The sequence below is a fragment of the Bacillus sp. T33-2 genome, from assembly GCF_002860205.1.
Taxonomy (GTDB): Bacteria; Bacillota; Bacilli; order Bacillales; family Cytobacillaceae; genus T33-2.
Genome location: NZ_PGVB01000034.1, coordinates 1 through 57,671, shown reverse-complemented (window position 1 = coordinate 57,671; position 57,671 = coordinate 1). Strand labels below are relative to the sequence as shown.

Sequence of the window (57,671 nt, the reverse complement as noted above, 5' to 3'; positions counted from 1 at the left end):
TAAGTTCCAGGGTGTCCAGCGTAAAGATAAGCCGCTTGTTCCAAACCGTCATAGCATATAACTGGATTACCGCCACGAAAGCAAAACGCTTGGAAAAAACAGAAGCAGCAACTTTCAGATCTGGTGCCTGAAGCTCACTTTTTATATTTGACAGAAACTTCGCCATATTGCGTTCGCGTAGCAGTAAACCGATGTTGACTGTTGTCCTTTCATCCGGAAGCTGTGCTGAAAAGCGGAACCTCGCGAGTTCATTGGCTTCCTGGGGAGTCAATTTAACGTTCATTGGCTGCGCCTGCCTTCTTGATGATGCATCGCCCTTTACCGTACGGAATGCAAAGCGGTGTGCCGAACAGGGGATCCATCGTGACTTCACAATCCATGCCAAACACATTTTTAACAAGGCTGCAATTTATCACATATTCCGGTTTACCTTGCGCATAAATTTTCTTGTCTTTTATCGCTACGATATTGTGGGCATAGCGGCAGGCAAGATTCAAGTCGTGAAGGACCATCACTATCGTCCTGTTTTCCTTTTCGTTCAATTCGAACAATAAATCCAGAATCTCAATCTGGTGTGCCATATCCAAATATGTTGTCGGCTCATCCAATAATATTATGTCAGTATCCTGGGCAAGTGTCATCGCAATCCATGCCCGCTGGCGCTGGCCGCCGGACAATGAATCAACAGTGCGGTCTGTCAAATCGTGAAGGCCTGTGGCTGTTAAAGCTTTGAAGACTTTTTCTTCATCTTCCTGCGTCCATTGCTTTAGCCAGCTTTGGTATGGATAGCGGCCTTGCTTAATAAGCTGAAGAACGGTCAACCCTTCAGGTGCAGCCGGCGATTGCGGCAGCATGGCCATTTTTCTGGCGACTTCTTTTGTGGGACGCTTGGCAATCACTTCCCCTTCAAGTAAAACCGAGCCTGACCTGGGCTTTAACAACCGCGCCACTGAACGCAGAAGTGTCGATTTGCCGCAGCCATTCCCGCCAATAAATACGGTAATCTCACCTCGTGGAATCTGCAGATTTAATTCATCTATAATAATAGCTTCCCCGTATGATAGCGTCAGCTTATCCGTTTCAATTGCCTGGACCATCGGCGCCGCCCCTTTCTTTTTGTGATTTTATAAGTTTCTCGTCTTAAACAACAAGTATATAAAATATGGTGCCCCTACAGCTGCAGTGAAAACACCTGCCGGAATTTCCAGGGGTGAAAACAACGTCCGTCCTATTAAATCTGCTAGCATGACGATAATCCCGCCAAGAAGTGCCGACACCGGCAAAAGTGCTCCGAATGCTGAGCCGACCAGCCTTCTTGCCATATGGGGTGCCATCAACCCGACAAAGCCGATTCCCCCTGCAAATGCTACGGAGCCGCCAATTAATCCGGTGCTCAGCATCAAAAGGGTAAAACGCTGCTTCTGTACGTGGCCTCCAAGGCCTGTGGCCAGTTCATCACCAAGCTCCTGGATGTTTATATTCCTTGAGTAAATGAATGTGATCGCTATCAAAGCGACAATCCATGGCACGATAACACTTACATTTTGCCATGTTGACCCATACACGCTGCCAATGATCCAAATATTTGCCTGGCTTGTCTGGTAGATGGGCCCCATAATCATCATCAACGTTGTGAGAGCCTTCGTTAAAGTCATCATCCCGATTCCTACAAGGACCAGCCTTATCGGAGAAACTCCATTTTTCCAGGCGAGCAGATAAATTAGAAACGCTACAACGGCCGCGCCGATAAAAGCAGCTACCGGCATCCATTGAATGCTTACTGTCAATGTATGGGTTTCGTCGCTAAAAGCAGCCAAAAAACCAACGACTGCAACAGCGCCCCCTCCTGTGATCCCCAAAATATCTGGTGAAGCTAGCGGATTCCGGACCATCCCCTGCAAAATGCCCCCGGCAACAGCGAGTCCCATTCCAGCCATGAGAGCAACGATAATTCTTGGGAGACGGAAGGTATTGATGACGAGGCGGTCCATTTCAGTCCCACCGCCGAAAAAAACCTTCAATACCTGAATCGGGCTCATTTTCAATTCTCCCAGGCCAGTACTGATGACAAACAGGGACACAGCGCCCAGCAGCAATGCAAAAAAAACGTATAGTGCTTTTATATCGATTAGGTACGAAATTTGCCCTTTAAATAATCGAAAAATCTTAAATTGGCTCATCGTCCATTGAACCCCTTTCTCGCAATGTATATGAAAAATGGGGTTCCTATTATGGCCGTCATGACCCCTACCGGAACTTCCTGGGGCATCAAAACATACCTGGACGCAATATCTGCCGCAAGCAGCAGCATCCCGCCGAGAAGGCCGGCAAACGGGATCAGCCAGCGATGGTCGATGCCCACGATTGAACGTGTCAAATGCGGCACGACAATTCCAATAAACCCAATCGGGCCGGCAACAGCCACAGCTCCTCCGGAAAGCATGATCACAATCATTCCAGTGACTATTTTTAAAAGGACTGTATTTAATCCGAGTCCTTTAGCGACATCTTCCCCCATTGAAAATACATTCAGTTTAGCTGCTGTCAACACCGAGGCAACCCAGCCCACAGCTAAATAAGGCATGACAGCGGTCAGGTTTTCCAGATTCCTTCCCGATACTGAACCCGCAAGCCAAAATAAAACTTGCTCTAAAGCGGCTTCATTTAATACAAGCAGCCCCTGGCTAATTGATGCGAACATTGCTGTCATTGCTGCCCCGGCAAGCGTGAGCTTCATCGGGGTCAAGCCTTCTCTTCCTATGGAACCGATAGCATATACGCTGATTGCAGCGATTGCGGCCCCCAAAAATGATACCCATGTGAACAGCTGAAGATTGCCCACACTGAAAATCGTTACAGCTATGACTACCGCAGCGCCAGCTCCCGCATTCACTCCAAAAATATCAGGAGAGGCCAGCGGATTTTTTGTCAGAGTCTGCATGATGACTCCAGATATGGCAAGGCTTGCACCAACTGCCGCCCCAATCAATGAGCGCGGCAATCGTACCGACTGAACCACTATATGTTCGTTTGAACCATTAAAATTTGTAAAAGCATCAAAGGCCGTCTTCCAGGTAGTATCAGTATAACCGTACACAATGCTTGCGCACATCAACACAAGCAGCAAACCCATTGTGACAAAGAGGCCTGCCCATTTCTGCCCATTACTTTTTAGGAGCATAAGCAAAAACCTTTCCAAACAACTTATTTTTCATATGTTTTTTCAGTATCAGTCTATTTTAACAGAGGGAATCTGTCAATGACTTTGATAATCATTTTCATTTATCCATTTTCCGTGTTCATTAAATCGTCAATGATTATGAAAATCATTTTCAATTACCTGTTGACTGAGCAGCCTATCCGTTTTATGATTAGGTTGTCATTGATAATGATTATCACTAAAACTATTAGGAGGCTACATACCGATGAAAGGATTTAAATTATTTGCGATCATTTCAGCCATTGCTCTCTTTCTTCTAGCTGCCTGTGGAGCCAAATCAGGGCAGAACGCATCCGATACAAGCAACACAGACAAAAAAGCAGGCAATACAAGCTACACCGTCGAACATGCGATGGGTACAACTAAAATAGATAAAACTCCTAAAAAAGTCGTCATTCTCACGAATGAAGGTACAGAAGCACTGCTTGCTCTTGGTGTGAAACCAGTTGGAGCTGTCCAATCATGGCTCGGAGACCCTTGGTACGAACATATTAAGAAGGATATGGAAGATGTCGAAGTCGTCGGGGTCGAGCATGAGGTTAATTTGGAAAAAATCGCAGTGCTGAAGCCTGATCTCATAATAGGAAACAAGCTGCGCCAGGAAGCAGTATATGAACAGTTGAACGCGATTGCCCCGACTGTATTTTCCGAAACATTGAGAGGCGACTGGAAAGAAAACTTTAAACTGTACGCCAAGGCATTAAACATGGAAGATAAAGGCGAGAAAGTATTAAATGATTTTGATGCCCACGTGGAAGATGTAAAACAGAAGCTCGGTGATAAAGTGGATCAGGAGGTTTCTGTTGTCCGTTTCATGGCCGGCAAGTCCCGCATATACTACACTGATTCCTTTTCGGGGATTATTTTCCATCAAATAGGATTTAAGCGTGCAGCACATCAGGAAGAGCTTTTTACTGCAGACAACAAGCTTGGGAAGCTCGCTGTGGAGGTTGGGAAGGAAGTCATCCCTAAAATGGACGGAGACGTCCTGTTCTACTTCACATATGCTCCGCAAGGCGATAAAGAGGCGCTTAATACTGCAAAGGAATGGACCAGCGATCCACTCTGGAAAAACTTAAGTGCTGTTAAAAATGGAAAGGTGCATGAGGTAAGTGATGCTATCTGGAATACTGCAGGAGGTGTACTCGCCGCCAACATCATGCTTGATGACCTGGAGAAGCTCATGCTTGAAAAATAAGCAAAGCTGATAAATCTACCCCCATGATTTTTATAGAATCCTTTTGTCCAAGAATCCGCAGTTTGCGGGTTCTTTTTCTTTTTTTCATAAACCTCCCAAATTCGGTAAACATAAGTCTAAATCATTAATAACGGTGGTACAGCATGATTAAACTTTTCAGAAAAATACAGGAACAAATGAAAAAGGATAAAAAGCAGGATAATAAAAAGAAGCGGGAGAAGCAGGAGTGGGAGAAAACCCTTGTAAAATCCTTTGATTACAAAAAAACTTACTACATAAACCAGAAAAACAATCTCCGCTTTTGTTTTACATTCATGACAACTTTGGTTGATGAAAGCCTCCTTCAGGATAATGCACTTCCCTATTTGCTTGAAGGAGATTTTAAGAAGATCGACGATATAAAAAAACTCGTCCCCATTGCGGATGTGCAGATTTCCGACAACACAGATGATATAGAGCAAAAGTTATTTAATGGCTATGTAATGGTCTCTTTAGAAAATGAATACAAACGTTTCGGTTTCATCGCCGCCCAGAAGGAAGTTGTCAGGTCCGTTACCGCGCCTGAAGTAGAGTTCAGTGTAATCGGGCCGAAGGAAGCCTTTATAGAATCGCTAGACCAAAATATCAACATGGTTCGCAAACGCCTCCCTATCAAGTCACTGGTGGTACAGGATATAACAATCGGAAAGCTGTCGAACACAAAAATAGCTGTGTTTTATGTTGACGGGATTGCCGAAAAGGAAAACGTGAATACGGTCATTCAGAGAATAAAAGATATCGAATTTGATCACATCGTGGACAGCTCTTACATTGTTCAATTAATTTCTGACAACCAGAATTCCCCCTTTCCGCAGCTCCTTGATACTGAAAGGCCCGACAGGGTGTCAGCTGTCCTGGCTGAAGGCAAGGTGGTTGTCATTGTTGATGGCTCACCGCATGCCCTGATCGGCCCGACAACCCTGGTAGAATTTTTCGGGTCATTTGAGGATTATTTATTGAATTGGTTCCTGTCCTCCTTTTTCCGGGTGATCCGCCTGTTTGGGGTCGCATTTTCCATTTTGGTGACACCCGTGTATGTAGCCGTCCTCTCATATCACTATGAATTGATCCCAAAGGATCTGCTGAGCACGTTGATTACATCCAGACGGGCGGTACCTCTCCCGCCGATACTCGAAGCGGTGTTTTTGGAACTGGTCATCGAACTGCTGCGGGAAGCAGGAGCTAGGCTGCCCAGCAAGGTTGGCCAGACGATCGGTATCGTAGGCGGAATCGTGATTGGGACTGCCTCGGTTGAGGCCGGCCTGACAAGTAATGTCCTCTTGATCATTGTCGCGCTTGCTGCACTGGCGTCATTTACGACCCCGATCTATAGAATGGGCAACACCATCAGGCTGATCCGCTTTCCATTTTTATTATTTGCCGAGCTGTGGGGCCTTTTGGGAATAGTCGTCTCTTTTGCTTTTTTAATGACACATTTACTCCGTCTTACTTCTCTTGGACGGCCGTTTTTGCAGCCGCTTTACCCGCCCAGGCCCACAGATATGAGGGATGCGATTATCAGGCTTCCCTTTAACCGGCAGAATAAGCGGCCTCTATTTCTAAGAACCGGAAGCCCGGTCCGTTTTAACAAAAAAACGGCTAATGCCAAAAAAGACATTGATGAATAATCTGTGGAGGTGAGTCTGATTAAGGTTCAGCAGCTATCAATACCTGAAACGAGACAAGTATCTCCTTCGTTGGCCCTTTATTTGGTTGTTTCAATGCAAATCGGGATCGGCGTGCTTGGCTTCCAGCGCCTTATTGCCGAGTCTGCCGGGCACGACGCCTGGATATCAGTATTAGTAGCAGGATTAAGCATCCATATTATTGTCTGGATGATTTATAAAATTTGTGAAACAGTAGACGGCGACCTCGTATCAGCCAATGTTTTCATTCTTGGAAAAAAGCTGGGCAAGATGATAAGCTCGCTATTTATCGTTTATTACATTTGTTTAAGTATAACAGTTCTGAGAAGCTACCTTGAAGTCATTCAGGTATGGATGTTTCCAGAATTAAGTACATTCTGGTTTAGCCTTGTCTTTTTGCTGCTCGTTCTTTACATCCTTTATGGAGGTTTTCGGACTGTTACTGGTGTTGCCTATTTTTGTACGATCCTGCCCAGCTATTTGCTGCTGACTTTTGCGTTCACACTTGAGTTCGCAGAATTCCGCAATTTGCTTCCTATTTTAGATCACCCTTTGACGGATATTTTAAAAAGTACCTACAGGATGTCCCTTACTTATGCTGGCTATGAAATCCTTCTGTTTTGCTACCCGTTTATCAAAGAACCTGATAAATCAAAAAAATGGGCCCATCTCGGCGTTTTCATTACAACTATTGTATATACCACACTTGCAATATTATCATTTGCCTACTATTCAGAGGGCCTGCTTTCAAAGTCGGTCTGGTCAACCCTTGACATGTGGAAAATTGTCACGATGCCATTTGTTGAACGTTTTGAATACATCGGGATCGCAAACTGGAGCCTGGTGATCCTGCCCAACGTTTGTCTTGCGGTTTGGAGCGGCAGCCGGATCGTTAAAAGAATAAGTAATTTTCCGCAAAAAAACGGTATAGTCATTATCACCCTCATTTGCCTGGTTGCAATTAATTTTTTCAATACGAGGCATGAAATTAATATGTTGAATGATTGGACTGGAAAATTGGGCTTCATCTTCACCTTTATTTACATACCTTTATTGTTTATTGCTGTGATGGTTGCAAAGAAGGTGAAGCGCAAATGAAGAAACAGATGTTTGCCTTAATGTCACTGTTTCTACTGTTACTTTCAGGCTGTGTGGAAAAAGAAATCATCGATGACGTCAATATCGAAATGGGATTCGGATATGATAAGGGAAAAGGTCGCATGATTGAAGGGACAGCGATGATCCCGGTGTTTGAGCCGGATAAGAAAATAGGAAACTTCAGCTTTACAGGAAAGTCTACGATCGCCTGGGATGTATTATCCGAGTTGCAGCGAAAATCCTCACAGCCACTGGTAAGAGGCCGGCTGGAGGTGGTAGTTTTCGGGGAAAAGCTTGCCGAAAGGGGCATCTATGACATAGTAGATTCTTTTCAAAGGGATCCAAGCGTTGGTGCAAGGGTTTATTTGACTGTATCGGAAGGGCGTGCGAGAGATATTCTAAGCGGGACATACGGTAACCGTGGAAACGCTGTGTATCTTTCTGATTTGATTGAGCATAACACCGAAAACCGTGACTTGCCGGAAACGAATCTGCACCTGTTTTTATTTGATTATTACCAGGAAGGAAAAGACCCTTATTTGCCAAAGCTGAAGAAAGCAGGAAAAGACTTGTTGGAAATAGAGGGTGTAAGCGTGTTCAAAAAAGACAAGGTGGTTGATATGGTTCCTGAAAAAAAGATGTTCTTTTTCAAGCTCATGGTCGACCGGCACAGCGAGGGCAGCGTTAAAATAGACATAGACAAGGAGCAAGCCGAAATTAGAAGCATTACATCATCAAGTAAAATGAAGCTTGATGAACGAAATCCATACTCGGTGACTATGAACATTAAAATAAATGGGGTCGTACGGGATTACTCCGGCCAGAAGCTGACCCATCGCACCGTTAAAGCAATAGAAAAAACTTTGGAGGAAAAAGTAAATAAAGAATGCACACAGCTTGCGAGGCAATTCCAGGAAAAAGACATCGACCCGGTCGGATTCGGTGAATTCATCAAAAGTAAAACCCGCGGTTTTGATATAAAAAAGTGGGAGAAACAGGACTATAAAAGTTTAAAGGTGAAAATTAATACCGACGTAGTCATTACTGAAACGGGAGTAGTTGAATGAAAATAAGCAAAGGGGCTTCGCCTTCCCTTTGCTTATTTTTATGTTGTCGTTGAAAACATATATTTTTTGTAATGGTAGCGGATGGAGAAGATGAGGCTGATGGCGAGCATATTCCCCATCAAAGAACTCCCTCCATAGCTGATAAACGGAAGCGGAATGCCGGTGATCGGCAGCAATCCGATCGTCATTCCAATGTTTTGGAAAACGTGGAAAGTGATCATACAAATGACACCAACGCAAAGGTAGGTATAATAATCATTTTTAGTTTCCATCCCGATCTTTGTAATCTGGTAAATCAAAAGGAAAAATAAGCTGATCAGGATACTGGCGCCGACAAACCCAAACTCTTCGCCGATGATGCTGAAAATAAAATCGGTATGGCTCTCGGGGAGGTACACCTCCCGGGTGCCGTATCCCTTCCCTGTCGTTTCACCTGAACCAATCGCCAGCAGCGACCTTGTCAGCTGGAACCCTGTCGTACTCTGGTAATTGTACGGGTCAAGCCAGGAATAGATCCGTCCAAACTGATACTCATCCACACCAAAATACTTTTTAAGGAATTCCGGTTTCTTGAGGACAAAGTAAAATACGACCATGATGAGCGAGATGACCGTTCCAAAAATCGGGACAAGAATTTTCCAGGAAATTCCCGAAATAAAGATCATTCCAAGCATGATTGCAATAAACACAAGTGAAGTCCCCAAATCTTGCTGGATTACCAGCATCAGGGGCACCATCGTAACAACACCGATTTTAAGCAAGAGCCAAACATCCGATTGGATTGTCTTGATCTGGTTTTTCTGGTGGTGGTCGAAAATCACCCTCGCGAGGCCTAATATAATAAATACCTTTACAATTTCGGAAGGCTGTATCGATCCAAGGCCAGGAATAACAAACCAGTTTTTTGCCCCGTTTCGCACAGGCGCGATGCTTGAGGGGGCCACAATCAAAAATGCAAGGAGCGCGACGCCAAAACCATATGCGTACCAGGTGAGCTTTTTCAGCTGGTCAGAGTCAAGCCTGATCACTGCTGTGATTATGCCAATGCCAATCGCGTACCAGACAACCTGCATGATCAGGAAGTTGCCGCCATACTGCCCTGTACTCTGAGCACTATAAATGGCAATGCAGCTTGATATGAACAATAAAAACAATACGAAAACCAGCCCATGATCAACTCTTGAGTTGTTTTTTTGGTTTGAAGTCATGGTCATTCCCCTTCTAACTGAAGAACTTTACAATACTTCATTATATTTTTTTCGACAGCAAAGCACAACTTCTTCAGCAAATTGTAAAATTTTACAGAGATAACGACAATTGACTGAAGCGTCAGCATTAAGCATCCAGCTGGGTCCGGGCCTGAAAATAGCGTGAAACCACGTCGTCCCTCATCCATTCTATATTATTGGGCACCTGGGGAATCATATAACCGATAAAAACTGGGGTCGTGACGAACCTGGGCACCACTTTGCAGATGAAATCCCCATCCAGCCAGTAGAAAAACAGGTTGTAGCTGCCGCACCGAAATGGAAAGCCATTTAAGATATAGTGCACGGCGGTTTGGATAAACAGGCAAAATTGCTCTATGTGGGCAAGATCCCGCATCCGTATGTTGAACTCGTAAAAACCAACTTTTGGTCGATCAGACAGGTTGAACGACACTCCATTTGCTTCTTGAATGGTAATTCCGGCAAAGTCGGACGGCTGTATGTTTTCCTTGTAATCTATATCATGCAGCCCCACAATTTGCATATGCGCATGGGCAATCGTGCCGCCCGAAAGCGGACCGTGGTTTTTGAACATGATCACCGATTTAAATTCTGCTGACTTTTCCATGGCCAGCCAGTTTCGCATCGCAAATTGCATAAGCCGTGATAAATGCTCTTTTGAATAGACGGAAAACTCTTCATCACATTTGTCGGTTTCAATCAACACCGTCTGAAAAGCATTTTCAAGGACAGGATACTTGTTTTTCAGCAACAGGAGCGGGCCTTCTTCGTCAATGATGCCGGTCAGCTCATCCCTGGCGCAAAAGGGACAGCATTGGTTTTTGTTTCTTATGCTCTCCGGCTTTTGGACACCAATAGACGTATTGAAAAATAAATGCCTATTTTTCACAATATCCACCTGCTTTATATGAGTTATCCTTTTATTTTATTAGACAAACAACAATTGACGAACTTTTCCCTCATTAAAACCTGACAGCTGTTTGTGTTTGACTGCTTTCCTTAGCCGCTTCAATGATCCTGATTACATCGAGGGACTCTTTCGCTGGCACAGGACCCGGACCGCCAGTGTTGATGGCATTGCAGACTTCGCGATAGAACTGGGAATAATCGCCTGGGATGGCCGGCAGCTTTTGGCTTTCTCCGTCCAGAAACAGCTCACCGTATTGCTGCGGATCGTCTTCACCCCAACGCTCTGTTCCAGGCCTTCCTCCGGATTTCAACGCCTCTTCCTGCGGGTCGATTCCTGATTTTAGGAAACTTCCTTTCGTACCATGAACCTGGAAGCGATGGCCCGGCTGCATGATGATGGAGCCGGAACGAAGGATGGCCCTCAGCCTTCCATAGCCCAGGATAAGGTGGAAATAATCATCGGCAACAGCGTTCTCACGCTGTGCAAATACATCTGCCAAAATAAATTCCGGACGGCCGAACAAATTCAGCGCCTGGTCAATTAAATGGGAGCCAAGATCAAACAGGATCCCTGAACCCGGTTCGTTGCTTTCCCGCCACCTATTTTTCACCTCTGGCCGGAAACGGTCAAAATGTGCCTCATATGTATAAATATCACCTAGAGTATTTTTTTGGATGAGCTGCTTTACCGTCAGAAAATCATTATCCCATCGCCTGTTATGATAAACATTTAATACAAGCTTTTTCTCCTCTGCGAGCTTGATCAATTCTTCGCCTTCTTTTGAATCCACTACAAATGGTTTTTCAACAATCACATGTTTTCCTGCAAGAAGTGAATTCTTAGCTTGTTCATAATGCATAGAATTTGGCGTGGTGATGATAACCAAGTCAATTGCATGGTCGTCCAGAATGGTGTCAATGCTGTCAGTTACCGTTACATGGCCGAGCTGCTGCTTCACTTTTTCCGGATTTGAAGACATGACAGCTGCAATTTCAAACTGCTCTGGCAATGCCTGCAATACAGGGGCATGGAATGTGGCGCCGGAAAATCCAAACCCGATCAATGCCGTATTTATTTTTTTCATGATTGGCCTCCTTGGGACAATTAAATATTCGCCGTATTGTTAGGTTAACAGAAAATCACTCATTTTTCCCGGGTCATGCCAAACACATTCAGCAAATTTGCACTTTTCTTAATTTCTTTACGTGGCCATTACCAGGATAAAACGGACAAATTTTTGTTATGTGACCCGGCCAATTCTCATATTCTGTTAATAATGGAAAAGCTTCCGGAATTAACTTATAATTTTTGAGGCCGATATTTTTCGTGAAGAGAGGACGTTTTGATGCTTACAAAAATAGAAGCGTTTATTTTAGGTTTGATCCAAGGGCTCACAGAGTTTTTGCCAATCAGCAGTACAGGGCATCTTTACCTTGGGAGGAATTTATTCGGGCTTCAGGAAGCAGGGCTGCTTCTTGATACATTGCTTCATGTTGGAACCCTCCTCGCTGTTTTTATATTTTATAAAAATGAATTTATTAAAATCATTAAAAATCCGTTTGGCAAACTGACTTTTCTGTTAATCATGGGTACCATCCCCGCAGTGGTCGTCGGCCTGCTGTTTGAAGATTATATCGATGAAATATCAAAAACAGGCGTAACGGTAGGCTGGGAGTTTTTGATTACCGGTTTGTTTCTATGGTTTGCGGAATCCATTAAAAACGGCCATAAGAAAATGGACGATATAAGCTACAAAGATGCCTTTCTCATCGGAGTGTTCCAGGCAGGAGCAATATTGCCGGCGATTTCCCGGTCGGGGCTGACGATAGTCGCTGCCCTTTGGCGCAGGCTGGATCGTGAAACGGCCGCCTACTTCTCTTTCTTGCTGTCCACTCCTGCGATTTTAGGAGCGATCGTTCTTCAGTCAAAAGATCTGTTCCAAGGAGGCAGTGAAACGATTTCTATGCAGGCCTTAGCGATCGGGATTATCTCTTCAGCGACTTTTGGGTACATAGCGGTGAAATGGATGATCGCTTATTTGAAAAACCACTCATTAAAGCCATTTGCCATATACGTATGGGTGCTCGGGATTGTGGTCCTTTATTTCCAATACACAGGGCAATTTTAATCGAGTATGCTCATTTTGATACTTTTAAATATACAAGGGCGGGCGCATTATTGTGTCTGACCTCTTTTTCTTTGAACTGAAATAATTTATCTTGAATTTTGTGAACATTCTGTGACAATTATTAATGAAACTAAATGAAACTTAACGTTTTGATACAAAAATCACTTTTCTGATTAATAGATTTCTTTATATTTAAATTAGAAGAGTAAAAAGGTGGTGAATTTGTGAATGGTGTAACCTATACACCTGACGAGATTGCCAGGCTGTTTAAAGTCTCAAAACATACAGTGTACGAACTGATTAAGCGGGGAGAATTGCGTGCCTTTAAGGTAGGGAACAAAATGCGGATTGACCAGGACGAAGTCGACAGGTACAAAGGCAGCATGAAAACGTCTCCTTCAAGGGGAGTGACCGGCGCCGCCGGGCATGCCCATTCAATCCAGCTTGCAGGAAGCCACGATTTCCTGGTCGAGCATCTGGTCAAATATACGGCGCTCCAGTCATCCGGGCTCACAATCCACCCTTCTTATATCGGAAGCCTTGAGGGGTTGATGATGCTTTACAGGGGTGCCGCTGATATTGCCGCTGTCCATTTGCTTGATCCGTCCTCACGTGAGTACAACCTGCCGTTCATCAGGCAGCTGTTTGTCCATGAGCGGATCTCAGTAATGAGGCTCGCTTCAAGAGAGCAGGGGTTCATAACCGCAAAAGGGAATCCTAAAAATTTCAGCAGCATCCAGGACTTGACCCGGAAAGACATCATATTTGTAAACCGGCAGAAAGGGGCTGGAACCCGTTTTCTGCTCGATTCGATGCTGGCTAGGGAAGAAATAAATCCCGTGCTGGTAAAAGGCTATGAAAATGAGGAATGGAACCATTTGGCAGCTGGCTCCCACATTAGCAGGGGCACTGCAGATGTGGCCTTTGGAATACGATTTGCCGCCAGCCAGCTGGGTTTGGATTTTATTCCCGTGGCAAGTGAGCAGTTCGACCTTGTTTTCCGCTGGACAGACCACAACACAGAATCCCTCGCACACCTGCTTGACTTGATCCATTTTACAACATTCAAAGACAGTGTCAGCAACCTCGACGGCTACAATGCCGAAGACCTAGGAAAAATCATTCATGAACATCGATAATGGAGGAGTTTATTCATGAAGCTTAAAGCACTACTGACAGCTATTTTGATGCTTATTTTTATCACTGCATGTTCAAATAATGAAGTCCAGAAGTCTGCAGCAAAGGCAGAAAAGGAAGTAAAACGCACTGATTTGATCCTTTCTACCACGACCAGCACCCAGGACAGCGGTTTACTCGATGTCCTCATACCAACGTTTGAGAAAAAACATCCATACAATGTAAAACCAGTCGCAGTCGGAACCGGACAAGCACTCGAGATGGGCACGAGAGGTGAAGCGGATGTCCTGCTTGTCCATGCCCCTGACGCCGAACAAAAAATTGTCGACAGCGGAGACGCCATAAACCGCCAAAAAGTAATGTACAATGACTTCATTCTTGTCGGCCCAGCCGACGACCCGGCGCGAATTAAGGGCCTTAAGGCAAAAGAAGCATTCACAAAAATCTTAAGCTCCCCTTCTCCGTTTGTTTCCCGGGGTGACGATTCCGGAACACATAAAAAAGAGCTTGAACTTTGGAAAGCTGCGGGACTGGACCCATCTAAAAAGCAGTCATATATGGAAACCGGCCAGGGAATGGGCAGCACCCTCCAAGTAGCGGCCGAGAAAAACGGGTATGTTTTGACAGACCGCGCGACATATCTTGCCCAAAAGAAAAATCTTGGCAATGCAGACATTCTGGTCGAAGGTGACGACAGCCTGCTCAACATCTATCATGTCATGCAGGTAAACCCTGATAAACACGATAAGATCAACGCCGACGGTGCGAAAGCGTTCATTGACTTTATGTTGGACAAGGATACAAAAACGACGATCAAGGAGTTTGGAACCGACAAATACGGAGAGCCCCTGTTCTTCCTGTTTGATGAATGACGGAACTGACCCACCGGACCCGCCATCGGCTCACGTACAGGGTATTACTTAATAAAAACAAAAGGCTTGAGTTCATATGGATCTTTTATTGGAAGGATTAAAAAAAGCGATAGAAATGATCATTGCTGGCGACCGCGAAATTTTCGAGATTGCAATGCGGACACTCAAGGTTTCTTTGACCGCTGTCCTGTTCAGCACATTGATTGGAATACCCGCGGGCATGCTGCTCGGGCTGACACGATTTCCCGGCAGGAAGCCGCTGCTTGCGCTCGTCAACATAGCGATGGGGCTGCCTCCTGTTGTCGCAGGGCTATGGATCACCATATTTTTATGGCGGTCCGGCCCGCTTGGCTCGCTGTCACTGCTATATACACCGACAGCGATTGTTCTTGCGCAAATACTTGTATCATTACCGATTATCATCGGTTTGACGAGTGCCGCCTTCCAACAGATCAGCGAAAAAATGATCCTGCAGGTGAAAGCCCTTGGTGCTACCCGTTTGCAGCTTGTCTGGATTTTGTTAAAGGAAACAAGACTGGGAATCCTTGCTGCTGTAATCGCCGGGTTCGGCCGGATAATCGCCGAGGTTGGTGCGGCAATGATGGTCGGCGGCAATATTAGCGGGGAAACCAGGATATTGACGACCACGATCATGATGGAAGTGTCGAAAGGAAATTTCGATGTCGCACTTGCACTGTCATTCATTTTGATGGCGCTCGCGTTTGCAATCACTTTTTTCCTGACTTTTTTACAGCAGAGGAGGCGCAGATCATGACGGCTTTGATCCGGGTTGAAAATATAGAAGTGATGCCCCACGGCAAAAGGATCCTCTCCATTCCCCGCTTTGAGATCAGCGAGGGAGAAATTCTTGGTGTCATGGGTCCTAATGGTGCCGGTAAAAGCACTTTCTTGAAAACTGTTGCGCTGCTCGCGCCACCCGATAGCGGTTCGGTCCTTTACCGGGGAGAACCCGTTTTGGCAGATAAATCGCTCCCCGTCCGAAGGAAATTTGCCGCCTGCCTCCAGCAGCCGCTTCTTCTGGATACGAGTGTTTTCAATAATATCGCTGTGGGCCTTAAGCTCAGGAAGAAACCACGCACTTATATCATTGATAAAGTTTCTTTCTGGCTTGAAAAGTTCAACATAAGCCATCTTGCGAAAAAGCATGCATTCCACTTGTCAGGCGGTGAAGCACAGCGGGTCAACCTGGCCAGGGCCATGGTTCTCGAACCGGAAGTGCTATTTTTGGATGAACCGTTTTCTGCCCTTGATTATCCAACGAAAGCACGGCTAATAAAAGATATTAAAACCATCCTCCATCAGACGAAAACCACAACCGTCTTTATCAGCCATGATTTAATGGAGTTAAAATACTTATGTGACAGGCTGGCAATCCTCATTGACGGGGAAATCAGGCAATCGGGGCCCACCGAAGAAGTGCTGGCCTCCCCCAATCCTGCTTCTGCTGCCTTCATCCGTGAATGGACAAGCTTACTGGTCTGATACTCCCACCCCTAAAGGAGTGGGGTTCTAAGGTACTTTTCACTTACAACAAAGGCTTCCCTAAGTCCGTCAGTGTGGTTCTCTTAGACTTTATTGACCAAACCACCTGACGGTCGTTTAGCGGTCGGTAGGCTCGTATCTGAACCATTTATGATTTATATTAAAATCCCATACTGCTAATCGTTGGTTTAACCAGTTTAAGCCGTTCGATTTCCTTTTCGTGCAAAAGAAGAAAAGAAGCAAAGTTTTCATTTAACGCCTGTTTATCGTACTCTCGTTTATTTATTGTATGTTGCAAGAGGAAAGCTGAGTATAAATCTCGTTGAACCCGTATACCCACGATGATATCCCACCGTTGGTGGATTGTTTTTTTGGTACAACTATCCTCAATATGATTGTATTGACTGGCTTTCAATTCCCACCTATTGACCTCACATAATTTCTTTCCGACATATGCTAATTTTTGTTTTAAAATTCTAAGCAACATGGAAGGTGCTTTATTGCCAATACTTTTACCATATCTCTTTTTACGTTGGAACTTGCCTGTTTTTTCACTGATTTTGGTTTCTTTTGCTCTCTTTGCCAATCCTTTGAAATTCATAGTTTCTACTTTCACTTCATCCCCAAGAGAGAGGATATAATTCGATAATGCTTCATGGTCTTGCTTACGTTTGGCAGTTTGTTTTCGTTGAATTTCCTTATATTGAGCCAATATCTTTAAATAGTTCTTGGAACGAATCCACTTTGCCCGATTGTCTTTCTTGATCGTGCCATCTTCGTTATATTTATTGGGGTTGGTTGCCCTTCGTGAACGGTCAAGTTTTCTAAGCATATTCCGTTTTTCTTTCTCAATTTTGTCAATGGACGGAGCCAATTCCAATAACTTTACTTCTTTCTCTGAACTGATCGCAAGGGTCTGTGTACCAATATCCAATCCAACTTTGCCTTCGTTCACAGGATTCCGGACTTCACCTGTTTCAGCATTATATTTTTGTGGAGGATAGCCCTCCATTACTAACTGAATATAAAATTTAGTTTTGCCCTTTATCTGTTGTCGGATAATACGTACAAATTTAATACGGTCACGTATCATAGCGGTATGAGCGTATCTGTCATTTTTCCTCACGATAACAGGTATCTTCAACCCGTTCCATTCCAATGTCTGATTTGTGTAACGTATCCCACTCATTTTCTTGCCTTCTAAACTATCCATGGTGCCGTGCTTTTTGAATCGGACTTTTTTCGTGCCTGGATTAAAGAGTAATTCCTCTACGGCTCCCCATGCTCGTTTCGCAAGCTTGGAGTTGGTATCCGAGTCTATATGTTTTTTATAGGTTTGGCGACAACGAGTGGCAAATGCATCAATACTATGAAAATTCAACCCGTATTTTTTTCGTAAGTCCGATAGGACTTTCTTCTTTTCAGAGTTGTATGGTTGTTCTTTCCAATGGATAAAAACTGAATCATGTTCCATGACTTTCTTCCGTTTTTGCAACTCTCCAAGATACCGATTATACAATTTCCGAGCGATTTCAAATCTCTTTTCCAAAATAAGTTCCTGAAAGAGTTCCGTCATCAGTTTTAATTGAAGAATGTATGTAGGAGAAGAAGGGTTTTCTTTTGTCATCGTTGTCACCACCTTTCTTTTATGAAACAGTACATATGTTCTATAATTTAAATATATAGTTAGATGCGTACTATGTCAATGTAGAAGGTAAGAAATGAACCTTGGAGAAAATATTCAAAAATACCGCAAACAAAGAAATTTGACACACCAACAATTAGCTGATTACTTAGAAGTCCACATACGAAATATTTCTTTTTATTAAAACGAGGAACGGATACCCCCCTTACAAACCATAATTAAATTAGCAGACTTCTTTGACCTGACATTAGACTAATTAGTAGGAAGGGATAGGTCGAACAAATAGGCAGAGGGATTTACCAACCCCCTGCCTTGTTTGAAGTCGTTTTCCTCCCACCCCTGAAGGAGTGGGCTTCCAACGACTGAAATTCTGTGAACAAATGAAAGGAACCGTGGCTGGCGCGGTTCCTTTGTTGTTGGCTGCGAAATGAAAATGAGAGGCATCACGCAGGTATCTCCGGAAATAAAACCGTAAACACGGTGCCCTTGTCGAGCTCGCTTTTGACAGTAATTTTTCCCTTATGCGCTTCGACAAGCGCCTTTACAATCGAAAGGCCGATGCCTGCTCCCCCGGTCTTCCTTGCCCGTGATTTATCACCCCTGTAAAACCTTTCAAAAATATGAGGAAGATCCTGGGCTGCAATTCCAACTCCTTTATCCTGGACGACGAAACCGGCCATACCTTCTTCTCTTGCAGCAGATATGGTCACCATGCCATGCTCCGGAGTATATTTTAGGGCATTGTTGATAATGTTAGTGAGGATTTGCATCACTTTGTCACGGTCACCTTTAAACAACTGTTTTTCATCTGGAGGAATCACCCTTAAGTCCACTTCTTTCTCCTTAAAAACCGGCACGAGCAGTTCCTGCATGGCAAGCAGAAGTTCACCCGTTTCAAGCTCCGTTTTGTTCAGGCGTATTTGCGGATTCTCGGCGGCCAGCAGTTTTTCCAGCTCGTTCACCAGCCTGACGAGCCGCATCAGCTCGCTGTGGCTTTGCTGCAGGCGGGCTGGTGTCGGCTCCCATATCCCGTCCTGGAATGCTTCTATCTGGCTTCTTAATGTAGCGAGCGGCGTCCGCAGCTCATGGGCAAGGTCACCTATGAATTCCTTCCGCAACCGTTCTTCTTTTTCCAGCGACATAGCCAGGTCATTAAAAGCGATCCCAAGCTGTTTCATTTCCTGGGACATGTCATCCACTGGAACCCGGACATTCTGTTTGTGAACAGCCAGCTCCTGGGCCGCTTCCGACAAACTATTCAGCCCGGCAGTCAGCCATTTTGAAATGAGCATGCTGAATACGAGCGCCAGCATTATCGTAACCACCACTGCGATCAGCAGGTATTGCTTGATGTTTTGGAGAAATATATATTCGCTATCGATAAAACCTTTAGGGTAATACACCTTAAATTTCCCAATCACGCGGTCATCCAGCTTGATTATGTCCATTGATGTGAGCCAGTTGTCTTCTTTGTAGGGGTTGCTTTCCATGCCAATCCCCTCCAAAACTCCCCTGGCGGATGTTGAATCCAGCAGCACGATGTCATCAGCATTATATATTTCATAATAAAGGCTCTCCGTCATCGCCTGCTCATGGAGCAGATCGGAAACCCGTGCACCTGTGAAGGTTCCTCGTTCCTTGTACTCCAGCTTAAGCGCCTTGACGACCTGATCGATCCGTTCAGTCCGGTTCCCGTTTATGTAATGGTTAAAGCTCGCTTCAAAACCCCATTGAAGGCTGAAGCTGACCACAAGGATGCCGGTGAGTGAAACGAGAAGGAAATAAAACAGTATCTTAGAACGCAGCGTTTTTAGCATCCGGAACTCCCCCAAACTTATAGCCCATGCCGAATACGGTCAGGATATATTTTGGATCCCGCGCGTCAGTTTCTATCTTTTTCCGAAGGTTCTTAATATGGGTGTCAATGCTGCGCTCATAGCCTTCGTAAGAAAAGCCGTCTTCCTGGATTTTGTCAAGCAGGTCCATCCGGCTGTAGACCCTGCCCGGGTATTTTGCCATATTTGACAGGAGGCGGTACTCAATAGGCGTGACACTGATTCCATGGCCATTTAAGAGAATCTCTTTCTTCAGCAAATCGATCACCAGTTCCTTACTGTTAAAAGAAAGCTGCCCATCCGCCTGTTCACCCATGCGTGTCCGCCTTAAAATGGCCTGGGTCCTGACAACGACCTCCTTTGGGCTAAATGGCTTGGTCACATAATCATCCGCACCGATCACAATTCCGTTGATGCGTTCATCTTCCCCGGATTTGGCAGTAAGCATCATGATAGGCACATCAGATTCCTTCCTGAGCAGCCTGCACACTTCTTCCCCGGAAATGTCAGGCAGCATCAGATCAAGCACGATGAAATCAGGTTTCACTGAATCTGCTTTTCTTAAAGCATCGAGCCCATTATCCGCGCAAAACACCTGGTAGCCTTCTTTCTGCAAGTAGGCCTCCAGCACTTCGATAATCATCCGCTCATCATCTACGAGCAATATTTTATGGCTCATTCATATCTCCCCTTGCATCTTTCTTCCATAAAAAAATTAATCTTCACAACTTCCACATAACTTCCACATAAGTTCTACATACCTACTTATTATTATAAAGACAAGAATACAACAGGGAGTTGACGAAATAGGAAAAATTAGTGAATCCTGTATCAGCACCTTGATCACTCTGTATCAAAGTTTTATGGAATATAAGTGGTTCGGAAAAACCCTTTCCCGAAAATCGGTACACTTTAAGGACCACCGATTTTCAAACGCTTAGTGCAATGTGGAAAATCCCAATCCAGCAAGTTGCCCTGAGTGATTGCCTTTAAATGTTTTGCAAAACTTCCCTTTTAATTTTATAAATTGGTTTTGAACTTCTCAAAACCTCCCTTATGTGAAGATTGGCCCTTGGCCAGTCTCTTTTTTTTTGGCAGTGCAAAATTTAGCTGAGTATCTAATAAGATAGGAGCTGTCAAACAGCAACTAAAAAAGGGCCAGCCTCATTATTGAGGCTGGCCCTTGTATTAATCAGGTATTCTGATGACAGGAGCAACTGACGGTTCGCCTTCCCGCGCATTGTGATCATCGCTGTAAAAGACGTCTTGCAACTCGTTGTTTGTGTCTCCAGCATCAGTAAGTCCAGTGCTGATCCGCTCACGCAACTCCCGGTCATTCTGGTTACTATTTACATCAATGTTCACTTTCGCATCATCCCGATTTTTCATGCTATCCCTCCTGTTAGCTGGAATTCCTGCTTTTCATTACTTTACCCTTTCGGATGGGTAAAACACTTGTAAACTTTGGAAGGCCGGCTGTAAGGGGTTCTGGGTTACTGGCTACCTTAATACGGATGAAGCCATTCTTACAAAGGTATGGCGCCTGCCCCGCACCACGATCGAATACGCCATGATATTTTCAGGAGTGGCAATGCCTGTTGCCCCGGCATCGCCGATATGGTACAAGTCCGCTCCAGCCATTTTGCTGTTCAAGGCGATCCGTTTGATCGTGTCTTCATCGGCACCTTCCTGGCTGGTACCAGTTGTGAGAATTGCCAAGGCACCTTTTGCATGGACAAGGTCAACGAGCTTGCCGGTTTTCTCGACTGTAAAGCCGGGGACTGTGCCAGGAGAAGGAATCAAAATAATATCGGCGCCTGCTTCTATAAACGTATTCAGTGTTTCTTCTGTCATCATCAAGCTGCCTGTCTCCCCGGCAACCCCGGCTCCATGCATCTTTCCTGCGATGATCAGCCCATCCTCGCCAAAAACACCTCTTGCTTTCGCAATGGCTTTTGCTATCTCCCGATTCGAAACCCCTGTTTTTGGATTCCCGGTTAAACAGACAAAGTCAAAGCCGAGCTCCTTTGCCCGTTTGAGCGACTTTTCGGTTGCGAGCCTTCCTTCAGGCAGAGTTTGCAATATTTCCAATTGGTCGGCCTGCAGGTCTACCGGCTCCAGATTTAAGCCAACTGGACGGCCCAGCATTTTTTTCAGTGTGCGCACAATTTCATCAGTATTCTCTTCATGCAATCCCTCCATTGACGGGTTCAATACGTCGAAAAAGTTTAATAATATCATGTCCGCGCCAAACGCAGCGGCCATTTCCGCATTTGTCACTGCGGGGTAAAGGGGCATAAAACTGCCAATCACTTCAGCAAGGATTGTTCTTCCCTCAGACGCAATGATTGCTTTTTTTAACTCCTGGCCTGTCATTTGCTCAAAATCTGTTGCAGTGCAGTCCAATAACCGTTTCATTGAAAATCCTCCTATGTAGTTTCTATGCTCTCAGTGCCCCCCAGGCTATCGCGGTGTGAAATTCTTTGTGGGGTTGTGTATCAATCGAAATATTACCATATTTAGGCATCGATTCATAGGAACTTTTATATTTAAGACACATGGTTGAGCGTATCGAGCGAAAAATATAGAATTTTCAGAGCAAATTTACGACAAATAATTTTAAGGTTTGATAAAATTTGTAAGAATACAAGAAGGAGGGAAATTCACCATGTTTGATGTAGTTATTATTGGAGCTGGTCCGGCAGGGGCAAGTGCTGCGTTGTTTGCTGCAAAAGCAGGTAAAAAAACGCTGTTGATCGACAACGACAAAAGCATGACAAAACGGGCCTGGATAGAGAACCATTACGGGCTTATGGAAATCTCAGGTCCAGAGCTTATTGACACCGGCAAGAAACAGGCTGAAAAATTCGGGGCTCAAATCATTCAAAATGAAGTGATTAATATCAGCAATTCCAATGATGCGTTTGTTGTTGAGACAACCGATGGTGAATACGAAACAAAGCACGTCATTCTTGCTACTGGCATAGCTGTCGGGCTCGCAGAGAAAATAGGGGTTAAAACAAAAGAAGGTTCAGAACCCCGAATCAAAACTGTGATTGATGCCGACCAAACAGGAAAAACGAACATTGAAGGTGTTTGGGCAGCCGGAACATGTGCAGGGGTGAGTGTACATACAATCATTACTGCAGGTGATGGAGCCAAGGTTGCCATTAACGTGGTCAGCCAATTAAATGGTGAACGCTACGTGGATCACGATGTTTTAAAAACGAATTAATTTAGTCTTATCAAAAGAAGATCACCGTTGGTGCTCTTCTTTTTTTTTAGCTAAAAATAACTATTTTCATTGTTTTAAAATAGTTCATTTTTCCTGTTTATGTAAAAAGTATATCATTTTACGGTATATTCCGACAATTGCTTGCTATAATACCTCATGAGTTTCAAAAATAGAACTATATGAATATATGTGAGTAACAATCTAAATCGAAATTCAATTGGAGGATGGCACATTGAAACGAAGTTTTAGGTTATTCATAGCGCTAATTTCCATTTGCCTGGTTGCTTTTTCCGGCTTTGGTTATTTACATCTGGAAAAGCAGGCACTCTCGTCATCAGAAAAACAAGTGCAGTTAATCAGCAAATCTTTTCCAATTGCCAAAAATCAGCCATCGAAAAAGGAAATGATGGTGAACGAAATCCTGCTCGACGTGCCATTGCTTAATCAAATGGACAGCCCGAGACTTTATAATGGCTGCGAGGTAACCAGTTTGGCAATGATGTTGAATTTTGAGGGGATAAATATCACGAAAAATGAACTTGCCCAAGAGATTAATAGAGTTCCTATGAGGTACAGCAACGGAAATTACGGCAATCCAAATGTTGGCTTTGTCGGCAATATGGAAGATGGGCCGGGCTTGGGAGTATATCATGAGCCCATTTATGCATTGGCCAAGAAATATGTTAATACCGCCGAGAATCTAACCGGGCAGCCATTTGATAATCTCATTAAAAAAGTTGCGAAAGGCTCTCCAGTCTGGATCATCACCACTGTGAACTTTGCACCTGTTGGTGGGTTCAAGACCTGGGATACTCCACAAGGACCCGTCAAAGTAACCTATAATATGCACAGTGTCGTAGTGACCGGATTTGATGATGAAAATATTTACATAAATGACCCCTACGGAAGCAAAAACAAAAAAGTGGACAGAGCTAATTTTGTTAAAGCGTGGGAGCAGATGGGCGGACAGGCGATTGTGCTGTGATTGATTCAGGGACGGCGTCTCCACTGCTTGTTTAACAAATATTTTATAATAAAAATTAGGAAACAAAGTACATTTGTTAAAGCACATGAATATGCTGCCTATGTAATAAAGGAGGTATAGTTCATGTATAATGAAAATACGAATGAGATGCCACAAGGCAATCAAGAGGAATTTGACGCAAGAAATGCCCAGGGCTTGTGCCAAAGGTATATGAATTACCATGTCATTGGGCAAATGAGAGACGGGACAAGAATGGAAGGAATCATCGAGGATGCTGACGATCAAAACGTAACAATGTTGGTGCCCGAGGAAGTGGAAGAACAGCAGGATACAAGGCAATTTGGCGGATATGGCGGGTTTGATGGATATGGCGGAGGGTATAGAAGAAGATTCCGTCGCTTCCGGCGCCGTCGTTTCCCTTATTTTGCCTTTGCATTCCCATTTATTGTTCCTTATCCTTATTACTACCCATATCCTTACTATTAACGAACACTTTTGGGGCAGCTTCCGGGAAGCTGCCCCTTTTTTGGCGTTTGGAAAAGCACAATCAAATTTTTTGAACATGCCAACCGTTGGTCAACCCTCGATAGCAGGATGTCACATCAATCCACTCTTCTGATTTTACATTATATTATTTTTGGATAAGAAAAAAAATTATTGGAACCATAATTTAATGGAGGTGCAGTATGAAAAAAATAATGATTATAGGGATTTTGATTGTTGGATTCGCATTCCCGCCGAAGGGCACCCTCGCCAATCAGGAAACCAATTGCAAAGTGCTCGAACAGATTTTTGCAACAGATGTGGAAGCTGAGAATGGTGTTTGTAAACTGGAAATTACCCGTGAAAATCTCCACGTAACACATATGGGCAAAAAACTATCACCCGAAACGATGGAACTGGTGTTTCATATTTCCTTTGAAAATGTTGATGGCCAAACCGCAGTGATAGGAGAAATGGCTCTACTGGAAAATGAAATCAACCCTGTTATAGATGAATTCCGCAAAGGGAATATAGACGTGTCAGCTATACATAATCATATGATCCATGAGCAGCCACGAATAATGTATCTCCATTTCCAGGGAACGGGCGATTTGACCCAGCAGGCACACACAATCAAAAATGCGATTGGGAAGACACGGCTTAACTAATTTCTACACTGCAGAGCTAAAAATTTAACAGGCATATTTAAAAACGACAGCCGTCCATTCACTGTCGTTTTTTAATTAAAGGGTTCTCCTTGCCTTCATACATACCCGGGTTATTGTTGTGGGCCAATGTGTTTCCCTGCCAATTTACGATATATCGTGTTATGTTATGCATATAATGATTATCATCAATCAAATACCAAGATCATGTGAAAGAAGTTGAAAATGTATGTTGGAAGAATGGCAAACAGCAGTTGAGGCATTGTCCCAGATTGAGATTAAAGCAAATCCTGATAATGAACCAGTAACCATCAATGGTAGCCCGGATGGTTTATGCTGCGTCGGTATCGGTACTGATGCTGCCGTTTTCCGGCATATCCATGCTCCGAACTACGCGTTCAAAGTGTATGCGGATGAACGTATTTCTAAAAAAGACATTGAGCGGGACGTATATGAACGGTTAGGAACTTCCCCCTATTTTTCAAAATTGCTGGGAGCCGGCGAACGATACCTTGTATTGAGCTTCGAACAAGGCACCACTCTGTATGACTGCCTATTACAGGGCATTCATATACCAAAGCAAGTGATCCAGGATGTAGAAGACGCGCGTGACTTCGTTCGGGAACGGGGCCTTAATCCAAGAGATATTCATTTAAAAAACATTCTGCTGCAAAATGGGAGAGCAAAGATCATCGATGTTTCGGAATATATAAAACCAGGTAACGATTACCGTTGGGAGCATTTAAAAAAAGGATATGAAGAGTATTATCATCTTATCGATGGAAGGCCTATCCCCTTTTGGCTGATGGAAGCCATCAGAAAGTGGTATAACCAGACAAATGGCAAGTTCTTTTCCTTTGAGGATTTTATGAAAAAAGTAATAAAGCTTTCGATGTTTTGGAGACTATGACATACATTAAGTCTTTTTTGCACTTAGGTTCAGTTGTATTAAATTGTTCTCCCAAATTTCAATCCAGCGGCCATCAGGATCAGCAATCCATATAAATGTGCCGTATTCACTCTGCTCAGGCTCCTTTAGTAGCGGAACACCGATTTTTTTAAAATGCTGCAAGCATTCGTCCATGCTGTCCACTTGAAAATTCAGCATGACTGACTGCTCTGGCGGAAAATAGCGGTCCTCCTCGGTAAACAGGGAGAAAGTCGTTTCGTTGCCAGGTTCAGGCCTGATGACTGTCCCATTCCAATCATTCTCCATTGAAATGCCGAAAACTTCTTTGTACCATTTTTTCAAAGCTTTCACATCTCTTGTTCTCCAGAAGACGCCCCCAAAACCTTTAATTTTCACTCTATCATCTCCAGCTTAAAGTAATTTCTGCTTTCTATGACAGCTATGAGCTGCTTTTTTGCAGCTCACCCTGAAATGGTCATAGTAGGTGGTTTTTCATCTTTTTGAACTGTCATGTGCTTATTGTACCAGCGCTTTCCATGCCAGCGTTGATATGTCCACGATAGTGCCGGCAATGGCCCCCGCCTGTGCAGCCAGAAGGAATCCGGTATTTCAAATTTTGGTGTGATCTTACCTGCCGCCACATCCGCGATCACCACGCCTGGACCCTCATGCCTGTCACGGCTGGCCAACACCTTCCCCTCAGCATCTACTATCATGGCACCAGCTTCATAATACCCTTTATATTTCAGCGGAAGCCAAGGCATTGAACACTCGATCGGGCCGCAATGGGAGGCATGTACGACAGGGGCACCTACAAAAGCTGCGAATGACCGGACGGACTCAAATGCTGTGCGGGAATTGTCCAATTCCCACTTATTAGTGACCGGTTTAGGATGCCATGATGGAACACTCCACCAACAGCTTCCTCCAACGACTATATCAACCCTCCCACGCAGTCTTATTGCAGTTTGAGACCTCATGAATTCCCAGCAAAGTGCAGATCCAGCAGAGATGCCAGAAACGTTGATGATACCATCATCATTACCGCCTACATAAAAACAGTTCTCCCACATTGTTGGTATATCTTTGTCATGCCGTCCCAAAATACCTTCCGGTGAAACGAGAAAAAATGAGTTGCGAACATGTCCATCGTCGTCCCGGCACAGGAATGAGCCCCCAACAACCGCACTGTGCCTCTTTGCAAGACTGGCAAGAAGCTTCATGGCCTCCCCATTCGGAGGCAATGGCGTGTCGGCGATCTGTTCGTCGAATGCCATGCCTGTTGTGAAAAACTCTGGAAGGATGATCCACTTTGCACCTTTTTCCGCTGCTGCATTGGCGAGTTTCTCACATGATCGTAAATTGGCAGCCACATCCCCCACGACTGGCTGCAGCTGGATAGCTGCCATTTTAACCTTAGCAAGGCTTCTTTCGTTCAAATTGTACCTCTCCTTCATTTCTGACTTTTCTAAAAATTATACATGCAAAATGAGAGAAGTGGAAATGAAAAGCAGAGTTTCTGGAAACATAGTGAGATTTTCGCATAGACCTGCTTAAAAAACGCGGACGATATACTGTCAGGACAAATTCGCTGGAAACGAACAACAAACCACCCGGGTCGAAAAGCAGAAAAATCTTTTCGATCAGGTGGTTTGTATGAATATTATTCCACTATGTTCGCGGTTCTTGTTGAATGCCTGAAAGATGAGGATTTATGATTGTTTTGAAATCCCACTAACTCCTTGCAGTTTGGTCTCTACTGGGTTGTGCCGCCGTAAAGAACGCTTTGCGGGGTGCCAGTAGCGACCGTCGGGTCCATCGCGTTTCCGGCCTGGTTCATAAAATTTTGCCCATATCCTGCATTTTGGCCTGGTTGGGAAAAATATTGGGCTGTTAACTGATCGCCTGCAGGCTGGTATCTATGCAGGAATGACTTCGCCGTATGGCTTTCCATTTTAGGCACCTGATAGGCACCCTGCCCGTTCATGAACAGGAATACTTCATAAGCCTGGTTGGCACAATTTGCCGCGCTGTTCAAGAGCAGTCTGCGAAGGTTAGGATCTGCACATTCCAGGGTAGCCCACATGCCATTTCTTGCTGCATTTTTATGGCAAAGCAGCATTGCCGAGGCGATTTCCATATCATTTAGTGTTGCATTGGCCTCAGGTGCAAACTGCGGAGGGTTTTGCAAGCCATATTGAATCTGCTGCGGACTGATCTCCCTTATATTTGTATTTGGCGGCACAGGTGAAAAACGGTTGTAATCATGCGTATATGCGACGAGTTCATTATAGGACACAATCTCCTCCTGTTGATGTCGCACGATCATCTCCAGCAATTGCGGGTTTTGCGTTTGTGCTGCGTAAAGATTGAAATGATTTAACATATTCACTTTTTCCATCAAAATTTCATGTACTTCCATCGTTTCATGTGCGCCGTACGGCATGAGAATCTCTCCTTTGATTGTTTTTCACGTCAAAGAATACTGTCTCCCCACACCGTGCTGATTATGCATTTTTCCAATGTTTTCAGAGGAAAAAAGTAATCATTTTATGTGTGGCCTTGTCTGATTACTTGAGATAGCTGAAATAACTAAAAAGAAGGTGGGATTTTTACATCCCGCCTTCCGGTATATACCATTAATCTTCAATATCCTGGTCTTGGTCTTGATCCTGGTCTTGATCCTGGTCCTGCTCCGAATCCTGGAACTGGTCGGCATTCGCCCGGGCGCGTACTCTTGCCCTAGAATCAGATTCTGAATCGGATTCAACATCAATTTGAATGTCAACCTTGGAATTTCCGCTGTCTTTTATTTTGGCAAAGTTATTATTTTTATTGCGGTTTTTTAATTCATTGTCGTTTTCATTGTCATTGTTATTATGATTGTCAGTGTTGACATCAACTTGATTGTCAAAGTTCACATCGGATCTTGAATTGTTATCAGAGCCGTTTCCATTTGATCTGCCCATCTGTCTCCCCCCTTCCATCCGTAATAATAACTTATTCACAATCGTGAAGGGCTGTATAGACTAAGGTACAACATTGACATGCACAATTTTTCACTCAAGCCTCTGCGGCAGTTTTTGTATGATATTTACCCGATAGCAAAAAAAACAACCCAGACATCATTCTCTGTCACAGTGACTGATTACTTTAGTTTGAATATCAGGATTCCGATAATCATGACCGCTATTCCAACTGCTTTGTTGGCAGTAAACATGATTTTTTCGGTTCCGAACAGGCCGAGTGAATCGATTACTAAAGCCATGATCAATTGGGATACAAGCATGATCGAAACGGAATATGCCGGCCCAAGCCCGGCAATGCCTCTCATGACACTATAAACAATGACCGCTCCAAAAACCCCTCCTAGCAGATAAACTTTATTGACCTCACTGATCCTGCTTATACTGCCGTCCCTGATGATCAAAAATAATATAAAAGATGCCATAAACCCAATCCCATGCACCAATGTGTTTGTCTGCCACAGGCCGAGCTTTTCACTCACCCTCGTATTAAAGATAGATTGCAAGCTTATCAAAATTCCGGCAAGCAATGAAAAAAGAACTCCCTGCAAAAAATTCTCCTCCTGACTCTATTCATATATATTCCCAATTGCCAACTCCTGAAATTTATCTAAAACCTTTTGTGAAGGCCTTTTCTGTTTCGTTCGATAATGGAAACTGTGAACATAACTTTTTTATTACCCTGTTTAAATGTCTGTAACTGGTGCCCAGTAAGTCTGCACTCACCTTTATTTACTTTGTACAATCGCATCTGTTTCTGAAATTCGTTATTAAACAAGATGTCTAAATTGTGTTCTTTCAAATATAATTTTAATAGTTTTCGATCGTGTATTTCTGTCACAGAATACCCCCTCGTATATATTAAAGAACATTTCTGCACACAAAAAAAGGACATATGTCCTTTTTTTCATATTATTTCGACGTATTCAAAGAACCTTTTAAGACTCGATCAAGCAATACAGCGATTGGTACTATTTGACTTGGACAACAATGTTGAATGGAAAATAATAAGTTGAATATTTTTTAAGTTTGTCATTATAATAATCTTAAAGCACCTACTCCATTCTTTTGGACTTTATTTTTCTATTAAAATTTAACAAGAAAGACATTGAAAGGGGGAAGTATGTTTATGATGAAGTATCTACAAAGAATTGGCCGTTCATTAATGTTACCAGTAGCAGTATTGCCGGCCGCAGCAATTTTGATGGGGATTGGTTATTGGATAGACCCAACAGGATGGGGAGCGGAGAGCCCGGTAGCTGCATTCTTAATTAAGGCTGGCTCTTCCATTATTGACAATATTCCAATCTTATTCGCAGTAGGTGTTGCACTAGGTATGGCCAAGGCAAAAGATGGTTCTGCCGCTCTCAGCGGATTGGTTGCCTACCTGGTAGTGACTACCTTGCTTTCCACAGGATCTGTGGCGTTGCTTGAAGGTGTTGACCCTGAGAAAGTAGACCCGGCTTTTGCGAAAATAGGTAATGCCTTTGTCGGAATTCTATCAGGGCTGGTGGCTGCAAACATGTATAACCGTTTTAGCCATGTGAAGCTGCCAGATGCATTGGCCTTCTTCAGTGGTAAACGCCTGGTTCCAATTATGACAGCGGTTACAATGATTGTGGTTTCAGCAATATTATTCTTTGTATGGCCAGTCATCTATACAGGATTAGTCTCTTTTGGTGAGGGTATTGCTAAATTAGGTGCAGCTGGCGCAGGACTATATGGGTTCTTCAATCGGCTTTTAATCCCAACAGGTTTGCACCATGCATTAAACTCCGTGTTCTGGTTTGATGTAGCTGGAATCAATGATATCGGTAATTTCTGGTCCGGAAAAGGTGAAAAAGGCGTTACAGGCATGTATCAGGCCGGATTCTTCCCTGTCATGATGTTTGGATTGCCAGCCGCGGGACTTGCGATGTACCATACTGCAAAAACGAAGAAGAAAAAGCAAGTTGCATCCTTGATGCTGGCAGCCGGCTTCGCTGCTTTCTTTACTGGGGTAACAGAGCCGATTGAATTTGCTTTCATGTTTGTTGCTCCGGCACTTTATTTCGTGCATGCAGTACTTACAGGTATTTCATTAGCTATCGCGGCAACTTTCAACTGGACTGCAGGGTTTGGTTTTAGCGCGGGATTTGTAGACTTTGTCCTAAGTTCACGACTCCCACTGGCTAACCAACCATATATGCTGCTGCTTCAAGGGCTGGTTTTTGCTGTAATCTACTACTTCTTATTCCGCTTCTTGATCACTAAATTCAACATCCAAACTCCTGGGCGGGAAGATGATGCGGATGAAGATGTAGTTGGAGACGCAGTAACAGGGGAAAATAAATTTTCGGCAATGGCTGCAACTATTTATGAAGGTTTAGGTGGAGATGCCAATGTCACATCCATTGACAACTGCGTAACACGCTTAAGAGTAGAAGTCAAAGACATGGATGCTGTCGACCAGAAAAAGATCAAATCCACTGGTGTACCGGGAATCAATGTTGTCGGGCAACACAGTATTCAAGTTATTGTAGGAACAAACGTACAATTTGTGGCTGATGAAATTGAGAAAATCCGCAAGTAATTAGTATTAGTTTCTTAGTTTGTTTGGGTAGGTGCCTTTAATCTGAGAAACTGAAGATTTGTATGCCTTCTCTATATTTGCCAAATAAAACAAGGAAGAGCCTAATTCGTTCAAGAATTAAGCTCTTTTTTTGATCTGAACTCCATCTCTAGAAAAATGATTTTATGATCTCCTGACGATATCCACAGTTTTTACAGTGGTATTCTATTTCCAGGGCGTCTTCGGTCACTACATGCAATGTTTCTTTTTTACAGTTTTCACAATATCTAGTTTCCCTTATTTCCTTCATAGGTCACCACTTTCTTTCGAATGCCATCTATGACTGTTTTAACCAACAGGGATGAATTTAAAACATGAAAGAGCGGGCGTTCAGTTCAATTCAAGAGCCTGTCGAGCGATAATGCCTGACACCAAATCGCCATATGCATCAACCGTGTATATTCACGATAAAAAAGAGCTTTGGCAGCTTCGCGCAACCCGGTTGAACGTTTGGCAATCTTGAAGGATGTGCTTTAGCCTTCAATTGATATCATTCATCCATTTCCCCTCCCCTTAATTTTTCTGGCAGAAAAAAGATAATATCACCAAAAATATCTTGAGACAATAAATATTCTGATTTTTCTGTTTAATTCTATATATAGGCAGTGTATTAGACGCTGGGAGATACAATAACTTACTGTTGCTGGGCATGTCCCCCCGTCCAATTAACGCTTTAATATTGTGAGGGCACCCCCACTCAATTAACGCGGTAATGTGTAGAATTCGAGTGTATTTTTATATAAACGGTCATAAACTTCTGCTTCTGTGAGGTTTTTTATGTGGGCGATGGTTTTGATGGATGAGTGAATCATATTTGGATGGGTGTTGTCGCCTTCAAATGGCCCTTCGAATGGCCATGGACCGTCTGTTTCGACCATTATCTGGCCAAGCGGGTAATCAAGCACAATCGACTGGATTTCCTGTTCATAGACGATATCAGGCGTGACGGAAATATAATAGCCATTCTCCGCCATCCTCTGTAACGTTCTTGCTTCGCCTTTAAACCAGTGAAAATGAGCCTTGGTGATGGAATGCTTTTCAAGAAGGCTGCATACGAGCGGAGCATCATCATGCACAGCATGGAGGATGATTGGCTTACGCCACCGTTTGGCATGGGTAATGAACGTTTCCAGCAACTCAACATATCCATGCAACGGAAATTCTCCCCGCTTCCATTCCTTCCTTGTATAGAACGGGAGGCCTACCTCCCCGACCGCAACCATGGAATGCTGATGGGCGTGCATCCATTCCAGCAAATCGGATAGATTGCGGTCAGTTGGCAATACCTGTTCCGGATGATAGCCAAACGCCGGAAATATCCTGCCATCTCTTTGTGAAAGTTCCAGATTGCGTTTGCACGATTCCAGCTGCATGCTTACCGATATCACCCCGGAAATAGCACCATCCGGAAAAAACTTTTCGATTTCTTCATCAGCATATTGATCAAGATGGATATGGGCATCTATTATCTTTTTTTCCATTAAGCCTCTCCACCCTTTAACGCGTAATATACAGTCCGTTTCCACTGTAGAAATGATTCCTCAAGCAATAAGTGTTCCCTCCTTGGCCGTGGAAATGGGACACGAAACTCTGCTGCTATACTTGCCGGTTTGTCCGATAATACAACGATCCGGTCAGCCAAAAATAAAGCCTCTTCGATATTATGTGTAATAAAGAGAATTGTTTTTCGGTGCGTCTCCCATATGGACAAAAGCCATTTTTGCATGTCCAGCCGGGTGAATTCGTCCAGGGCCGAAAATGGTTCATCAAGAAGCATGACCGTTTGCGGGCTGAGCAAGGCACGGATAAATGCCGTTCTTTGCTTCATCCCTCCGGAAAGCTGATGAGGATACGCTTTCTCATATTCACCCAAGCCTGCCGTCACCAGCATTTGTTTTGCGGCATGTTTATCGGCTTTACCTTGTAATTCCTGGCCAAGCAGCACATTTTGCAAAACAGTTCTCCATGGGAATAGGGCTGAAGTTTGGGGCATATAACTGATGAATCCCTGTTTTCCATTGATATTCCTGCCATCCAGGTGAATTTCTCCTTCATCCGGAGACAATATACCCCCGACAAGACTGAACAGAGTGCTCTTGCCGCTGCCGGATGGGCCGAGGATTGCGGTAAATTCACCCTCACTAACCTCCAGGTTTATGTCATGGAGTATTTTGTTTGTTCCAAAGTTCATGCTGACATTTTTCAAAGCAAGCTTGGTCATTTGATCCTATCCCCCTTCCTCTTCCAGCCTGCAAGCTGATGTTCCGTCCAGGCGATTCCACCAAAAAACAATATGCTTATCGCGATAATCGCAAAAATCGCTACAAAAACCCTGTCAGTCCGGAAAGAAAATGAAGCGAGGGTCATGTACACACCGATTCCCTGTTTTGCACCGAGCCACTCGGAGATCACCGCACCCATCACACTGTACGTTGCAGAGATTTTCAGGCCGGAAAAAATCGAAGGAAGGGCATGTGGCAATTCCAGCTTTCGAAAGACTTGGCCATCAGTGGCGCCGGCCATTTTCATATAATGCTTTAATTCCGCTGGTGTTTGCTTAAAACCGTCCAGGGCAGCGACTGTAATCGGGAAAAAACAGACAAGTGTGATGACGATCATTTTCGGCAAAATTCCAAACCCGAACCAGATGACTAAAAGTGGTGCCAGCACAATAACAGGCACATTTTGCGAAAGGATCAATAATGGATATACTGATTCTCTTACAAAAGGCAGAAGATGCAATACAACGGCAAAACCGATCCCAATTGCCGAGCCGATCAGAAACCCAACTAACGCAAGCTTGACAGTAGATATCAAATGTGTTTGAAAACCGGCCCAGCCATTCAATCCCTCGGTGAAAATGACTGAAGGTGCCGGTAGAAGCCAACCAGGTACTTCAGCTTTTTTTACGGACACTTCCCATATAATTAATAAAAGGAGGAGAACGAAAAACGGTCTCCACCCTTTTAGTTTCATTCGTTTCATTAGCGGTATTTCTCCGTCAATTCATTCATTGTAATACCATCGGGCTGATATAGAATCTTTACCTGTGATATGACATTGCTGCTTCCGACTTCAATCATCCGCGCATTCATTTCAGCTATGATAGACAGCAGCAGCCCAAGGTCACCTTCCATCGTCGTTTCAAGAGGATGGACTTCGTATTTTACTCCGGAATCCTCGATTACCTTGATGGCTTCATCAACGTACGGAATGACACTTTCCCCATTTTTTGTTTTTGGTATGATTTGAATGCTAACGAGTGCGTCGGCCATTTTTCTCCTCCTTATTGAAAATCATTCCTGAATGGTCTTTATTCCGGCAAAAATTCATTTGTAAAAGCTTTTTCCGCATCCAGCTCTTTTTCTAGCAGTTTATTTTCATACATCCAGCCAGCATAATTTTCCCATACCTCGAGTTTTTGTTCACCCCAGCGCTTTGCGTCGTCCTGGTAACGGGATGCAAGCCATTCCTGGCTCTTCTTCACAAGGTCCTCATCAAGGTCCGGTGCTGCTTTTATTAAAATATCCGCAGCTTCTTCCGGGCTGTTGATCGCAAACTGGTACCCTTCTGAAGCCGCCTTCACAAATGCCTTAACCGTTTTAGGGTCATTTTTAATCATGTCCTCGTTTGTAGACAGGACCGGCGTGTAGTAATCCAGTTTTTCGGTATAGTCGGTTAAATAAACCATATTAAGTTTCTCGCCGCGCAGCTCTGCTTCGATTCCAGTCCAGCCGTAATATATCCAGGCAAAATCAATCTCACGTTTTACGGCAGTGAAGAAATCAGTGTCGCCCATGTTCACTATGTTTACTTTTTCGACATCCGCACTTTCTAGCTTCATTAATGAAGAAATGACAGACTTCTCAACTGGGGAACCCCAGCCCCCATATGTTTTCCCTTCGAAATCCTTCGGTGCTTTAATATTTTTTGCAACAGGAGAGGCAAAACCGGAAGTATTGTGCTGTATCACTGCTGCAATCGACACTAGCGGCACCCCCTGGACGCGAGCCAGCGTAACTCCTTCCTGATAGCTCACCCCAAACTGTGCTTTCCCGGCAGCCACAAGCTGGTCGGCTCCGGCCTCACCAGGCATGATGATTTCTACATCAAGCCCTTCTTTTTCAAAATAGCCCTTCTCCTTTGCCACATATAACCCAGTGTGGTTTGTGTTCGGTGTCCAATCAAGAACAACGGACACCTTTTTCAACTTCTTCTCATCTTCGTTTTCGGAACCTGCCTCATTGGTGGCACATCCTGTGATTAGAAGCATTGCCATAAGTAGCATAATCCATTTTTTCATACGGCCTTCTCCCCTTAATCTATGTATTGGTGTTGCTTGCCTGGCCGCTCCCCGGGGCATTAAAAAAGCGCCCGGACCATACCCGGGCGCATAATAACAAACATACAAGTTTGTAAGTATGTTCCCTTCGCTGGTATTAGCCAGAATCAGGTTCAAAGGGTCAGTTCTATCGGAACTATCTCAACCGGCAACACCGGTCCCCCTACATATTTCTCAATATTCAGTTTTGCAGCTGCATTTTCATTATAACAAATACTGTTTTTTTTGCCAGAAAAAAATTCACCTTGAGTGTCTGGACGTTTCCCAATATTATAATGATGCCAGAAACCGTTTCTTTTCTTTGAAATAGGCCCATTCCTTAAATCCGATTTCTTTAAGCTTTTTCTTTACGAGGTCAAAATCATCGCCAACCCGGTCAGGGTCATGGGCATCAGAACCAAAGGTGGCGGTCACCCCAAAATGGAGGGCCCTTTCAAGGATGTCATCAGCCGGATACCAGCCGCCGCTGTATTTCGTTTTTCCTGATGTATTTACTTCGATGGCAATATCATATTCAGCAATGACTTTTAATGTCTTCTCGATTGCTTCGGTCTGAATTTCAGAAAATGCTGGGTAAAACCCTTTCATCGCATCAATATGGCCAAGAATCTGGAACATGCCGCTCCGGGCGGATTGCTCGATCAAGTCGTAATACGTTTCCTTTGTCTGCCGTTTTTGTCGTGCGGTCAAGCCTTCCCAGCGGTCCTTTTTAAAAATATTGATCCCGTCCACGTGATGGACGGAGCCAATGATGTAATCAAAAGGATATTGGTCGAAACACTGCTGATAAACCTGGACATGCTCTGGGAAAAAGTCGGACTCGACCCCTAATAGAACATCAATCTTCCCCGCATATTCCTTTTTGAACTGCAGCACTTCTGCTATGTATTCCGGAAACTGGCTTTTCCCCATGGCGATATGTGGATACGGCTGGTCCTGTTCACTTGAAAAATACGGTGTATGGTCAGCAATCCCGATCATGTCCAGCCCTTTTTCGATTCCTGCCTCGATATAATCCCGAATCGTTCCCCTTGCATGACCACAGCGTATGTGGTGGGTATGAAAATCAAATTTTTTATCGTTGGCCATCGCAGTTGCCCCTCTTTCCAATCAACTTCTGTTAACAGCTTATAACATTCTCAATAACAGGACAATTAAATCAATCAATATTTAATTTCTTATATTGACAAATGCGGTCTTCCTATATAAAATACTGAATAATTTTGCAAAATTATAAATTTGATTCGTCTTTTGACGAATCAAAAAGGATGATTGTTTTGGAACAGTTAAACCATTGGTTACAAAAGCACGTGCGCATTATCTATTCACCATTTCGCGAAATGATTACAAGCCTGCATGTACTGTATAACCCTGCCCACCATCTGCCGCGGCTGGCATGGGCGGAAGAAATGAAGGCCGCAATGAAACCGTCATTGTGGGAATCCGCCTGTCTGTACGGCGAGTTAAGCAATGAATGGCTCAATTTTCTCGACTTGCAGGATCATCTGAATTTTGAAGAGAAGCACCCGGAGGAGGCAATTGAGCGAATAAGGCAATTGAACAGCGAAAAATTCATCGATTTTTTCCTTGGTAAACGGGCCAGCCTGCCGCATGCCGAATTAAGTTCCGGGGAGAGGGAGGTACTGTCCAAACCACGATATTTTCAGGCTGAGCTATGCGAATTTTTATATCAGTACCAACAACAATTTTTCGCGCGGGAGCTTTTCAGGGTGGAACCGTGGCTTGTCAAGTCTGTCCATGAACTGAAAGCCAGAATGAAAAATAATCCGGCTGAAGCGGTCGGTTCAATTCACCCTAGGTTCAAGCTGGAAAGGAAATCGCTAAAATTTTTCAAAGCTGAGACATGGGTGTTTGATTATGCGGAGATCGACACTTTAACAATTTACCCATCAACGTTTATCGCCCCGCATTTGCTGGTTGGTTTGGAAGTGCCTCATATTATTGTCTATTACCAGGTTGCCCTTCCCAAAGAGCATCAACCTGCAGGTGTCCCCGAGGATCTGATGGACATCCTCCAGGCTTTTGGGGACAAAACAAGGTTGAACCTGCTGAGAATGCTTCTATACCATCCGTACTGCACCCAGCAGCTGACAGAGAAGACAGGCCTGGCCAAAGCCACTGTTTCCAAGCACTTGAAACTGCTGGAAGGTGCCGGGCTGCTTCATTATGAACGGCACGGGCATTTTGTCTTTTACCGCACCAAAAAAGAGAAATTGGAGCAATTAAAGGTGGATTTGAATCAATTTTTCGACCAGCCTTTAATGGAGAAAAAGGAGGAATCATGATGTGGCTTCCCTTTTCCGCTACCTTTCAGCGGAACTATTTGGTCATGAAGAGGGCTTTTCCCTGGTCATTTTTTTTGGGCCATATATTGAGCGGCATTTATATTATCGTTTTTGCCTATCTCACCTACTTTTTTGTATTTCATGAAGACCTTAATGAAAAGTTTGTTTCCTCGGCAGGTACGGAAGACTATGTTTCCTACGTCATCCTGGGCGGATTGCTTTATTCTTTTTCCGTATCGCTGCTGATGATTGTCAGCCGTGCTATCATCACGGAGCTTAGGGAAGGCACGCTTGAAGCACTGCTGCTCTCCCCGTCCTCGAGGAAAGGGTACTATTTAGGGTATATGGCCCAAGGGTTCATGCGGATTGGACTGGAATTTTTGGCAATCACATCTGTTGGCTATTTTTTTGGATTGCATATGGAAAATGTCAACTGGCTCAATGTCGCTGTCGTCCTGGCCGTCCTGATTTTCGCGATTTTCAGCCAGGCACTGATCCTCGGCACATTCATGCTGTACTTCAGGGATACATACATCACACAAAATACATTGTTTGTACTGATGAGCCTTGTATGCAGCATTACATTCCCATCAGAATTTCTGCCTGCCTCAGTAGCCTGGATTGGGGAAATCATGCCATTGACACATGGGGTGGATGCTCTACGGATGGTTTGGATTGAGGGGCAGCCTTTATCCGGCGTCACACCTCTGCTGATGAAGATGATTGTGCTCGGACTCATTTACTTTCCGATTGGTTCTATATTCATCAAAAAGATGGAAAAAGTGGTTTTGGAAAAACATTTTGGATAAGGGGGAATGGTTTGTGATTGAGGCAAAAGGATTGAAGAAAACCTATATGATTTCTAAAAAGACAGGTTTGTTTCGCAGGGAAAAACAGCCGGTACACGCTGTTGGCGGCATAGATTTAACGATAAATGAAGGAGAAATTGTCGGGCTGCTCGGTTTGAATGGAGCAGGAAAAACGACGACAATCAAAATGCTGTGCACGTTATTGAACCCGTCTGAAGGAACAATTTCTGTCGACGGGATGGACGCAGTCAAGGATGCCATCAAGGTAAAGAACCTTGTCAATATGATCGCCGGGGGAGAACGGATGCTGTATTGGCGTTTGACAGGGGTCGAAAATCTCCGGTATTTCGGAAAATTATATGGCCTTCATGGCGCAGAGCTGGAGGCTAAAATTAAGGCCTTAATCCAGGAGGTTGGTTTATCCGCCGCAGCGGATACACCCGTCGAGCTGTATTCAAAGGGCATGAAGCAAAGACTGCAGATTGCCCGGGGCCTGATCAATGACCCGAAATATTTATTTCTGGATGAACCTACCCTCGGTCTTGATGCACCGGTAGCAAAACAGCTCAGGGAAACTGTCAAGAATCTGGCAAAACAACACAAAAAGGGGATTCTGTTGACAAGCCACTATTTGGAGGAAGTGGAAGAGCTTTGCGACAGGGTCTATATCATTGAGAAAGGAAAGCTGGTGCTTCATGATACTCCGCAAAATATCACGGCAGCTGTAGTGAAAGATTTTTATGTATCGGTTGAAACGAGATATTTATCAATGATTGAACAGAACAAAATCTCAAAAAGCCTGCCGGGCTGTACTGTGCATTTTATTTCAACTTCGGACGCCTCAATTATGGAAGTCAACGCGCCGTTTGACCCGACATCCAGTGTTATCGCGGTTTGTGTAGACCAGGAGATTGCCATTCAAAGGCTCGAGCTCAAAAGGCCTCGTCTCGAGGATGCAATCCTTGCCTTGTCAAAGGAGAAATCTGCATGAGAACTCTTTCAATTTTATGGGCCGAAGCTGTCAAGAGCCACCAGCATAACTTTCATAACCTGCTAGTGTACTTTTCCCTGCTCATCTGGCCGGCACTTTTATTTGTCGTATCTTACTATTCCTTCAAGCCGTTCAATTTATCAGAAACGAGTCCCTTATCTCAATATATGGATGTTGACCAGATTATGTTGTTTTTACTTACCGGCTACCTTGGATACATCTTCTTTTGGAGCCTGGTCCAGTCCGCCTGGAATATGTCTTATGAACGGCAGGCAGGAACTTTGGAGCTGATTTTTTTGACCCCGGTCTCCCGGATCACCATCATGTACGCAAGGGCTGCCGGCAATCTGCTTGAAGCGGTTTGGCTTTTTACCGGCTTCACTCTGCTGGTGCTGTTCGCTACTGGCCAGGCTGGACAAATTCACTGGCTCAATGTCCCGGTTGCCCTATTGCTATTAAGTGTCTCAGCGATTGTATGGGGAGGCTTTTTGAATATAGTGTTTTTATTTTCTAGGGACGCCGGCATACTGTTCACTATTTTCGAGGAGCCGATGCAGTTTTTCTCAGGCGTTCGCATCCCGGTGCTGGCGTTTCCTTTATGGGGAAAAGCAGTAGCCTTCTTCTTCCCATTGACCTATGTGCTCGAAATCTTTCGGGAGCTCGTTATAAATGGAGCTGGATTGTGGCAGCTTGCCAGCCAGTTGCTTACTCTTGCGGCGGTCCTGGCCACACTGTTCATGGCATCATTTTTTCTGATCAAAAAAGCAGAACATCATGCCAAAGAAACAGGGAATATGGTCCTGTTTTAAATATACATTATCTGTAATACAAAAGGAGAGCCCGGTCAACGGCTCTCCCATTGTTATGCTTTTTTAACTTCAATAAATAATATTTGGTGGCCATCCATTTCTTTTACGGTAAATGAAAATCCTTCAATCTTAAGAGTGTCACCGGGCTGTACGTCATATTGCCGGGACAGGAACCAGCCGGCAAAGGTGTCGACATCTTCTTCGGAAAGAGCAATGCCAAGGATATCGTTGACATCTTCAATTAATACCTTTCCACTCATGATATAGTGGTTTTCAGCCAGTTTGCGGATGTCAGCAACTTCATCTGCATCGAATTCGTCCCGGATTTCCCCGACGATTTCCTCCAAAATATCTTCGACAGTTACAAGACCTGCTGTTCCACCGTATTCATCATGCAAAATTGCCATATGAGAACGTTCCTTTTGCATTTTTAAAAGCAAATCGTGTATAGGGATGGTTTCGATCACACGAATCACTGGATTTATAAAGTTTTCCAGAGTCTTATCTTCATCGATCGGGCTGACAATAGTTTCCGTTAAAATTTCTTTAATATTCGCAACACCCAGAACATGGTCTTTATCGCCATTTACAACGGGGTATCTTGTATATTTTTCCCGCCGGATCGTTTCCAAAATTTCTTGCCTGCTGTCTTCAATCGACAAGGTAACCATTTCCGTACGCGGGACCATGATTTCTTTGGCGACCCGATTATCAAACTCAAAAATGTTATTGACATAAGTCAGCTCTGATTGATTGATTTCCCCGCTCTCATAGCTTTCCGACAGAATGATGCGCAATTCTTCTTCGGAGTGGGCTAGCTCGTGTTCAGAGGCTGGCTTAAGCCCAAAAACTCCCACAAGCAATCTGGCAGATCCATTTAATACCCAAATAAACGGGTACATCAGTTTATAGAACCATATAATTGGTTTTGAGAATAATAATGTGACTGCTTCTGCTTTTTGGATTGCGACTGTTTTAGGCGCCAGTTCCCCGACTACCACGTGCAAAAATGTAATCAAGACAAAGGCAATACCGAAGGAAATCAGGTGAGAAACAGATTCATTTAGTTCCCATGCTTTAAAAACTGGATACAGCAATTTTTCCACAGTCGGTTCACCAAGCCAGCCGAGGCCAAGCGCTGTGACGGTAATACCTAATTGGCAGGCTGATAAATATTCGTCCAAATGGGTGACCACATGCTTTGCAGCTTTTGCCCCTCTTTTATTTTCCTCAATAAGGTGGTCAATCCTTGAACTTCTCACCTTGACAATCGCAAATTCTGTGGCTACGAAGAAAGCTGTCAAAGCGATCAACACTGCCACAAGTATCAGATTAAAAATCTCCAAATATTTGCCTTACATAAAGTAAGGCGTTCACCTCCTGAATGTTTAAGAACAATTATTCTTCTGAATTCCCCTGGAAGAAAATCATGACAAACTTCACCAATTCCAATAGTGAAATTAACACAGCGGCAACGTATGTCAATGCTGCGGCATTCAATACTTTTTTGACTCCATGCTCTTCATCGTTGTAAAGAAGGCCTTGGGCAAGCATCAAATTCCTTGCCCGGCTGCTCGCATTAAATTCAACTGGCAGTGTGATCAACTGGAAAGCGACTGCGGCAGAGAAGAATAAAATACCGACGCCGATCAGAGACAGCTGCTGCATCAGCATTCCGCCAAGGAATAGAAACGGGGCAATTCCTGACGCAATATTCGCAACCGGAAACAACCGGTGGCGCAGTGTCAAAGCACCGTATGACTGTTTATGCTGGATTGCGTGGCCTACTTCATGGGCAGCTACTGAAATGGATGCAATAGAGCGGCCATAGTACACAGCTTCAGAAAGACGGACAACGCGGCTGACTGGATCATAATGGTCGGAAAGCATGCCCCGCACTACTTGAATCGGGACATTGCCCAGCCCATTTTCATCAAGGATACGGCGTGCTACTTCAGCACCTGTATATCCTGTCCTGCTCGGAACCTGCGCCCATCTATTAAAATTTCCTTTCACCCTGAATTGAGCCCAAATGGATACACCGAATGCAATAAAAATCACAAAATCCATAGGATGGAACAACATTTTTAATTTCATCTCCCAATTTATATTTATTAAAGCACATGAAAATATTAGAAACTACTAAATTGATTGCGCCAGTCACCTGCTTAATTAGATTAATTCTTTCTTTTTTTAATGAACATTACTGCAAGTAAAACGAGAAGCAAGGCACCTGCTGCATAAACCACAGTTGCATAAATGTCCATGTACCCGACGATGCCGTCCCATGATCCCCCGACCATTGCACCCACATTAACAAGTGCAACATTCCAAATCAGGGTTCCAAGCGTTGTGTACAGTACGAAAAGGCCAAAATTCATTCGGGCCATTCCGGCTGGTATGGAGATAAGGCTTCTGATCAAGGGGATGAAGCGGCAGAAAAACACAGTCCATGCACCATACTTTGAAAACCAGGCATTCGTTTTATGAAGGTCTTTATTAGTAAGCCTTAGAATGTGGCCCCAGCTCCCAATAATTTTTTCCAGCTTTGTGACGTCCAGAAGCATGCCAATACGATACAAAACGACCGCTCCGGCAACTGAGCCAAATGTCGAAAAAGTGATGACTCCAATCACACTTAAAGTTGTGGTGGTAGTCAAAAATCCTCCGAACGTCAGAATTACTTCGGATGGGATTGGAGGAAATAGATTTTCCAATGTAATTAATAAAAAAATCCCCATATATCCAAACTGTTCAATCGTCTCAATGATCCAATTATCCATCCCCTGCTCCTTTTTAAACTTTAGTTACATGCTAAATAAAAAAACCTTTACCAAATTTGGTAAAGGTTTTGGAAACAAATAAAGACCTTTACCCGATGAGTAAAGGTCTTGCTAACAACATTCGTTGCCAACAAAGCCGGGAGTGTTCATCCTCCGTAATGACGACCTTGTTGTAAAAGCTACTCCCCTTTAGGAGACTATTGAATTAGTTATATTAATATTAAAACAACTTAATGAATCTGTCAATAACGATCTATTATATTCCTGCATTTCAATCTCATTCCGACCACCACTGCATAAAATTTTTGGTACTTAAAAAATTAATAGATTGTTTGATTTTATGTTTGAACGGCTAAAACTTATGTTCGGTAAGCGCGACCAACGTTGTCGAATGGACGATATTCCGGTTTTACCGCAATTGGACACATCCATTTAACAAAGATAGGATTATTTTACTAAAATATTATTTTGCAACGGGACAAATGAATCATATTTTAGCTTATAGCACATTCACGTTGAACGTTCAATTGAAAGGAGATTGAAAAATGCCAGAAACGCTTGTTTTATTTGAGATTAATAAAGGGACTTTTGGGATGAACATCCATAATATTGTTTCCATTGAAAAAATAACAGAGGTGTCCAAGGTACCCAAAATGCCGGAATATGTATCCGGGATTGTTAACATACGCGGCCAGATCGTCCCAGTTATAGATATGTCGAAAGCCTTGTATGATCGGGCGATTGAAATGAATGAACACACGCGTTATATCCTGGTTGAAACAAACGAAACAATTATCGCATTCATGGTTGAGAAAACGAATGAAATTATCAGCATAGATGCGGACAATGTAGCTGAGGTCAATTCATTGGCAAAAGGGGCAAATGATTTTATTAAAGGAGTTGCGATGCAGGACAGCCGGATTATCACCATTTTAAATCTGGAAGCATTGCTATTGACCTTAAATGACGTTGACTTAATCAGAGCGAAAATTGGGGAATTGAACGGGGTTAAGATGGCGCACACGGGCGAGCCCGTCTAAAAACGAATAAATGAAATCTTTTGGATAATAAAATGGAGGCAGCCAAGAATGAACATCAGTAAAAAACTATATAGCGGATTCGCCGGGATTCTTATTCTGTTGATTGCTATCGCGATCATTAGCCTGTATCAAGTCACATCTATTACGAAGGAATATTCATTTTTAGTCAGTGAACAGGTTAAAAAGGTAACGAGCTCCAATGAGTTGAAATATTTAGCTACAAAAGAATTGCGGGATGTGCGAGGATATTTAGCCACAGGAAATGAAGATCATATTGATGAATTCAATCAAGCGAAGGCAGATTACGAGAAACCAAACGAATACTTGCAATCCGTTCTTGTTAACCCTAAAGCACAACAGCTGCTTAAAGAACTGGACCATCTTCATAAAGAGTATGGGAAAGTTGCCGAGCAAGTATTTGAATATAAAAAACAAGGCAATGTAGACGGCTACGTCAAACTTCTTGAAGAAAAGGGAACTCCGATTGCCAACGAGTTCACCACGAAAACAGAAGAACTTGAAGAAATGTGCCTCGACGTTCTGGCAACGGAAAGTGCAAAAGCAGCAAACCAAGCTACACAGCTTAAAATCACTATTATTGTAGTATCCATCCTGGCATTATTAGCTGGAATGGCAATTTCTTATTATATCAGCCGCATTATATCCAGGCCTGTTAAAGAAGTGGCTGATGCAGCGAAGGAAATAGCTGAGGGAAATCTTTCCATTGAAGATATCAATGTCAAGAACAAAGATGAAATAGGTGAAATGGCCGATTCATTCAATGTCATGAAGCATAACTTGCGTGATGTGATCCGGGAGGTAAATGACAGCTCTCAGCAAATCGCTGCTTCATCTGAACAACTGACAGCTGGAGCCGAGCACACAAGCAAGGCAACTGAACAAATCACTGCCGCAATTCAGGAGGTTGCCACCGGAGCCGACAACCAGACTGTCAGTGTGGAAGAAAGTGCAAAATCATTAGAAGAAGTGACCCAGGGCATACAGCACATGGCAGCCAACTCTTCATCGATTGCAGAATCAGGCGCACAGATGTCAGAAAAGGCGAAACAAGGCGGAGCATATGTCGAGCAAACAGTTCAGCAAATTCATGCTATCCACCAATCGGTAGACGTAAGTGATGAAGTGATGCAGCTGCTCGACAAGAGATCCCAGGAAATTGGCGAAATTACAAAGGTGATCACCGAAATTGCCAACCAAACGAATTTGCTGGCACTAAATGCAGCGATTGAAGCGGCACGCGCCGGAGAACACGGCAAGGGATTTGCGGTAGTTGCAGATGAGGTGCGGAAACTTGCCGAACAATCACAACAGTCATCAACCCAGATTTCACAGCTGGTCAAAGAAATCCAGACAGATATGGTGCGTTCGACTGATTCTATCAACCAGGTGAAAGTTGATGTACAGCAAGGCCTTGGAATTGTAGAAAACACTCAATCCAGCTTTAATGACATATTACATTCGATGGATAATATAAGCTCCCAAATCGACGAGATGGCAGCGACGGCTCAACAAATGGCAGCCGGGGCCGAACAGGTCACTGCAACTGTAGCCGAAGTGAGCAATATTTCAAAGCAGACGTCGATGCACTCTCAAGGCGTCGCAGCTTCTACAGAAGAACAGCTGGCATCAATGGAGGAAATAACAGCTTCCGCCAACGCACTGTCTAAAATGGCGACGAACCTTCAGGAAGTCATGAACAAGTTCAGAATATAGTAAAATGGAACAAACAGTTGATTGGATAATCAACTGTTTGTTGTTTTTTAGAGCATAATAAGCCGTTCAATATATACCGGTAATAGACTGGCAACGAAACTGATAGGAGCTCGAAAGGGGCTCCTTTTCATTATTAATTAGTTCGCAGCACAGCAATTTACCTTAGCTTAAGATATATGCTTCATTTAACAAATTTTCCAAATCTTTGTGCGGCAATGGTTTGCTATAGAAATAACCCTGAATTTCATTACATTCATGAGCTTTCAAAAAAGAAAACTGTTCTTCTGTTTCTACTCCCTCTGCAATCACGTTTAAATTCAGGTTCTTTGCCATCATAATGATAGTTGTAATAATGGCCTTGTTTGCGGGGGCATGGAAATCCACAATAAATTCGCGTGCAATTTTCAACGTTTGGATAGGAAATTCCTTTAAATAGGCAAGGGAAGAATGCCCTGTGCCAAAATCATCAATCGAAATGTGAACACCTATCCTTCTTAATGACTCTAACTTTTGCATAACTTGTTCTATATTATACATGGCAAGGGTCTCAGTGATTTCAATCTCTAGGTTTTGCGGATTCAATCCGGTGTCGGTTAACACCTTTTTGATCATTTCTACAAAGTTCTTTTGCTGAAACTGTCTTGGTGAAATATTAACTGCAATTCGCAAGTCAGGATACCCCGCATGATTCCAGTATCTCATCTGTTTACATGCGGTGCTAAGCACCCATTCACCAATAGGAAGAATTAAGCCAGTTTCTTCAGCAATTGGGATAAACTCACCGGGTGAAATAATCCTCTTGTGGGGATCCTCCCATCTAAGCAATGCTTCCACACACGTGACCTTACCTGTTTCAATATTTAATTGCGGCTGGTAATGCAATGTAAAATGGTTCATATCAATTGCTTTCCTTAGGCGGTTTTCCATATTTAATTTTGCTGTGTAGGCATCTTTTAGAGTTGAAGTATAGAACTTAAAGTTGTTTCTTCCAGTTTCTTTTGCCAGGTACATGGCTGTATCAGCCTGTTTAATTAGTTCTTCCGAAGTTTTTCCATTTAACGGAAAAAGCGAGATCCCAACACTGATGGAAAGGTTAATTTCAATCCCGTCGATTATATAAGGTTTAGATAAAATTTGTTGAAGCGTCTGGACAGTTTCAGTCACTTCCCCACGATTTCCAACACTCTCTAATAGTATAGTAAATTCGTCTCCTCCCAAGCGGGAAATGAAGTATTTGTCATTAGCGAAATTTTTTAGCCGGTCTCCTAATCCTTGTATTAATGAATCACCAAAGGTATGGCCATATGTATCGTTGATTAGTTTAAAGCGGTCCATGTCAAAAAAAAGCAGCGCAAAGCTGTCATTTGTCATTTTCGATCTTTGTATAACTTTGTTTAATGTCGCTTCAAAAAAACGGCGGTTGGGCAAGTCACACAATACATCATGGTTTGCCAAAAATTGAATGCTTGCGACCATCTGCTCTAATTCTTCATTTTTTCTTGTTACTTCATTGGTCCGGGCCAAAACCTTTTGCTCTAATTCTTCATTTAGTTTATGAAGTTTTTTGACAAGGGAATCATTCTCCCATAAGGTGAATATTTGTCTTACGATAATCAAAACAATGGAAATGGAGAATCCGGTCGATAAGCTATTTAATTTGTTTGTCACGATTTGCGCTACAAACAGTAGTAAGACTGCTGCATAGGGTAACAACCGTCTGAATGCAAGAAACATCATGCTCTTATTTTTTGCTTTACCCGTATGATAGTCGCGTTTTTCCAACTTGCTATCCTCGAGAGCGAAAATTCCGGCTCCCCCTAAGAGCAGAAGGGCTAACGACCATAGCGGGTCTAACAAACTTCCTAAAAAGTATGTATTTGAAGAGGTAAGAATAAATACAGAATCAGCTAAAATTTCAATGCTGCATGCAACAAAAATTAACACAATAATTTTCCTGGGCAGAATATCCCTGGAGCTGAAATAAAGACTTGCCATTGCGAAAAAAAGGATTAAGCCCAATACTGGATAACCCACTGAAACCATTACATGTAAACTAAACGTTTCTTGTTGCGATAATATAGGTTGAATAATAAAATGCCAGCTGAATGTCGTTACTACAATCATGATGATCAAAACATCATATAAAAACCGAATAAAGTTTACATTTTTTCTATTCGCATAAAATATAGTGGCGACTGCCATCAAGTGAAAAACCATCGTCAGCATATAAAATAAGTCTGCCCAGCTTGGAAAAGTTGCTGGCTTTGTTACGATAAGCTGGTCGTATGTCCAACGGATTTCTCCGATAAAATAGCTTTGAACCCCAGAATAAACAAAAAACCAGAAAAATTTGTTATATCCTTTCGATTTATAGAAAGCGACAAATAAACAAACCGAACTTATCAAAGGGGCACACAATGAAAATAGTGCCCCGCCCAATCCCCTTAAAAGCTCATCATTAATATCAAGAAATAACCATATATAATTCAAGCTAATATAAATAGTTATAAACAGAATAACTATATTGTTACTTTTCCGCATATGGCTTCCCTCCGACGACAGTTACTGCTTTAATTCTATGAAAAAGACCTGAATAAACATTTACATTTATACTAAATTTAGGTAATATACTCTACAAACATTGTACCGTAAAATTGTCAAGAAGTCACAAAACTTCGACCTTTTTCCTTGCGCAGCAGCACCATAATCCACTTATAAATGGCCCTGCACGATCTTATTCAAATTTACCTTCTAATAATTGGTCGATTTATGGTAAAATTAATGTAAGAATTGTGCAGGGGAGGAAATTTTTTGTCTGTTTTTCGTGTAGAAACCAAACGTGATATGGAAAGATTTGATGATATATGGATCCCTGTATGGATTGAAAATGAATTTGAATTGGAATCTTATATAACACCAGGGGTTGAAAGATTTATTTTCAGTGACATAGAGGGTGACTATGGATGCGTTGAATTTTCCCCATATAATTACCTTCATGCGCCTGTTAACGAACTTTTTCCTTTTCATAATTACAAGGAACTACATAATGCAAAAGTGTTTGAATTTGATAAATTGGCTATTAACCCTGTTTATCAATATACGGGCAAACTATTGAACATTTTGTCGTTCATAGTTAAATACCTGGTTGCAAACAAGCCTGACTACGTTATCGCATTGCTGAACCCGACATTTTATGAGGATTTCATTTTGAAATTTAATGTGCCTGTCACCAGATTAACATCAGAAAAAAATGACCTAAAATACATACCAGTGATAATGGACAGTCAGCAACTCATTAACTCCAAATTGGGTAAGAGGCTATCGAAGCAATTATTGGTCGGAACAACATAATTTTTACCCCATTTAAAATAGGAGGTCCCGGAAGATCATGCTTCTGGAACCTTCAAATAAGAATATCTTGATCATCGTCATACTTGTAGACTTAATTACCATCATGCGGACTGAAGAAAAGTATTAACCTTGCGGCTCTGTTTCCCATTGTTTCCGCCACTCCTCCACTTTTCCGTCAATTTCTTTTTCCGCAGCTTCCCGTTGCTGGTCTTTTTCCTCCCTTATTTTTTTGAAATGGCTGTACCGGAGCTCATGCATTTCCCGAATTAACTGCAGGAGTTCATCCTCCACTTCATCGCTGATCAGTTCCTCCGAATTCAGGAAATAAGCTGCATTCTGAATCCGGATCATTTCATTATCCGAGGAATGGTACAATGGGTTAAAAATATTGTTCATTCTTTCCGTCGCCTTTACGGAATCGGCAAGGGTGACACCCTGTGTCCACACAAGCTGTCCGATGGTCGGGCGCCACTTTTTCAGGATAGTGGTTTCGAGCTCTGCCTTATCGCTAACAGTCGTTAAAGTTCCTTGCCCAGCTTCGGCAACCTGTTTCAATTGCTGCTGCCCTTTGTCGTCGACATCAAAACCGATAATATTCAGCTTTGCATTAATATTGTTTTCCTGCAGTTTTTTCGCGGCCTGCACTGGGTCACCATCACATGTTTCAATCCCGTCGCTCACGATATAAACAATATTATGGTATTCTTCATTACTATAACGCTGCAATAATTCAAAGGCCTTTTCAATCGCACCGGCAAGCGGGGTCCATCCAGCTGCATTGAACGAGTTCATGGATTGATTGAAGGCAACTGCATCATATTTATTCAATGGATAAACAGTGTCAATTTTTGAACATGATTCTGCTTTGTCCGCATCGCTGCCGGATCCGACATGACCATATGCCAGCAGTGAAACATTGGCTTCTGCAGGAAGCTGTTCCACGAACTTTGCAACTGTCTCCTTGGCAAGATCCATTTTCACTCCACCGGCAACTTTTTCTTTCATGCTGCCGCTCGCATCCACCAGTACCATGACATTAACTTTCTTCTGTTTTGTTTCAACTTGGTCAGGACCCTCTGGAAGCTCAGGCATTACGAAGCCATGATCGTAATTAACCAGTTGGTCATAGTAGTCCTTATAGAGACCTGAACCGAGCATATGCACCAGGTAATTATAGGCGCTGTCTGCTGTGATGCTTTCCTGTTTCTCAAAATGTTTGCGGATTTCTTTTTCAGCTAGTGGCTTGAACGTCTTGTCATAAAATTTTATGTAATCCATGCCCTTCCAACCGCTCGCTGTTTCCAATTCAGGGTCGATATGCTTGTCCACAAGCACGCCTGGTTTCTGGTTAATCATGCCCTCAACAGTGCGTGCCGCCTCCGGGATGTTACCTTCTACCTTAGACTCCTGTTTGCTTTGTCCCGCCTGCTTTGCTTCACTGTTTTTTGCAGCGCTTTTTGCGTCCGGTTCAACCTGGTGCGAACACCCAGCCGCCACGAGCAACACAAGGCTGATCAAAAACCCTCTCTTTATTACCTTCAATCTCTAACCCTCCCAAAATACCTCTATCTCAGAAAATATTACCAGATATTTAGTTACCCCATATTTACGATGTTAACCATGTTTATGTTTCTGGGCTGTTTGGACTATTTTTCTGGCCAAAATCTATTTTTAATATTTTGCTTATTTTATCAGCCTAACAATATTACAGCATATGTTAAAATAGATTTGATATTTTTTTCTGAAGACGAAAAAAGAAAGGGATGGTGTTTTTGTTCAAACGAATGGCGTCAGATGTTCTTGGATTAAGTGATGTAGGCAGTGTAATTCAACCGGCTGATTACGATAAAGTAGATGCCGACGATTACGTCATGCACGAAGACAACGAAAAGATATACTTCCTAATCAAATCAAAGTCGGATGAATATTGCTTTACAAACAAGGCTCTCATACACCTGGACGGTACCAGTGCAGTAAGCAAAAAGAGGACACTCCGCCGCTACAGCTACCGGGAGCATTCCATTTCGAATGTGTATCTTGAAACTGCAGGAACTGTTGACCTCGATGTGGAAATTAAATTTGTCATTGGTTCAGAGGCTTTCTCAATCGATGTACATAAAAAACACATTGAAGAATTAAAAGATTTATATAAAGCCCTTATCAAAATTTCAGAAATTTGTAAGGAAAATGAAATCTCGATGGAATACGCCGAGCAAAGCCTGAAATTAGCCTCTGCCACCCTTGGCCGCACAGCCGCAAACAATGACAGCAACATTGTCGATAACTTTAAGATTATCAATGATACTGCATTTAACTGGCTCATGAACAGCAGGAAAAAGTTTAACGTTAGAGACTTTGGGTATGTTTTTGAAAAGTATATTAATAATTAAATAACGCAAAGGGGCATCATAGAACATTATTACGTACTATGATCATGTCAAAGGATATATTTCAATGGGAGATGTAAAACTTCATCAACAATTGAAGAAGCATGCCGTTTTGGCATGCTTTTTTTCAAATTTTTATTTTACCTGTCCGTGCATTTCACCGTTTTTGGTTAAAGCCAAAACCCCGTAGGAACTGGGAAAAGCTGTCCATCATAATGGGTATGATGGACAAAATCAGCCACGAAATAGGAAAAAATATCCATCATAATGGGTGTGATGGACAAAATCAGCCACGAAATAGGAAAAATTATCCATCATAATGGGTGTGATGGACAAAATCAGTCGCGGAATAGGAAAAGCTGTCCATCATAATGGGTATGATGGACAAAATCAGCCGTGGAATAGGAAAAGCTGTCCGTCATAATGGGTATGATGGACAAAATCAGCCGCGGAATAGGAAATTCTGTCCGTCATAATGGGTATGATGGACAAAAACGAGTGAGTTGACCGCAGAATTGTCCTTCAAAATCTTCTGGAGCGTTGAAATAAGTAAGTAGAAGCTTCCCTAGACCCCTTTAATTAAGAATCGTTAATGGAAACCCAATGCATTGGTTCACGAAGATAATGGCAAGGGCTGCCGACAGTGTCGACAGCCCTTGTTGTTATCAGTGAAAACTTCCAGCATTCAGTATGTGTTGAAGAACCGTGTCATTGCTACCGCATATTCTCCTCGCGTAACATTAGTTGCCGGCTTAATCGTAGCGTGTATGGTTGGTTCTAAGTCATACGGTCCCTGCGTTGTGGTGAAATGTGCATTCAGGATGCCAAGGTCAAGTGCCAATTGGACATAGCCCTTTAGTTCGGCAGGTATTTGATTGGCATCACTGATCGGCAGCCTTTCTCCCTTGTAAGAGACTGAAACCTCACCGTTGAAACTCTTTGCCTGTTCTTGTAGACCTAGGCTTTGAACAAGCGAATAAGCCAGTTCGGCACGCGATAGTTTTCCGGTACCATTAAACTTCCCGGCTCCATCTGCCAGCATTACTCCATCATATTGATGCTTTCCTTTCAATGCGGCACCTCTGCTTGTTACTGCGTCAACCGCTGCATTATCCGTTGTTTGGGCGACTTGGCGTATGCTGGCACCCATTACTAAATAAGCCGCCAGATCATTCCGTGTCAATAGCTCATCTGCATAAAATTTCCCGTCGGCCTTCGCATCAAACAGCCGTTCATAAATTCCTGTTTTAATCGCACCGGCAGCCGGATGGCCATCGATATCATTTAACCCTTTCAGCGTGCTGGCAGTCTTCTGTGTAATCGTTCCGACGACTTTTTCGGGAAGTGCCGCACCGGCATGGGCACTGACCGTCAGCTTCCATTCACCTGCGGCCGGATTGTCGACGCTGATCGTATTGACAAGGTCGATGCTGTACAAAGGATTAAATCCTGATTCATAAGAAACACCATTCGGATCGGTTATGGTGAACACTAATGGATTGCCGCCTTCTTCCGTATAATGGTCGCCGTCCGCATACATTTTAGCCACCAGCTGCGCCTGCTGTTCCTGTACTTTGAATGTCATTTCGTTCGCCGATAAAGGATTATATTGCATTTCATAATTTTCCCGGATAACATTGTTCGTCGCATACGCGTTAAAGGTCTTATTTTTATTGACAGTTGTTCCATATTTTTTGTTTTGATTGAATGCCTGGTCAACAGCAGCGTATGCATTAATATAACCCGCACCAACCTCATAAGCTTCGCGTCCAGGCATATTTGTGGCGGTTTTGCTTAAAATGCCCTTTACCTCAGCCGGTGACAATAATGGATTCGCATCGAGCAGCAGGGCAACTATACCCGCAGCATGCGGTGTCGCCATTGATGTTCCACTCATGTGTGCGTAGAAAGGCACATGCCCGGGTGCCAGATTAATGTCATCCGTTATGGATAAAGCACCAAGCGGCGCAATAACCCGGGTGGATACAATATCAACACCTGGTGCCGTTATTGTCGGCTCGTCCTTCCACGTCCAAGTTTCGCCGTCTACTGTAAATGTCTCCCCGACACCCCGGGTTCCCCGTGAAGAGAAATCCACCAGTTCTCCATCCTTCTGCCCGGCGGCCACGGATATTACCCATGGAGCCTTCGCATAGGGATTGTGTGTATCTTCATCAGGACCTGCATTCCCGGCTGCAAACAGGACAACAATTCCTCGGTCATAGCACCGTTTCGTTGCTACATTAACAGGATTGTCTACAAAGAAGTCATCATTTGTGCCCCAAGAGTTGGTGATCACCCGGATGTTGTAGCGGTTTTGGTTCGTTATAGCATAATCAAACCCGCCAATCATATCAAGGATCAGCACCCCTGCTCCTGAGCCATAGCCGATCAAGTCTGCTCCTGGTGCAACACCCTCATATAATCCGGAAGACATTTCCCCTGTGCCCCCAACAGTACCTGCAACATGGGTTCCATGTCCGGAGTTTGTATCTGTGTTTGGGACATCCTCAAGATAGACCACTGGCGCCAGTCCATTTAACATTGTCAGGTTTGTTGTTCCCAACACGTTTTGTACAAGATTCCCTCCCAGCTTTAAATCAGGATGTGTTCCATCCACTCCGCTGTCATTAATGACAACGCCGACATCCTGGCCGGACACAGGCAGCCCGCCGTTCGCTTTTCTCATTGCGTCATTGGTACGGACCTTATCAACACCGGTCAATTCTCTTGCTTCTGCATTGTAAAATTCCACTTTACCATTCAAATAAAGTGACCGCACATTTTTGTTTTTGGAAAGAGCTTTGATTTGCTCCGAAGTCGCTAAAATCCCGGCGATGGGCAATGACTGCATCGAGAGCCCCTTCGTTATGCCCAGTGATTTTAATAATTTCATATTATCTCCCGTCGGTGCACTGTCTCCATGGAAAGTAACAATGACATTGATTAATCCAGTGTTTTGTTTCATTTCCTCCAAAAGGTGCCGGTCCATCGCTGCTACGGTTATCTCTCCATTTGCCAGGGACAGGCCAGCCATGTTCGCATTTGCAGAAGGTAAAAACAAGCCTGCCAATAAACCAATTGCCATGGCCAAAGTAAAAATGCACCTTCTTAATTTCAAAGTAAGCACTCCTTTTTCACTGAAATTTCAGTCATTAATGTTTATAGAAATTATCTCACCACTTAACCTTGTTATCTATCGACAGAACGGTATATTTATAGTTGGAAAAAAGGAGTAATTTGCAGTAGTGCTTAAGGATTAGAGATATAGGCGGGTTTGCGAAGAACGACAAAAATGTTCCAGCCTGTTTCTACTTTTCGTTATTTAAAAAATATTTTTGAACCAATGTAATTATTTCAACAATGAACCCGTTATTATAGATGACAAAGTAACAGGAATTGATCAACCTCAATTGAAGTCAGGAGGTGCCAAATGGAAGAGGAGCAGCAGTGGATCCGGGAAGTGCTGTCAGGCAACAAACAAGCCTACGCAAATATCATCAATAAATATAAAAATAAGCTGTATGCCACGATTTTAAGGATGACAAAAAACCCCCAGGATGCACAGGACCTTGTACAGGATGCATTTATCAAGGTGTATCACCAGCTCGGCAAATATGATGAGAAGGGCTCGTTTTCCAGCTGGATTTATCGGGTGGCAATCAATCATTGTATGGATGAGTTCCGAAAAAAGCGCTATAAAATGAAACAGATTGAAATGAGCTATGAAAAAGTGGTCAACCCTGATCACCCTGAAGTCATTTTTTTAAAAAAAGAGAAACAGAGGCAACTAGAACGGCTGATCGCAACCCTGCCAGAAGATGAACGGATGATAATTCTTTTACGATTTGTTAATGAGTTAAGCTATAACGAAATAAGTGAGCTGGCCGGGGTTCCCTTGTCACAAGTCCGAATCAAGCTTCACCGGGCCAAGAACAAAATGAGAGAAACAGTGAAACGTGAAGGAGGCTATTTCGATGAACTGTCCAACGGCAGCTAAACTCTCACATTATGTTGATAACCTTCTTACTGAACAAGAACTTGTTCTTGTTCAGAGCCATTTAACAAGATGCACTGGTTGTAAGCATGTAATCGAAGCCTTTAGGCAGGAACAAGAATTTTTAAAAGAAACATTGCAAACGCCGACATTGCCCGATAATTTTGCATCACTAGTCCTGGATCAGCTTGATCCTTATGAACCGGAAGTATTCCCCAAGAAGCGGACTCCCTGGAAACGCATCATGCTTTCAGCAGCAGGAATCATTTTGGTCGTTGGTCTAAGTACATCACTAAATCCCGGCTTTGCCCAGTGGATCGGCGGTTTGTTCTCAACAGACCAGGTGGACGAAGGATTAAGAATGGCAACTGAAAATGGTCTTGCACAGCGGGTCAACCTGGAAGTGCAGGATCAAGGGCTTACTTTCATAGTAGAGGATGTTATTGCTGATTCGTCCCGGGTTGCGTTATCCTATCAAATTTTAAATAATGAAGGAAAAGCACAAGATTCCCAGCTCTATCTGGGTGAATCGAAGAACGATGTCTATGCAGTCGACCAAAATGGAAAACGACTTGATAAGCTAACCGCGGGCACAGCTTGGTCAGAGGGATCTGACTACGGATTAATCGAATTTTCTTTAAAGGAGTATGACTCCCTGGAGAACTTCGTTGTAAAGCTGGATTTGGTGGAGCTGGACGGAGTAAAGGGTAACTGGAAACTGGAAATTCCGGTAGATTTGACAGAAAGCCGCAAACTGACAACGATCATTCCATTAAAGGATTCCAATACAATTCAGCATGGTGTGAACATTCAAATGAAGGAAGTACAGCATAGTCCTTCTTCCGATGAATTATTGTATGAAACATCTTTAACCAAAGAGGAACAATCGAGGTTGGAAGAAAAGCTGGGTGTAATCAGGAAAAAGTTTGGCAGGGAAAGCGTAGAATTCTTCGATAGCTATGGGCCAGCACTGCAATATCACATTGAAAACGAGGAAAAGAAACCTGTTTATCATCGCGATGCCTGGTTTGTAAAACCGGAAGAAAGTGTCTTACAACTCTTGAGCAGTTCTGGCAGTCCCTTGGGCGAATTCGGCCGTTCAGCCTGGAATGAGTCATTCGTACCAACCAAGGATGAAGGAAAACTCACTTTTGTCCTGGATGGGATCATCAAAACCGAGCCTGCGGATTTCTCCATAAAAATTAATCCAAAAGAATTGAGGAACAAACCTGTTTCTTTTGAATATGAAGGCAATTTTATGACGATCAAGGAAGCGAAAAAAGATAGTAAATATTCATTTCAGAAGTCGTTAATCCCGGTCAAAAGGGAAAAGATCTTCAAAATTGAAATGGAGGGCGGCATGGAAACAACTGCTGCCACAGAGCTTCGCGAATGGGCTTTAGAAGATGGCAAAGGAAAAACCTATCTTGTTTATCCTAGCGGCTCCATTCTCTATGAAAAAGATGAGCATGGCCGCTACAAGACATCAATCGAGCTAATTTCGTATGATATGGATGAAGTGCCTGAAGAATTAACATTGCACCTGCTCTCTGTAAAACGCATATATCCAGTGAAGGATGAATGGAGAGTTCCATTATATTAATTTAGTAATCTTAATCTATATAGATTGAACTTAAGTTTTTCTTCGTAATTCAGAAGGATTTTTGCATATCACCCGTC

Annotated in this window: 54 protein-coding genes and 1 riboswitch (1 of these 55 running past the window's edge); of the genes, 25 read left to right on the top strand and 29 right to left on the bottom strand. The window is 43.4% G+C overall.

Annotation, left to right across the window (positions count from 1 at the left end; translation table 11 throughout):
* The 4 genes in view from CVD19_RS20190 to CVD19_RS20175 are tightly spaced (at most 27 nt apart) and all read right to left on the bottom strand, a layout consistent with a single transcriptional unit that may run on beyond the window.
* A protein-coding gene (locus tag CVD19_RS20190) for a (2Fe-2S)-binding protein (RefSeq protein ID WP_180953718.1) crosses the window boundary here: on the bottom strand, positions 1-283 show its start. It extends 482 nt beyond the left edge of the window; only the first 283 of its 765 coding nucleotides appear in the window; its start codon is at positions 281-283; the stop codon falls past the left edge of the window.
* On the bottom strand, positions 273-1,097 hold the full coding sequence (locus CVD19_RS20185) for an ABC transporter ATP-binding protein (protein WP_101584984.1): 825 nt from the start codon (positions 1,095-1,097) through the stop codon (positions 273-275). Before CVD19_RS20185 ends, CVD19_RS20190 begins: the two co-directional genes overlap by 11 nt.
* A 27-nt stretch (positions 1,098-1,124) precedes the next feature.
* Positions 1,125-2,180, bottom strand: a complete 1,056-nt coding sequence (locus tag CVD19_RS20180) for a FecCD family ABC transporter permease (RefSeq protein WP_101584981.1) — start codon at positions 2,178-2,180, stop codon at positions 1,125-1,127.
* On the bottom strand, positions 2,177-3,181 hold the full coding sequence (locus CVD19_RS20175) for a FecCD family ABC transporter permease (protein WP_101584977.1): 1,005 nt from the start codon (positions 3,179-3,181) through the stop codon (positions 2,177-2,179). Before CVD19_RS20175 ends, CVD19_RS20180 begins: the two co-directional genes overlap by 4 nt.
* A gap of 244 nt (positions 3,182-3,425) precedes the next feature.
* Here CVD19_RS20175 and CVD19_RS20165 point away from each other — a divergent pair, with 244 nt between their 5' ends.
* The 4 genes from CVD19_RS20165 to CVD19_RS20150 all read left to right on the top strand — a co-directional run bounded on the left by CVD19_RS20165 (position 3,426) and on the right by CVD19_RS20150 (position 8,268).
* Positions 3,426-4,418: an ABC transporter substrate-binding protein gene (locus CVD19_RS20165; protein ID WP_101584973.1), complete on the top strand. Its 993-nt coding sequence runs from the start codon at positions 3,426-3,428 to the stop codon at positions 4,416-4,418.
* Positions 4,419-4,594: 176 nt separating this feature from the next.
* Positions 4,595-6,085 (top strand): spore germination protein, encoded by a 1,491-nt coding sequence (locus CVD19_RS20160; protein ID WP_101585088.1) that lies wholly within the window; start codon positions 4,595-4,597, stop codon positions 6,083-6,085.
* 3 nt (positions 6,086-6,088) lie between these two features.
* Positions 6,089-7,201, top strand: coding sequence for a GerAB/ArcD/ProY family transporter (locus tag CVD19_RS20155; RefSeq protein ID WP_101584971.1), 1,113 nt, complete (start codon positions 6,089-6,091; stop codon positions 7,199-7,201).
* Positions 7,198-8,268, top strand: coding sequence for a Ger(x)C family spore germination protein (locus CVD19_RS20150; protein ID WP_101584969.1), 1,071 nt, complete (start codon positions 7,198-7,200; stop codon positions 8,266-8,268). The genes CVD19_RS20155 and CVD19_RS20150 overlap by 4 nt, the downstream gene beginning before the upstream one ends.
* A 38-nt stretch (positions 8,269-8,306) precedes the next feature.
* Here CVD19_RS20150 and CVD19_RS20145 read toward each other — a convergent pair whose 3' ends face one another.
* The 3 genes from CVD19_RS20145 to CVD19_RS20135 all read right to left on the bottom strand — a co-directional run bounded on the left by CVD19_RS20145 (position 8,307) and on the right by CVD19_RS20135 (position 11,491).
* Positions 8,307-9,476 carry an FtsW/RodA/SpoVE family cell cycle protein gene (locus CVD19_RS20145; protein WP_101584967.1) on the bottom strand — a complete coding sequence of 390 codons (1,170 nt, stop codon included), beginning with the start codon at positions 9,474-9,476 and terminating at the stop codon, positions 8,307-8,309.
* A 127-nt stretch (positions 9,477-9,603) separates the two neighbouring features.
* Complete coding sequence (locus tag CVD19_RS20140) at positions 9,604-10,386, bottom strand: DUF4931 domain-containing protein (protein WP_101584965.1); 783 nt, start codon at positions 10,384-10,386, stop codon at positions 9,604-9,606.
* Positions 10,387-10,459: 73 nt separating this feature from the next.
* The gene (locus CVD19_RS20135) at positions 10,460-11,491 is read right to left on the bottom strand and encodes an oxidoreductase (RefSeq protein ID WP_101584962.1); all 1,032 of its coding nucleotides are present in this window, start codon (positions 11,489-11,491) and stop codon (positions 10,460-10,462) included.
* A 261-nt stretch (positions 11,492-11,752) separates the two neighbouring features.
* On the opposite strand from CVD19_RS20135, the gene CVD19_RS20130 reads away from it, so the two are divergent.
* The 5 genes from CVD19_RS20130 to CVD19_RS20110 all read left to right on the top strand — a co-directional run bounded on the left by CVD19_RS20130 (position 11,753) and on the right by CVD19_RS20110 (position 16,047).
* A complete protein-coding gene (locus CVD19_RS20130; protein WP_101584960.1) occupies positions 11,753-12,535 on the top strand; it encodes an undecaprenyl-diphosphate phosphatase in 783 nt (260 codons plus the stop codon).
* 224 nt (positions 12,536-12,759) lie between these two features.
* Positions 12,760-13,674, top strand: a complete 915-nt coding sequence (locus tag CVD19_RS20125) for a substrate-binding domain-containing protein (protein WP_101584958.1) — start codon at positions 12,760-12,762, stop codon at positions 13,672-13,674.
* Between the two features lie 15 nt (positions 13,675-13,689).
* Entirely contained in the window at positions 13,690-14,544 is an 855-nt protein-coding gene (locus CVD19_RS20120) for a substrate-binding domain-containing protein (protein WP_101584955.1), read from the top strand.
* 76 nt (positions 14,545-14,620) lie between these two features.
* The gene (locus tag CVD19_RS20115) at positions 14,621-15,319 is read left to right on the top strand and encodes an ABC transporter permease (protein ID WP_101584953.1); all 699 of its coding nucleotides are present in this window, start codon (positions 14,621-14,623) and stop codon (positions 15,317-15,319) included.
* Positions 15,316-16,047, top strand: coding sequence for an energy-coupling factor ABC transporter ATP-binding protein (locus CVD19_RS20110; protein ID WP_101584952.1), 732 nt, complete (start codon positions 15,316-15,318; stop codon positions 16,045-16,047). Before CVD19_RS20115 ends, CVD19_RS20110 begins: the two co-directional genes overlap by 4 nt.
* A 160-nt stretch (positions 16,048-16,207) precedes the next feature.
* On the opposite strand, the gene CVD19_RS20105 is transcribed toward CVD19_RS20110, so the two are convergent.
* The 5 genes from CVD19_RS20105 to CVD19_RS20080 form a co-directional block, all read right to left on the bottom strand.
* A complete protein-coding gene (locus tag CVD19_RS20105) occupies positions 16,208-17,674 on the bottom strand; it encodes a transposase (protein WP_101584949.1) in 1,467 nt (488 codons plus the stop codon).
* 461 nt (positions 17,675-18,135) lie between these two features.
* Positions 18,136-19,509 carry a sensor histidine kinase gene (locus tag CVD19_RS20095; RefSeq protein WP_101584945.1) on the bottom strand — a complete coding sequence of 458 codons (1,374 nt, stop codon included), beginning with the start codon at positions 19,507-19,509 and terminating at the stop codon, positions 18,136-18,138.
* Complete coding sequence (locus tag CVD19_RS20090; protein ID WP_101584942.1) at positions 19,487-20,206, bottom strand: response regulator transcription factor; 720 nt, start codon at positions 20,204-20,206, stop codon at positions 19,487-19,489. The genes CVD19_RS20095 and CVD19_RS20090 overlap by 23 nt, the downstream gene beginning before the upstream one ends.
* A gap of 509 nt (positions 20,207-20,715) precedes the next feature.
* Positions 20,716-20,916 (bottom strand): hypothetical protein, encoded by a 201-nt coding sequence (locus CVD19_RS20085; RefSeq protein ID WP_101584940.1) that lies wholly within the window; start codon positions 20,914-20,916, stop codon positions 20,716-20,718.
* Between the two features lie 111 nt (positions 20,917-21,027).
* Positions 21,028-21,945 (bottom strand): DUF7916 family protein, encoded by a 918-nt coding sequence (locus tag CVD19_RS20080; protein ID WP_101584939.1) that lies wholly within the window; start codon positions 21,943-21,945, stop codon positions 21,028-21,030.
* 250 nt (positions 21,946-22,195) lie between these two features.
* Here CVD19_RS20080 and CVD19_RS20075 point away from each other — a divergent pair, with 250 nt between their 5' ends.
* The 5 genes from CVD19_RS20075 to CVD19_RS20055 all read left to right on the top strand — a co-directional run bounded on the left by CVD19_RS20075 (position 22,196) and on the right by CVD19_RS20055 (position 25,805).
* Positions 22,196-22,762, top strand: coding sequence for an FAD-dependent oxidoreductase (locus tag CVD19_RS20075; RefSeq protein WP_101584936.1), 567 nt, complete (start codon positions 22,196-22,198; stop codon positions 22,760-22,762).
* Between the two features lie 232 nt (positions 22,763-22,994).
* Positions 22,995-23,747, top strand: a complete 753-nt coding sequence (locus tag CVD19_RS20070) for a C39 family peptidase (RefSeq protein ID WP_374702910.1) — start codon at positions 22,995-22,997, stop codon at positions 23,745-23,747.
* A gap of 123 nt (positions 23,748-23,870) precedes the next feature.
* Positions 23,871-24,233 (top strand): hypothetical protein, encoded by a 363-nt coding sequence (locus CVD19_RS20065; RefSeq protein WP_257985217.1) that lies wholly within the window; start codon positions 23,871-23,873, stop codon positions 24,231-24,233.
* A gap of 200 nt (positions 24,234-24,433) precedes the next feature.
* Positions 24,434-24,898 carry a DUF1259 domain-containing protein gene (locus tag CVD19_RS20060; RefSeq protein ID WP_101584934.1) on the top strand — a complete coding sequence of 155 codons (465 nt, stop codon included), beginning with the start codon at positions 24,434-24,436 and terminating at the stop codon, positions 24,896-24,898.
* Between the two features lie 226 nt (positions 24,899-25,124).
* On the top strand, positions 25,125-25,805 hold the full coding sequence (locus CVD19_RS20055) for a serine/threonine-protein kinase (RefSeq protein ID WP_101584932.1): 681 nt from the start codon (positions 25,125-25,127) through the stop codon (positions 25,803-25,805).
* Positions 25,806-25,811: 6 nt separating this feature from the next.
* Here CVD19_RS20055 and CVD19_RS20050 read toward each other — a convergent pair whose 3' ends face one another.
* From CVD19_RS20050 to CVD19_RS20030, 5 genes are all read right to left on the bottom strand, one after another.
* Positions 25,812-26,201, bottom strand: coding sequence for a VOC family protein (locus CVD19_RS20050; RefSeq protein ID WP_101584930.1), 390 nt, complete (start codon positions 26,199-26,201; stop codon positions 25,812-25,814).
* 65 nt (positions 26,202-26,266) lie between these two features.
* Complete coding sequence (locus CVD19_RS20045) at positions 26,267-27,244, bottom strand: carbon-nitrogen hydrolase family protein (RefSeq protein ID WP_219620108.1); 978 nt, start codon at positions 27,242-27,244, stop codon at positions 26,267-26,269.
* 317 nt (positions 27,245-27,561) lie between these two features.
* Entirely contained in the window at positions 27,562-28,251 is a 690-nt protein-coding gene (locus CVD19_RS20040) for a spore coat protein (RefSeq protein ID WP_101584928.1), read from the bottom strand.
* A gap of 193 nt (positions 28,252-28,444) precedes the next feature.
* Positions 28,445-28,774: a hypothetical protein gene (locus CVD19_RS20035; protein ID WP_101584926.1), complete on the bottom strand. Its 330-nt coding sequence runs from the start codon at positions 28,772-28,774 to the stop codon at positions 28,445-28,447.
* 179 nt (positions 28,775-28,953) lie between these two features.
* Entirely contained in the window at positions 28,954-29,382 is a 429-nt protein-coding gene (locus CVD19_RS20030) for a DMT family transporter (protein WP_101584923.1), read from the bottom strand.
* A 578-nt stretch (positions 29,383-29,960) separates the two neighbouring features.
* Between CVD19_RS20030 and nagE the strand changes: the two genes are divergently transcribed.
* Positions 29,961-31,403 carry an N-acetylglucosamine-specific PTS transporter subunit IIBC gene (gene nagE, locus CVD19_RS20020; RefSeq protein ID WP_101584918.1) on the top strand — a complete coding sequence of 481 codons (1,443 nt, stop codon included), beginning with the start codon at positions 29,961-29,963 and terminating at the stop codon, positions 31,401-31,403.
* 740 nt (positions 31,404-32,143) lie between these two features.
* On the opposite strand, the gene CVD19_RS20015 is transcribed toward nagE, so the two are convergent.
* The 6 genes from CVD19_RS20015 to CVD19_RS19990 all read right to left on the bottom strand — a co-directional run bounded on the left by CVD19_RS20015 (position 32,144) and on the right by CVD19_RS19990 (position 36,873).
* Complete coding sequence (locus CVD19_RS20015) at positions 32,144-32,923, bottom strand: TatD family hydrolase (protein WP_101584916.1); 780 nt, start codon at positions 32,921-32,923, stop codon at positions 32,144-32,146.
* Positions 32,923-33,663 carry an ABC transporter ATP-binding protein gene (locus CVD19_RS20010; RefSeq protein ID WP_101584915.1) on the bottom strand — a complete coding sequence of 247 codons (741 nt, stop codon included), beginning with the start codon at positions 33,661-33,663 and terminating at the stop codon, positions 32,923-32,925. Before CVD19_RS20010 ends, CVD19_RS20015 begins: the two co-directional genes overlap by 1 nt.
* Positions 33,660-34,427 (bottom strand): ABC transporter permease, encoded by a 768-nt coding sequence (locus tag CVD19_RS20005; protein ID WP_101584912.1) that lies wholly within the window; start codon positions 34,425-34,427, stop codon positions 33,660-33,662. The genes CVD19_RS20010 and CVD19_RS20005 overlap by 4 nt, the downstream gene beginning before the upstream one ends.
* Positions 34,427-34,717 (bottom strand): thiamine-binding protein, encoded by a 291-nt coding sequence (locus CVD19_RS20000; protein ID WP_101584909.1) that lies wholly within the window; start codon positions 34,715-34,717, stop codon positions 34,427-34,429. Before CVD19_RS20000 ends, CVD19_RS20005 begins: the two co-directional genes overlap by 1 nt.
* A 38-nt stretch (positions 34,718-34,755) precedes the next feature.
* Positions 34,756-35,745: an ABC transporter substrate-binding protein gene (locus tag CVD19_RS19995; protein ID WP_101584908.1), complete on the bottom strand. Its 990-nt coding sequence runs from the start codon at positions 35,743-35,745 to the stop codon at positions 34,756-34,758.
* Between the two features lie 105 nt (positions 35,746-35,850).
* Positions 35,851-35,959: riboswitch (TPP riboswitch) on the bottom strand.
* 95 nt (positions 35,960-36,054) lie between these two features.
* Positions 36,055-36,873, bottom strand: coding sequence for a histidinol-phosphatase (locus CVD19_RS19990; protein ID WP_101584905.1), 819 nt, complete (start codon positions 36,871-36,873; stop codon positions 36,055-36,057).
* Between the two features lie 188 nt (positions 36,874-37,061).
* Between CVD19_RS19990 and CVD19_RS19985 the strand changes: the two genes are divergently transcribed.
* From CVD19_RS19985 to CVD19_RS19970, 4 genes are read left to right on the top strand one after another with little or no spacing between them, the layout of a single operon-like run.
* A complete protein-coding gene (locus CVD19_RS19985; protein ID WP_257985216.1) occupies positions 37,062-38,090 on the top strand; it encodes an ArsR/SmtB family transcription factor in 1,029 nt (342 codons plus the stop codon).
* Positions 38,090-38,899: an ABC transporter permease gene (locus tag CVD19_RS19980; protein WP_101584904.1), complete on the top strand. Its 810-nt coding sequence runs from the start codon at positions 38,090-38,092 to the stop codon at positions 38,897-38,899. Before CVD19_RS19985 ends, CVD19_RS19980 begins: the two co-directional genes overlap by 1 nt.
* Positions 38,900-38,912: 13 nt before the next feature.
* Positions 38,913-39,890, top strand: coding sequence for an ABC transporter ATP-binding protein (locus CVD19_RS19975; protein ID WP_101584902.1), 978 nt, complete (start codon positions 38,913-38,915; stop codon positions 39,888-39,890).
* Positions 39,887-40,699 (top strand): ABC transporter permease, encoded by an 813-nt coding sequence (locus CVD19_RS19970; protein WP_101584899.1) that lies wholly within the window; start codon positions 39,887-39,889, stop codon positions 40,697-40,699. The genes CVD19_RS19975 and CVD19_RS19970 overlap by 4 nt, the downstream gene beginning before the upstream one ends.
* Before the next feature lie 53 nt (positions 40,700-40,752).
* Here the strand turns inward: CVD19_RS19970 and CVD19_RS19965 are convergent, their stop codons facing one another.
* The 3 genes from CVD19_RS19965 to CVD19_RS19955 form a co-directional block, all read right to left on the bottom strand.
* Positions 40,753-42,045 (bottom strand): hemolysin family protein, encoded by a 1,293-nt coding sequence (locus CVD19_RS19965; protein ID WP_101584898.1) that lies wholly within the window; start codon positions 42,043-42,045, stop codon positions 40,753-40,755.
* Between the two features lie 52 nt (positions 42,046-42,097).
* The gene (locus tag CVD19_RS19960; protein WP_101584896.1) at positions 42,098-42,784 is read right to left on the bottom strand and encodes a zinc metallopeptidase; all 687 of its coding nucleotides are present in this window, start codon (positions 42,782-42,784) and stop codon (positions 42,098-42,100) included.
* Between the two features lie 92 nt (positions 42,785-42,876).
* Positions 42,877-43,482: a DedA family protein gene (locus CVD19_RS19955; protein WP_101584893.1), complete on the bottom strand. Its 606-nt coding sequence runs from the start codon at positions 43,480-43,482 to the stop codon at positions 42,877-42,879.
* A gap of 545 nt (positions 43,483-44,027) precedes the next feature.
* Here CVD19_RS19955 and CVD19_RS19950 point away from each other — a divergent pair.
* Together CVD19_RS19950 and CVD19_RS19945 are read left to right on the top strand one after the other, a co-directional pair.
* The gene (locus CVD19_RS19950; protein ID WP_101584891.1) at positions 44,028-44,522 is read left to right on the top strand and encodes a chemotaxis protein CheW; all 495 of its coding nucleotides are present in this window, start codon (positions 44,028-44,030) and stop codon (positions 44,520-44,522) included.
* Positions 44,523-44,570: 48 nt separating this feature from the next.
* Complete coding sequence (locus CVD19_RS19945; protein WP_257985215.1) at positions 44,571-46,256, top strand: methyl-accepting chemotaxis protein; 1,686 nt, start codon at positions 44,571-44,573, stop codon at positions 46,254-46,256.
* A gap of 162 nt (positions 46,257-46,418) precedes the next feature.
* Here the strand turns inward: CVD19_RS19945 and CVD19_RS19940 are convergent, their stop codons facing one another.
* The gene (locus CVD19_RS19940; protein WP_101584889.1) at positions 46,419-48,797 is read right to left on the bottom strand and encodes a DUF4084 domain-containing protein; all 2,379 of its coding nucleotides are present in this window, start codon (positions 48,795-48,797) and stop codon (positions 46,419-46,421) included.
* A gap of 270 nt (positions 48,798-49,067) precedes the next feature.
* Here CVD19_RS19940 and CVD19_RS19935 point away from each other — a divergent pair, with 270 nt between their 5' ends.
* Positions 49,068-49,607, top strand: coding sequence for a hypothetical protein (locus CVD19_RS19935; RefSeq protein ID WP_101584886.1), 540 nt, complete (start codon positions 49,068-49,070; stop codon positions 49,605-49,607).
* Between the two features lie 123 nt (positions 49,608-49,730).
* Here CVD19_RS19935 and CVD19_RS19930 read toward each other — a convergent pair whose 3' ends face one another.
* Entirely contained in the window at positions 49,731-51,149 is a 1,419-nt protein-coding gene (locus CVD19_RS19930) for a vWA domain-containing protein (RefSeq protein WP_101584883.1), read from the bottom strand.
* A gap of 230 nt (positions 51,150-51,379) precedes the next feature.
* On the opposite strand from CVD19_RS19930, the gene CVD19_RS19925 reads away from it, so the two are divergent.
* Entirely contained in the window at positions 51,380-51,997 is a 618-nt protein-coding gene (locus tag CVD19_RS19925) for a PH domain-containing protein (protein ID WP_101584881.1), read from the top strand.
* 682 nt (positions 51,998-52,679) lie between these two features.
* On the opposite strand, the gene CVD19_RS19915 is transcribed toward CVD19_RS19925, so the two are convergent.
* Positions 52,680-55,115 (bottom strand): S8 family serine peptidase, encoded by a 2,436-nt coding sequence (locus CVD19_RS19915; protein ID WP_257985214.1) that lies wholly within the window; start codon positions 55,113-55,115, stop codon positions 52,680-52,682.
* A 312-nt stretch (positions 55,116-55,427) separates the two neighbouring features.
* Between CVD19_RS19915 and CVD19_RS19910 the strand changes: the two genes are divergently transcribed.
* Together CVD19_RS19910 and CVD19_RS19905 are read left to right on the top strand one after the other, a co-directional pair.
* Positions 55,428-55,994 (top strand): RNA polymerase sigma factor, encoded by a 567-nt coding sequence (locus tag CVD19_RS19910; protein ID WP_101584877.1) that lies wholly within the window; start codon positions 55,428-55,430, stop codon positions 55,992-55,994.
* A complete protein-coding gene (locus CVD19_RS19905) occupies positions 55,972-57,594 on the top strand; it encodes a DUF4179 domain-containing protein (protein ID WP_101584874.1) in 1,623 nt (540 codons plus the stop codon). Before CVD19_RS19910 ends, CVD19_RS19905 begins: the two co-directional genes overlap by 23 nt.
* The last annotated feature ends 77 nt before the right edge of the window (positions 57,595-57,671 follow it).

What these genes read in the sequence shown, in the direction of transcription:
- CVD19_RS20145 (WP_101584967.1), bottom strand. Translation starts at nt 9,476, where the DNA reads ATGACTTCAAACCAAAAAAACAACTCAAGAGTTGATCATGGGCTGGTT.
- CVD19_RS19945 (WP_257985215.1), top strand. Translation starts at nt 44,571, where the DNA reads ATGAACATCAGTAAAAAACTATATAGCGGATTCGCCGGGATTCTTATT.
- nagE (WP_101584918.1), top strand. Translation starts at nt 29,961, where the DNA reads ATGATGAAGTATCTACAAAGAATTGGCCGTTCATTAATGTTACCAGTA.
- CVD19_RS20105 (WP_101584949.1), bottom strand. Translation starts at nt 17,674, where the DNA reads ATGACAAAAGAAAACCCTTCTTCTCCTACATACATTCTTCAATTAAAA.
- CVD19_RS20185 (WP_101584984.1), bottom strand. Translation starts at nt 1,097, where the DNA reads ATGGTCCAGGCAATTGAAACGGATAAGCTGACGCTATCATACGGGGAA.
- CVD19_RS20085 (WP_101584940.1), bottom strand. Translation starts at nt 20,916, where the DNA reads ATGAAAAATCGGGATGATGCGAAAGTGAACATTGATGTAAATAGTAAC.
- CVD19_RS20130 (WP_101584960.1), top strand. Translation starts at nt 11,753, where the DNA reads ATGCTTACAAAAATAGAAGCGTTTATTTTAGGTTTGATCCAAGGGCTC.
- CVD19_RS20150 (WP_101584969.1), top strand. Translation starts at nt 7,198, where the DNA reads ATGAAGAAACAGATGTTTGCCTTAATGTCACTGTTTCTACTGTTACTT.
- CVD19_RS20000 (WP_101584909.1), bottom strand. Translation starts at nt 34,717, where the DNA reads ATGGCCGACGCACTCGTTAGCATTCAAATCATACCAAAAACAAAAAAT.
- CVD19_RS20055 (WP_101584932.1), top strand. Translation starts at nt 25,125, where the DNA reads ATGTTGGAAGAATGGCAAACAGCAGTTGAGGCATTGTCCCAGATTGAG.
- CVD19_RS20160 (WP_101585088.1), top strand. Translation starts at nt 4,595, where the DNA reads ATGAAAAAGGATAAAAAGCAGGATAATAAAAAGAAGCGGGAGAAGCAG.
- CVD19_RS20180 (WP_101584981.1), bottom strand. Translation starts at nt 2,180, where the DNA reads ATGAGCCAATTTAAGATTTTTCGATTATTTAAAGGGCAAATTTCGTAC.
- CVD19_RS20035 (WP_101584926.1), bottom strand. Translation starts at nt 28,774, where the DNA reads ATGGGCAGATCAAATGGAAACGGCTCTGATAACAATTCAAGATCCGAT.
- CVD19_RS19990 (WP_101584905.1), bottom strand. Translation starts at nt 36,873, where the DNA reads ATGGCCAACGATAAAAAATTTGATTTTCATACCCACCACATACGCTGT.
- CVD19_RS19950 (WP_101584891.1), top strand. Translation starts at nt 44,028, where the DNA reads ATGCCAGAAACGCTTGTTTTATTTGAGATTAATAAAGGGACTTTTGGG.
- CVD19_RS19905 (WP_101584874.1), top strand. Translation starts at nt 55,972, where the DNA reads ATGAACTGTCCAACGGCAGCTAAACTCTCACATTATGTTGATAACCTT.
- CVD19_RS20015 (WP_101584916.1), bottom strand. Translation starts at nt 32,923, where the DNA reads ATGGAAAAAAAGATAATAGATGCCCATATCCATCTTGATCAATATGCT.
- CVD19_RS19970 (WP_101584899.1), top strand. Translation starts at nt 39,887, where the DNA reads ATGAGAACTCTTTCAATTTTATGGGCCGAAGCTGTCAAGAGCCACCAG.
- CVD19_RS20040 (WP_101584928.1), bottom strand. Translation starts at nt 28,251, where the DNA reads ATGCCGTACGGCGCACATGAAACGATGGAAGTACATGAAATTTTGATG.
- CVD19_RS19955 (WP_101584893.1), bottom strand. Translation starts at nt 43,482, where the DNA reads ATGGATAATTGGATCATTGAGACGATTGAACAGTTTGGATATATGGGG.
- CVD19_RS20010 (WP_101584915.1), bottom strand. Translation starts at nt 33,663, where the DNA reads ATGACCAAGCTTGCTTTGAAAAATGTCAGCATGAACTTTGGAACAAAC.
- CVD19_RS20075 (WP_101584936.1), top strand. Translation starts at nt 22,196, where the DNA reads ATGTTTGATGTAGTTATTATTGGAGCTGGTCCGGCAGGGGCAAGTGCT.
- CVD19_RS19995 (WP_101584908.1), bottom strand. Translation starts at nt 35,745, where the DNA reads ATGAAAAAATGGATTATGCTACTTATGGCAATGCTTCTAATCACAGGA.
- CVD19_RS19960 (WP_101584896.1), bottom strand. Translation starts at nt 42,784, where the DNA reads ATGTTGTTCCATCCTATGGATTTTGTGATTTTTATTGCATTCGGTGTA.
- CVD19_RS20095 (WP_101584945.1), bottom strand. Translation starts at nt 19,509, where the DNA reads ATGCTAAAAACGCTGCGTTCTAAGATACTGTTTTATTTCCTTCTCGTT.
- CVD19_RS20110 (WP_101584952.1), top strand. Translation starts at nt 15,316, where the DNA reads ATGACGGCTTTGATCCGGGTTGAAAATATAGAAGTGATGCCCCACGGC.
- CVD19_RS20165 (WP_101584973.1), top strand. Translation starts at nt 3,426, where the DNA reads ATGAAAGGATTTAAATTATTTGCGATCATTTCAGCCATTGCTCTCTTT.
- CVD19_RS20080 (WP_101584939.1), bottom strand. Translation starts at nt 21,945, where the DNA reads ATGAAACGGTTATTGGACTGCACTGCAACAGATTTTGAGCAAATGACA.
- CVD19_RS20135 (WP_101584962.1), bottom strand. Translation starts at nt 11,491, where the DNA reads ATGAAAAAAATAAATACGGCATTGATCGGGTTTGGATTTTCCGGCGCC.
- CVD19_RS20115 (WP_101584953.1), top strand. Translation starts at nt 14,621, where the DNA reads ATGGATCTTTTATTGGAAGGATTAAAAAAAGCGATAGAAATGATCATT.
- CVD19_RS20175 (WP_101584977.1), bottom strand. Translation starts at nt 3,181, where the DNA reads ATGCTCCTAAAAAGTAATGGGCAGAAATGGGCAGGCCTCTTTGTCACA.
- CVD19_RS20090 (WP_101584942.1), bottom strand. Translation starts at nt 20,206, where the DNA reads ATGAGCCATAAAATATTGCTCGTAGATGATGAGCGGATGATTATCGAA.
- CVD19_RS19910 (WP_101584877.1), top strand. Translation starts at nt 55,428, where the DNA reads ATGGAAGAGGAGCAGCAGTGGATCCGGGAAGTGCTGTCAGGCAACAAA.
- CVD19_RS19940 (WP_101584889.1), bottom strand. Translation starts at nt 48,797, where the DNA reads ATGCGGAAAAGTAACAATATAGTTATTCTGTTTATAACTATTTATATT.
- CVD19_RS20065 (WP_257985217.1), top strand. Translation starts at nt 23,871, where the DNA reads ATGTATAATGAAAATACGAATGAGATGCCACAAGGCAATCAAGAGGAA.
- CVD19_RS20120 (WP_101584955.1), top strand. Translation starts at nt 13,690, where the DNA reads ATGAAGCTTAAAGCACTACTGACAGCTATTTTGATGCTTATTTTTATC.
- CVD19_RS19980 (WP_101584904.1), top strand. Translation starts at nt 38,090, where the DNA reads ATGTGGCTTCCCTTTTCCGCTACCTTTCAGCGGAACTATTTGGTCATG.
- CVD19_RS20060 (WP_101584934.1), top strand. Translation starts at nt 24,434, where the DNA reads ATGAAAAAAATAATGATTATAGGGATTTTGATTGTTGGATTCGCATTC.
- CVD19_RS20005 (WP_101584912.1), bottom strand. Translation starts at nt 34,427, where the DNA reads ATGAAACGAATGAAACTAAAAGGGTGGAGACCGTTTTTCGTTCTCCTC.